The organism is Kitasatospora sp. NPDC085895 (assembly GCF_040702125.1).
Lineage (GTDB): Bacteria > Actinomycetota > Actinomycetes > Streptomycetales > Streptomycetaceae > Kitasatospora > Kitasatospora arboriphila.
Genome location: NZ_JBFBJY010000051.1, coordinates 1 through 54,482, shown reverse-complemented (window position 1 = coordinate 54,482; position 54,482 = coordinate 1). Strand labels below are relative to the sequence as shown.

56 protein-coding genes and 2 pseudogenes are annotated in these 54,482 nt (G+C 75.7%); 35 read left to right on the top strand and 23 right to left on the bottom strand.

Annotation, left to right across the window (positions count from 1 at the left end):
* Positions 1-126: 126 nt before the first annotated feature.
* From AB0442_RS27220 to AB0442_RS27210, 3 genes are all read left to right on the top strand, one after another.
* Positions 127-327, top strand: coding sequence for a helix-hairpin-helix domain-containing protein (locus AB0442_RS27220; RefSeq protein WP_363547542.1), 201 nt, complete (start codon positions 127-129; stop codon positions 325-327).
* 236 nt (positions 328-563) lie between these two features.
* Complete coding sequence (locus AB0442_RS27215) at positions 564-1,814, top strand: SLC13 family permease (protein WP_366166033.1); 1,251 nt, start codon at positions 564-566, stop codon at positions 1,812-1,814.
* Positions 1,815-1,818: 4 nt separating this feature from the next.
* Complete coding sequence (locus tag AB0442_RS27210; protein ID WP_366166032.1) at positions 1,819-2,331, top strand: universal stress protein; 513 nt, start codon at positions 1,819-1,821, stop codon at positions 2,329-2,331.
* Positions 2,332-2,510: 179 nt separating this feature from the next.
* On the opposite strand, the gene AB0442_RS27205 is transcribed toward AB0442_RS27210, so the two are convergent.
* A complete protein-coding gene (locus AB0442_RS27205) occupies positions 2,511-3,344 on the bottom strand; it encodes a helix-turn-helix transcriptional regulator (RefSeq protein WP_366166031.1) in 834 nt (277 codons plus the stop codon).
* Positions 3,345-3,502: 158 nt separating this feature from the next.
* On the opposite strand from AB0442_RS27205, the gene AB0442_RS27200 reads away from it, so the two are divergent.
* Both AB0442_RS27200 and AB0442_RS27195 read left to right on the top strand, forming a co-directional pair.
* Entirely contained in the window at positions 3,503-4,270 is a 768-nt protein-coding gene (locus tag AB0442_RS27200) for an SDR family oxidoreductase (protein WP_366166029.1), read from the top strand.
* Between the two features lie 47 nt (positions 4,271-4,317).
* Positions 4,318-4,809: a diadenosine tetraphosphate hydrolase gene (locus AB0442_RS27195; RefSeq protein WP_363547553.1), complete on the top strand. Its 492-nt coding sequence runs from the start codon at positions 4,318-4,320 to the stop codon at positions 4,807-4,809.
* A 53-nt stretch (positions 4,810-4,862) separates the two neighbouring features.
* Here the strand turns inward: AB0442_RS27195 and AB0442_RS27190 are convergent, their stop codons facing one another.
* Both AB0442_RS27190 and AB0442_RS27185 read right to left on the bottom strand, forming a co-directional pair.
* A complete protein-coding gene (locus tag AB0442_RS27190) occupies positions 4,863-5,294 on the bottom strand; it encodes a GNAT family N-acetyltransferase (RefSeq protein ID WP_366166027.1) in 432 nt (143 codons plus the stop codon).
* A gap of 157 nt (positions 5,295-5,451) precedes the next feature.
* Complete coding sequence (locus tag AB0442_RS27185; RefSeq protein WP_366166026.1) at positions 5,452-6,480, bottom strand: LacI family DNA-binding transcriptional regulator; 1,029 nt, start codon at positions 6,478-6,480, stop codon at positions 5,452-5,454.
* A gap of 96 nt (positions 6,481-6,576) precedes the next feature.
* Here AB0442_RS27185 and AB0442_RS27180 point away from each other — a divergent pair, with 96 nt between their 5' ends.
* Entirely contained in the window at positions 6,577-7,560 is a 984-nt protein-coding gene (locus AB0442_RS27180) for an ROK family protein (RefSeq protein ID WP_366166025.1), read from the top strand.
* 250 nt (positions 7,561-7,810) lie between these two features.
* Here the strand turns inward: AB0442_RS27180 and AB0442_RS27175 are convergent, their stop codons facing one another.
* The 3 genes from AB0442_RS27175 to AB0442_RS27165 form a co-directional block, all read right to left on the bottom strand.
* On the bottom strand, positions 7,811-8,689 hold the full coding sequence (locus AB0442_RS27175) for an alpha/beta hydrolase (RefSeq protein WP_366166024.1): 879 nt from the start codon (positions 8,687-8,689) through the stop codon (positions 7,811-7,813).
* A complete protein-coding gene (locus AB0442_RS27170; RefSeq protein ID WP_366166022.1) occupies positions 8,686-9,273 on the bottom strand; it encodes a WHG domain-containing protein in 588 nt (195 codons plus the stop codon). Before AB0442_RS27170 ends, AB0442_RS27175 begins: the two co-directional genes overlap by 4 nt.
* 84 nt (positions 9,274-9,357) lie before the next feature.
* Entirely contained in the window at positions 9,358-10,713 is a 1,356-nt protein-coding gene (locus AB0442_RS27165) for a hydrolase (RefSeq protein WP_366166020.1), read from the bottom strand.
* 245 nt (positions 10,714-10,958) lie between these two features.
* Between AB0442_RS27165 and AB0442_RS27160 the strand changes: the two genes are divergently transcribed.
* On the top strand, positions 10,959-11,258 hold the full coding sequence (locus AB0442_RS27160) for an immunity 53 family protein (protein ID WP_366166018.1): 300 nt from the start codon (positions 10,959-10,961) through the stop codon (positions 11,256-11,258).
* Between the two features lie 6 nt (positions 11,259-11,264).
* On the opposite strand, the gene AB0442_RS27155 is transcribed toward AB0442_RS27160, so the two are convergent.
* Positions 11,265-11,675 carry a YrdB family protein gene (locus AB0442_RS27155; protein WP_366166016.1) on the bottom strand — a complete coding sequence of 137 codons (411 nt, stop codon included), beginning with the start codon at positions 11,673-11,675 and terminating at the stop codon, positions 11,265-11,267.
* Positions 11,676-11,953: 278 nt separating this feature from the next.
* Here AB0442_RS27155 and AB0442_RS27150 point away from each other — a divergent pair, with 278 nt between their 5' ends.
* The 3 genes from AB0442_RS27150 to AB0442_RS27140 are packed head-to-tail and all read left to right on the top strand — an operon-like array spanning position 11,954 to position 13,347.
* On the top strand, positions 11,954-12,148 hold the full coding sequence (locus AB0442_RS27150) for a hypothetical protein (RefSeq protein WP_363547578.1): 195 nt from the start codon (positions 11,954-11,956) through the stop codon (positions 12,146-12,148).
* A gap of 40 nt (positions 12,149-12,188) precedes the next feature.
* Positions 12,189-12,809, top strand: coding sequence for a GNAT family N-acetyltransferase (locus tag AB0442_RS27145; protein ID WP_366166014.1), 621 nt, complete (start codon positions 12,189-12,191; stop codon positions 12,807-12,809).
* Positions 12,810-12,831: 22 nt separating this feature from the next.
* Complete coding sequence (locus tag AB0442_RS27140) at positions 12,832-13,347, top strand: GNAT family N-acetyltransferase (protein ID WP_366166012.1); 516 nt, start codon at positions 12,832-12,834, stop codon at positions 13,345-13,347.
* Between the two features lie 36 nt (positions 13,348-13,383).
* Here the strand turns inward: AB0442_RS27140 and AB0442_RS27135 are convergent, their stop codons facing one another.
* The 3 genes from AB0442_RS27135 to AB0442_RS27125 form a co-directional block, all read right to left on the bottom strand.
* Positions 13,384-13,827: a hypothetical protein gene (locus tag AB0442_RS27135; protein WP_363547587.1), complete on the bottom strand. Its 444-nt coding sequence runs from the start codon at positions 13,825-13,827 to the stop codon at positions 13,384-13,386.
* 202 nt (positions 13,828-14,029) lie between these two features.
* On the bottom strand, positions 14,030-14,551 hold the full coding sequence (locus AB0442_RS27130; protein ID WP_366166010.1) for a MarR family transcriptional regulator: 522 nt from the start codon (positions 14,549-14,551) through the stop codon (positions 14,030-14,032).
* A complete protein-coding gene (locus tag AB0442_RS27125; protein WP_366166008.1) occupies positions 14,548-16,314 on the bottom strand; it encodes an FUSC family protein in 1,767 nt (588 codons plus the stop codon). The genes AB0442_RS27130 and AB0442_RS27125 overlap by 4 nt, the downstream gene beginning before the upstream one ends.
* Before the next feature lie 106 nt (positions 16,315-16,420).
* On the opposite strand from AB0442_RS27125, the gene AB0442_RS27120 reads away from it, so the two are divergent.
* Complete coding sequence (locus AB0442_RS27120; RefSeq protein ID WP_366166006.1) at positions 16,421-17,047, top strand: DinB family protein; 627 nt, start codon at positions 16,421-16,423, stop codon at positions 17,045-17,047.
* A 109-nt stretch (positions 17,048-17,156) separates the two neighbouring features.
* Entirely contained in the window at positions 17,157-17,927 is a 771-nt protein-coding gene (locus tag AB0442_RS27115) for a maleylpyruvate isomerase family mycothiol-dependent enzyme (RefSeq protein ID WP_366166004.1), read from the top strand.
* 46 nt (positions 17,928-17,973) lie between these two features.
* On the opposite strand, the gene AB0442_RS27110 is transcribed toward AB0442_RS27115, so the two are convergent.
* From AB0442_RS27110 to AB0442_RS27100, 3 genes are read right to left on the bottom strand one after another with little or no spacing between them, the layout of a single operon-like run.
* Positions 17,974-18,750 (bottom strand): 2-phosphosulfolactate phosphatase, encoded by a 777-nt coding sequence (locus AB0442_RS27110; protein WP_366166002.1) that lies wholly within the window; start codon positions 18,748-18,750, stop codon positions 17,974-17,976.
* A 56-nt stretch (positions 18,751-18,806) separates the two neighbouring features.
* Complete coding sequence (locus tag AB0442_RS27105) at positions 18,807-19,145, bottom strand: hypothetical protein (protein ID WP_366166000.1); 339 nt, start codon at positions 19,143-19,145, stop codon at positions 18,807-18,809.
* 40 nt (positions 19,146-19,185) lie between these two features.
* Positions 19,186-19,866: a DJ-1/PfpI family protein gene (locus AB0442_RS27100; RefSeq protein WP_366165998.1), complete on the bottom strand. Its 681-nt coding sequence runs from the start codon at positions 19,864-19,866 to the stop codon at positions 19,186-19,188.
* Between the two features lie 188 nt (positions 19,867-20,054).
* Here AB0442_RS27100 and AB0442_RS27095 point away from each other — a divergent pair, with 188 nt between their 5' ends.
* Complete coding sequence (locus AB0442_RS27095; RefSeq protein ID WP_366165996.1) at positions 20,055-21,041, top strand: helix-turn-helix domain-containing protein; 987 nt, start codon at positions 20,055-20,057, stop codon at positions 21,039-21,041.
* Here the strand turns inward: AB0442_RS27095 and AB0442_RS27090 are convergent.
* Both AB0442_RS27090 and AB0442_RS27085 read right to left on the bottom strand, forming a co-directional pair.
* Positions 21,002-21,832: an MBL fold metallo-hydrolase gene (locus AB0442_RS27090; protein ID WP_366165994.1), complete on the bottom strand. Its 831-nt coding sequence runs from the start codon at positions 21,830-21,832 to the stop codon at positions 21,002-21,004. The genes AB0442_RS27095 and AB0442_RS27090 overlap by 40 nt on opposite strands.
* Positions 21,833-21,927: 95 nt before the next feature.
* On the bottom strand, positions 21,928-22,905 hold the full coding sequence (locus AB0442_RS27085) for a helix-turn-helix domain-containing protein (protein WP_366165992.1): 978 nt from the start codon (positions 22,903-22,905) through the stop codon (positions 21,928-21,930).
* A gap of 320 nt (positions 22,906-23,225) precedes the next feature.
* Here AB0442_RS27085 and AB0442_RS27080 point away from each other — a divergent pair, with 320 nt between their 5' ends.
* Complete coding sequence (locus AB0442_RS27080; protein WP_366165990.1) at positions 23,226-24,152, top strand: NAD-dependent protein deacetylase; 927 nt, start codon at positions 23,226-23,228, stop codon at positions 24,150-24,152.
* 62 nt (positions 24,153-24,214) lie between these two features.
* Positions 24,215-25,084 (top strand): hypothetical protein, encoded by an 870-nt coding sequence (locus AB0442_RS27075; RefSeq protein ID WP_366165988.1) that lies wholly within the window; start codon positions 24,215-24,217, stop codon positions 25,082-25,084.
* 33 nt (positions 25,085-25,117) lie between these two features.
* On the opposite strand, the gene AB0442_RS27070 is transcribed toward AB0442_RS27075, so the two are convergent.
* On the bottom strand, positions 25,118-25,630 hold the full coding sequence (locus AB0442_RS27070; protein ID WP_366165986.1) for a protein phosphatase: 513 nt from the start codon (positions 25,628-25,630) through the stop codon (positions 25,118-25,120).
* A 249-nt stretch (positions 25,631-25,879) separates the two neighbouring features.
* Positions 25,880-27,445, bottom strand: a pseudogene (locus AB0442_RS27065) (M28 family peptidase); the annotation flags it as partial.
* Here AB0442_RS27065 and AB0442_RS27060 point away from each other — a divergent pair.
* Positions 27,446-28,165: a hypothetical protein gene (locus AB0442_RS27060; RefSeq protein WP_366166043.1), complete on the top strand. Its 720-nt coding sequence runs from the start codon at positions 27,446-27,448 to the stop codon at positions 28,163-28,165.
* 238 nt (positions 28,166-28,403) lie between these two features.
* Here the strand turns inward: AB0442_RS27060 and AB0442_RS27055 are convergent, their stop codons facing one another.
* Positions 28,404-29,765 carry a DUF3533 domain-containing protein gene (locus AB0442_RS27055; RefSeq protein WP_366165984.1) on the bottom strand — a complete coding sequence of 454 codons (1,362 nt, stop codon included), beginning with the start codon at positions 29,763-29,765 and terminating at the stop codon, positions 28,404-28,406.
* Between the two features lie 398 nt (positions 29,766-30,163).
* On the opposite strand from AB0442_RS27055, the gene AB0442_RS27050 reads away from it, so the two are divergent.
* From AB0442_RS27050 to AB0442_RS27020, 7 genes are all read left to right on the top strand, one after another.
* On the top strand, positions 30,164-30,466 hold the full coding sequence (locus tag AB0442_RS27050; RefSeq protein ID WP_366165982.1) for a hypothetical protein: 303 nt from the start codon (positions 30,164-30,166) through the stop codon (positions 30,464-30,466).
* Positions 30,467-30,685: 219 nt separating this feature from the next.
* On the top strand, positions 30,686-31,663 hold the full coding sequence (locus tag AB0442_RS27045; RefSeq protein WP_366165980.1) for a UbiA family prenyltransferase: 978 nt from the start codon (positions 30,686-30,688) through the stop codon (positions 31,661-31,663).
* Complete coding sequence (locus AB0442_RS27040) at positions 31,660-33,273, top strand: class I adenylate-forming enzyme family protein (protein ID WP_366165978.1); 1,614 nt, start codon at positions 31,660-31,662, stop codon at positions 33,271-33,273. Before AB0442_RS27045 ends, AB0442_RS27040 begins: the two co-directional genes overlap by 4 nt.
* Entirely contained in the window at positions 33,270-34,631 is a 1,362-nt protein-coding gene (locus tag AB0442_RS27035) for an NAD(P)/FAD-dependent oxidoreductase (protein WP_366165976.1), read from the top strand. The genes AB0442_RS27040 and AB0442_RS27035 overlap by 4 nt, the downstream gene beginning before the upstream one ends.
* A gap of 88 nt (positions 34,632-34,719) precedes the next feature.
* Positions 34,720-35,508, top strand: a complete 789-nt coding sequence (locus tag AB0442_RS27030) for a methyltransferase domain-containing protein (RefSeq protein ID WP_363547651.1) — start codon at positions 34,720-34,722, stop codon at positions 35,506-35,508.
* Positions 35,505-37,091 (top strand): CoA transferase, encoded by a 1,587-nt coding sequence (locus tag AB0442_RS27025; protein WP_366165974.1) that lies wholly within the window; start codon positions 35,505-35,507, stop codon positions 37,089-37,091. The genes AB0442_RS27030 and AB0442_RS27025 overlap by 4 nt, the downstream gene beginning before the upstream one ends.
* 43 nt (positions 37,092-37,134) lie before the next feature.
* Positions 37,135-38,859, top strand: coding sequence for a fatty acid--CoA ligase family protein (locus AB0442_RS27020; RefSeq protein ID WP_366165972.1), 1,725 nt, complete (start codon positions 37,135-37,137; stop codon positions 38,857-38,859).
* Here AB0442_RS27020 and AB0442_RS27015 read toward each other — a convergent pair.
* A complete protein-coding gene (locus AB0442_RS27015; protein ID WP_366165970.1) occupies positions 38,775-39,905 on the bottom strand; it encodes a DegT/DnrJ/EryC1/StrS family aminotransferase in 1,131 nt (376 codons plus the stop codon). The two genes, AB0442_RS27020 and AB0442_RS27015, sit on opposite strands and share 85 nt — an antisense overlap.
* Positions 39,902-41,068, bottom strand: coding sequence for a DegT/DnrJ/EryC1/StrS family aminotransferase (locus AB0442_RS27010; RefSeq protein ID WP_366165968.1), 1,167 nt, complete (start codon positions 41,066-41,068; stop codon positions 39,902-39,904). The genes AB0442_RS27015 and AB0442_RS27010 overlap by 4 nt, the downstream gene beginning before the upstream one ends.
* A gap of 221 nt (positions 41,069-41,289) precedes the next feature.
* Here AB0442_RS27010 and AB0442_RS27005 point away from each other — a divergent pair, with 221 nt between their 5' ends.
* Genes AB0442_RS27005 through AB0442_RS26980 form a run of 6 tightly spaced genes read left to right on the top strand, consistent with a single transcriptional unit; the run spans position 41,290 to position 47,128 of the window.
* Entirely contained in the window at positions 41,290-42,309 is a 1,020-nt protein-coding gene (locus AB0442_RS27005) for a hypothetical protein (RefSeq protein WP_366165966.1), read from the top strand.
* Positions 42,306-43,283 (top strand): sugar phosphate isomerase/epimerase family protein, encoded by a 978-nt coding sequence (locus tag AB0442_RS27000; RefSeq protein ID WP_366165964.1) that lies wholly within the window; start codon positions 42,306-42,308, stop codon positions 43,281-43,283. Before AB0442_RS27005 ends, AB0442_RS27000 begins: the two co-directional genes overlap by 4 nt.
* A complete protein-coding gene (locus AB0442_RS26995; protein ID WP_366165962.1) occupies positions 43,280-44,557 on the top strand; it encodes a M20/M25/M40 family metallo-hydrolase in 1,278 nt (425 codons plus the stop codon). The genes AB0442_RS27000 and AB0442_RS26995 overlap by 4 nt, the downstream gene beginning before the upstream one ends.
* A 53-nt stretch (positions 44,558-44,610) precedes the next feature.
* Positions 44,611-45,795 carry an Ldh family oxidoreductase gene (locus AB0442_RS26990; RefSeq protein WP_366165960.1) on the top strand — a complete coding sequence of 395 codons (1,185 nt, stop codon included), beginning with the start codon at positions 44,611-44,613 and terminating at the stop codon, positions 45,793-45,795.
* Positions 45,792-46,724, top strand: coding sequence for a Gfo/Idh/MocA family oxidoreductase (locus AB0442_RS26985; protein ID WP_366165958.1), 933 nt, complete (start codon positions 45,792-45,794; stop codon positions 46,722-46,724). The genes AB0442_RS26990 and AB0442_RS26985 overlap by 4 nt, the downstream gene beginning before the upstream one ends.
* Positions 46,721-47,128, top strand: coding sequence for a hypothetical protein (locus AB0442_RS26980; protein WP_363547681.1), 408 nt, complete (start codon positions 46,721-46,723; stop codon positions 47,126-47,128). Before AB0442_RS26985 ends, AB0442_RS26980 begins: the two co-directional genes overlap by 4 nt.
* A gap of 83 nt (positions 47,129-47,211) precedes the next feature.
* On the opposite strand, the gene AB0442_RS26975 is transcribed toward AB0442_RS26980, so the two are convergent.
* Positions 47,212-47,751 carry an EF-hand domain-containing protein gene (locus tag AB0442_RS26975; RefSeq protein ID WP_366165956.1) on the bottom strand — a complete coding sequence of 180 codons (540 nt, stop codon included), beginning with the start codon at positions 47,749-47,751 and terminating at the stop codon, positions 47,212-47,214.
* Positions 47,752-48,082: 331 nt separating this feature from the next.
* Between AB0442_RS26975 and AB0442_RS26970 the strand changes: the two genes are divergently transcribed.
* The gene (locus AB0442_RS26970) at positions 48,083-48,550 is read left to right on the top strand and encodes a carboxymuconolactone decarboxylase family protein (protein ID WP_366165954.1); all 468 of its coding nucleotides are present in this window, start codon (positions 48,083-48,085) and stop codon (positions 48,548-48,550) included.
* A gap of 2 nt (positions 48,551-48,552) precedes the next feature.
* Positions 48,553-49,389: a DUF4239 domain-containing protein gene (locus tag AB0442_RS26965; RefSeq protein WP_366165953.1), complete on the top strand. Its 837-nt coding sequence runs from the start codon at positions 48,553-48,555 to the stop codon at positions 49,387-49,389.
* Between the two features lie 15 nt (positions 49,390-49,404).
* Here the strand turns inward: AB0442_RS26965 and AB0442_RS26960 are convergent, their stop codons facing one another.
* A complete protein-coding gene (locus AB0442_RS26960) occupies positions 49,405-49,923 on the bottom strand; it encodes a hypothetical protein (protein WP_366165951.1) in 519 nt (172 codons plus the stop codon).
* A gap of 83 nt (positions 49,924-50,006) precedes the next feature.
* On the opposite strand from AB0442_RS26960, the gene AB0442_RS26955 reads away from it, so the two are divergent.
* Entirely contained in the window at positions 50,007-50,294 is a 288-nt protein-coding gene (locus tag AB0442_RS26955; RefSeq protein ID WP_366165950.1) for a hypothetical protein, read from the top strand.
* Positions 50,295-50,412: 118 nt separating this feature from the next.
* Here the strand turns inward: AB0442_RS26955 and AB0442_RS26950 are convergent, their stop codons facing one another.
* Entirely contained in the window at positions 50,413-51,477 is a 1,065-nt protein-coding gene (locus AB0442_RS26950) for a ParB/Srx family N-terminal domain-containing protein (protein WP_366165948.1), read from the bottom strand.
* 273 nt (positions 51,478-51,750) lie between these two features.
* On the opposite strand from AB0442_RS26950, the gene AB0442_RS26945 reads away from it, so the two are divergent.
* The 3 genes and pseudogenes from AB0442_RS26945 to AB0442_RS26935 form a co-directional block, all read left to right on the top strand.
* Positions 51,751-53,154, top strand: a complete 1,404-nt coding sequence (locus AB0442_RS26945; protein ID WP_366165947.1) for an oxygenase MpaB family protein — start codon at positions 51,751-51,753, stop codon at positions 53,152-53,154.
* Between the two features lie 734 nt (positions 53,155-53,888).
* Positions 53,889-54,230, top strand: coding sequence for a hypothetical protein (locus AB0442_RS26940; RefSeq protein ID WP_366165946.1), 342 nt, complete (start codon positions 53,889-53,891; stop codon positions 54,228-54,230).
* Positions 54,231-54,370: 140 nt separating this feature from the next.
* Positions 54,371-54,482 (top strand): annotated as a pseudogene (locus AB0442_RS26935) (nuclear transport factor 2 family protein); the annotation flags it as partial.

Genomic DNA, 54,482 nt, shown 5'->3' with positions numbered 1-54,482 from the left:
GGGCGGCCCCGACCGACCGCCCCTCCCCCTCGTGGTACCCGTCCGCCCGGCGGTCGGGAACCGACGACACGCCGGGTTCCCGCACCGGGTCGCGACGCCGGTGCGGGATGCGGCAGGATCGGCGGCATGACCGATCCGCCGCAGGGCGACCTCCCCCGGAACATCGGCGCCCCCGCCACCCGCGCGCTGACCGGCGCCGGCTACACCCGCCTCGACGACCTGGCCGGGGTGCCGGTCGCCGAGCTGAAGAAGCTCCACGGCATGGGCCCCAAAGCCCTGGAACGGCTCCGGGCGGCCCTGGCGGAGCGCGGCAAGTCGCTCGGCTGACCCGGCGTCGGCCGCGCCCGGACCCGCACACCGACCTGCCTGCCCGACCTGCCCGGTTCGCCCGAACGGTCGGCGAGGACCTGCCGGAGCCGGTGCGCGGACCGCCGTACCACTCTGGTTCGATCGTGACCGGAGTCGTCGGTGGTCCGCCCCGGTCCGGCCCCGGGGTGCCGCGGGGTGCGCCGGTGCGGCCGCCCGGTGTGCGGCGCGGTGTCGGTGAGGAGCGGAAGCGGAACATGTCGTCGTCCGAGGTGTTGTCGGTCGGCCTGCTGGTGGTGGTGCTGGTCTGTGCGGTGGTCCGGCCGTTCGGCTGGCCGGAGGCGGTGGTGGCGGTGCCCGCCGCCGCGATCGCGGTCGGCACGGGTGCGCTCTCCCTGGACCACGCCCGCGAGGAGGCGGCGCGCCTGGGCCCGGTGATCGGGTTCCTCGCCGCGGTGCTGGTGCTCGCCCGGCTCTGCGCCGACGAGGGCCTGTTCCGGGCCTGCGGGGCCTGGATGGCGCGGACGGCCGCCGGCCGGCCCCGCCACCTGCTGGTCCAGGTGTTCGCGGTCGCCTCGGCGATCACGGCGGTGCTCAGCCTGGACGCGACGGTCGTCCTGCTGACGCCGGTGGTGTTCGCCACCGCGGCCCGGCTCGGCGCCCGGCCCAAGCCGCACGTCTACGCCTGCACCCACCTGTCGAACACCGCCTCGCTGCTGCTGCCGGTCTCCAACCTGACCAACCTGCTCGCGTTCACCGCGAGCGGTCTCGGCTTCGTCCGCTTCGGTGCGCTGATGCTGCTGCCCTGGCTGGTGGCGATCGGTGTCGAGTACGTGGTGCTGCAGCGCTTCTTCGCCGCCGACCTCGACGCCGGGGCGGATGCCGCGGCGGCCGACGAGGTGCCCCGGATGCCGCGGTTCGCACTGGTCACCGTCGCCTGCACGCTGGCCGGATTCGTGCCCGCCTCGGCGCTCGGGGTGGACCCGGCGTGGGTGGCCTGCGCCGGAGCGCTGGTCCTCGCCGCGCATGCGCTGGCCCGGCGGAGGACCACCGTGCTCACCGTGGTGCAGGCGACCAGCGTCCCGTTCCTGGCCTTCGTCCTGGCGCTCGGCCTGGTGGTGCGCGCCGTGGTGGACAACGGACTGGCGGACGCGCTCGGCCACCTGGTGCCCACCGGCCAGGGGTTCGCGGCCCTGCTGGGGATCGCCGCGCTGGCGGCCGTCCTGGCGAACGTGATCAACAACCTGCCGGCGGTACTGGTGCTGCTGCCGCTCACCGCCCCGTCCGGGGCCGGGGCGGTGCTGGCCGTCCTGCTGGGCGTCAACATCGGGCCCAACCTGACCTACGCGGGCTCGCTCGCGACCCTGCTGTGGCGGCGCATCGTGCACGCCCACGAAGGGGAGGTGGACCTCGGCGAGTTCACCCGGCTCGGACTGCTCACGGTGCCTGCTTCCCTGCTCCTGTCGGTCGTGGCACTGTGGGGCTCCCTGCAGGTCGTCGGAGGGTGAGGCCGTGGCGGTCGTGGTGTGGGTGGCCGAGGGCACGTGGCGTGCCTGCGTCGACGCGGCCCGGGTGCACGCCCCGCCGGGCGCGGAGGTCGTGCTGCTGCACGTGAGCGACCGCGACGTGCCCGGCGCCGCGCACGGCGCCTTCGCCGGGCTGATGGGCCGTCGGCACCCGCGCGGCGACCACGCCGACGGCTGGGGCAGCGACCCCGGCAGCCGACTGGAGGAGCTCGCGGACGCGGCCGGGCACGGGCTGCTGGACGCCGCGGCGGAGCGCCTGGGGCGTCCCTGCCACCGGGTGGAACGGGCCGGGCGGACCGAGCGGGAGGTGGTGGCCGCCGCGGAGGGCGCCGACCTGCTGGTGCTGGCCCGGGACGGCGACCGCACCCACCTCGGACCGCGCAGCCTCGGACCGGCCGCCCGGTTCGTGGTGGACCACGCGCCCTGCCCCGTCCTGCTGGTCTGGCCCGGTGCCGCGCCGGGCACGGCGACGCTCCCGCCGGAGCCGGACCGGCGGTGAGGCCGCGGCCCCGGGGTCGCCCGTGATCACGGTGACGCCTGTTCGGCGGTGCTCGGTGGCAGCGGGGCTAGGACGGGGCCATGCTGAAGGTCCAGCGTCCCGCCGTGAACCCCCGAGCACGGCGGGGCGCGCTGTGCTGTGCGGGGCCTGCTGTACCGGGCCGTGCCGGTCCGGGCGGGTCAGACCGGGACGGCGGCCGGGAGGGCGGCGAGCCGTTCGGCCTCCGGCGAGCCCGGCTCGGCCGTGTAGACGACCAGCAGCAGGCCGGGGTCGCCCGGCAGGGCCAGCGTCTCGTAGCCGAGGTCCAGCAGACCGGCCGTCGGGTGCCGCAGCAGTTTCCGCCCGTGGGTCTTCTCAGCCACCGCGTGCCCGTCCCAGAGCCGCCGGAACTCCGGGCTGCGTGCCGACAGCTCCTCGACGAACGCGGCCGCCCGCCGGTCGGCGGGGTGGCGGGCCGCGTCCAGCCGCAGATGGGCGACGGTCTCCGCGGCGACCTGCTCCCAGGCCGGGTAGAAGGCGCGGGCCCGCGGGTCGAGGAAGGCGTGCCGGGCCATGTTGCGCTCGCCCTCCGGGATGTCCGACAGCCCGAGCAGCGCCTCCGCCGCGGCGTTCCACGCCAGCACGTCCATGCACCGGCCGAGCACGAAGGCCGGGCCGGCCAGCATGTCGAGGACGAGCCGCACCCCGTCGCGGACCTCCGCCGGGGCCGCCGCGACGGCGTCCTCCCGGGGCGGCCGGGCCAGTCGGTGCAGGTGGGCCCGCTCGGTGGCGTCCAACCGCAGCACCCTGGCCACCGCGTCCAGCACCTCGGTGGAGGTGCCGCCGCCGCGGCCCTGCTCCAGCCGCACGTAGTAGTCCACGCTGACCCCGGCCAGCTGCGCCACCTCCTCGCGGCGCAGCCCGGGCACCCGCCGGCGCCGTCCGTACTCCGGGAGGCCGAGCGACTCCGGCCGGACCATGGCGCGGCGGGCGCGGAGGAAGGCGCCGAGTCCGTCGCGATCACTGTTGCTCATGCCCCGACCCTACGGATCCTCCGGGGCCGTCGAGGGTGGTCCTGGCAGACCCAGGAAAACCACGGCCCTGGGTGGGCGCGGACGGGAGCGGCAGGCTCGGGGACGTCAAGGAAACGACGGCGGGACGACCGCCGCTGATCCCCTCCCAGGAGCCCACCATGTCCTACTCCTCCCTCTCCGGCCGTGTCGCCGTCGTCACCGGTGCCGCGAGCGGCATGGGCGCCGCCACCGCGAAGCTGCTCGCCGCGAACGGCGCCGCGGTGGCGCTGCTCTCCCGCCGCGAGGACCGGCTGAAGGAGCTGGCCGCCGAGATCGGGGCCGCCGGTGGCCGGGCGCTCGCCGTGCCGGCCGACGTCACCGACCAGCGGTCGGTGGACGGGGCCGCCGAGCTGGTCGCGGCCGGACTCGGCCGGGTCGACCTGCTGGTCGCCGCCGCCGGCGTGATGCTGCCCAACCCGGTGGACGACGGCCGGATCGACGAGTGGACCCGGATGATCGACACCAACGTCACCGGTGTGCTGCGGGTGGTCCGCGCCTTCACCGGCGACCTGGTGGCCACCGCCGCCGAAGGACGCACCGCGGACCTGGTGGCCGTCTCCTCGATCGCCTCCCACGTCTCCTTCCCCAACTACGCCGTCTACAGCGCCACCAAGGCGGCGCTCACCCACCTGGCGACCTCGCTGCGCAGCGAGTTCGGCCCGCGCGACGTCCGGGTCTCCACCGTGGAGCCCGGCCTGACCGACACCGAGCTCGGCGCGCACATCGACAACCCCTCGCTGGGTCTCGACGGCCAGCTCGGCGCGATGTTCGACGCGATCGGGCCGCTCTCCGCCGAGGAGATCGCCGACGTGATCGGATTCACCGTCAGCCGCCCGCGGCACGTGAACCTCCGCCACCTGGTGGTGCTGCCGACCCGTCAGGCCTGAGCGGTGCCGGCCGCCGACCGGTGATCACGGCGGGGTAGGGTCGGGGGATGACTGAGGACTGGCGTTCGGACCGGATCGGCAGCGCCCTGCGCGGCGAGAACCCCTCGGTGCTGCGGCGCCTCGGGGCGGGCTTCGCGGTGATCGGGGACGTGCAGTTCCTGCCGGGCTACTCGCTGCTCCTGACGGACGAGCCGGGCGTGCAGCGGCTGTCGGAGCTGCCGCGCGGGCGGCGGATCGCCTTCCTCTCCGACATGGAGCGGCTCGGCGAGGCCGTCGAACTGGCCTGCCGCCGCCTCGACCCCGCCTTCCGCCGGGTGAACCTGGAGATCCTCGGCAACACCGACGGCTACCTGCACGCCCACGTCTGGCCGCGGTACGAGTGGGAGCCGGCCGACCTCGTCCGGATGCCGGTCTGGCTCCACCCCGAGGAGAGCTGGACGGGTGCGGACACCGCCCTCGGCCCGCAGCACGACCCGCTCCGCGCCGCCATCGCCGGCGAACTGGACCGGCTGGCCGCCTCGGACGCCGACGGCCGCTGAGCCGCCGGGCCTCTCCGGTGCGGTGGGGTCGGCTTCGCGGTGGGCCGGCGGGCTCACTGCGCGCCCAGGGCCATCCACTTGCCGGGGTCGTCGAGGGGCGCGAAACCCGCCTTGGCGTACACCTCGTGGGCGTCGGCGGTGGCCAGCATGATGCGGCGCAGCCCGAACGGGGCGAGGTGGTCGCGGACGGCGGCGGTCAGGGCGGTGCCGAGGCCCCGACCGCGCGCGCCAGGGGCGACGTAGACGTCGCAGAGCCAGCCGAAGGTGGCACCGTCCGTCACCACCCGGGCGTAGCCCACCTGGGCACCCGAAGCACTCTCGTACACACCGAAGTTGAGCGACCCGCCGATCGCCCGCTCCTGCTTCTCCCGCGGACGGCCGAGCGCCCAGTAGGCGTCCTCGGACAGCCATCGGTGGACCAGCGCCCGGTCCAGGCGCTCGGGGTCGGTGGACAGCTCGTAACCGGTGGGCAGATCGGTGCTCATGGCCCGCATCCAAGCAGGCCGGGCCGCCCACGGGCCACCGGATTGTCCGCGGGCACCCGGCCGCCGGGCCGGTTCGACCGGGGTCGTGCTCCTTCGGTCGGTGGTCCTCCGACCGGTGGTCCTTCGGTCAGTGGTCCTCCGACCGGTGGTCCTCCGGTCAGGCGGGCGGGAGCTCGCCCGAGCCCCGGACGATCAGTCGGGTGGGCAGTTCGACGCGTCGCGGCGGGGAGGTGTCCCGGCCGAGCCGGTCGAAGAGCAGGCGGGCGGCCGTCCGGCCGAGCGTCTCCGGGTCCTGCGCGACCACGGTGAGACCGGGGCTGAGCAGGGCGGCGAGTTCGAGGTCGTCGAAGCCGACCACGGCGGGCCGGGCGGACAGCCCGGCCAGGGCCCGGAGGGCGGCGAGGGTGACCCGGTTGTTCGCGGTGAAGAGTGCGGTGACCGGCTCGGCCCGCCCGTCCGGCCCGTCGGTCAACAGGCGCCGCACGGCCCGGCCGACCGTCACGGGGTCGGTCGGACCGGTCGCGATCCACCGTTCGTCGACCGGCAGTCCGGCCGTCCCCATCGCCTCGCGGTAGCCGCGCAGCCGCTCCGCGCAGGTGTGGATGTGCGGCAGGTCCCCGACGAAGCCGATCCGGCGGTGCCCGTGCGCGATCAGGTGGGCGGTGCCCGCGCGGGCGCCGCCGGCGTTGTCGCTGAGCACCGCGTCGGCCTCGATCCCGGCGCCGGGTCGGTCCAGGAAGACCACCGCGAGACCGGAGGCGGTTTCGGGCAGCAGGTAGCCGTGGTCGCCGCCCGCGGGCACCACCAGCAGCCCGTCCACCCGGCGGGCGCACAGGGCCAGGGCCAACTCCCGTTCGCGGTCCGGGTCCTCGGCGCTGGAACCGGCGAACAGCAGACAGCCGTGCTCGCGGGCGACGGCCTCCACCCCGCGGGAGAGCGCCGAGGAGAACGGGTCGCCGATGTCCTCCAGCACCAGCCCGACGCTGGCGGTGGAGCCGGTGCGCAGCAGCCGGGCGCTGTCGTTGCGGCGGAAGCCGAGTTCGGCGATCGCCGCCCGCACCCGGGCCGCCATCGCGGGGCTGACGCCGGACTCCTCGTTGACGACCCGGGAGACGGTCTTCAGTCCGACGCCCGCCGCGGCCGCGACGTCCTTCATGGTGGGCCTGGCGGCAGGTCGGCTGTTCATGACCACGCAGCATACGGACCCGACGACGCTGGACAACGTTGTCAGGCTCGGCCAGAATCGACCCCCGTACCACCGCACCCGCCCCGGAGCACCACCATGAGCAGCGCCAGGACGGCCGGCCAGGCCGCACCCGGAACCGACGCCCCCGGCCTCGTCGCCGCCCTCGACATCGGCGGGACGAAGATCGCCGGCGGACTCGTCGACCCCTCCGGCCGGCTGCTGCACCAGGTCCAGCGCCCCACCCCGGCCCGCGAGGACGCGGACACCGTCCTCGGCGCCGTCCACCGCGTCCTCGACGAGCTCTCCGCGCACCCGCTGTGGGGCGGGGTGCGGTCCCTCGGCATCGGCAGCGCCGGCCCGGTCGACACCTCCGCTGGCACCGTCAGCCCGGTCAACATCGCCGCCTGGCGCGGCTTCCCGATCGTCGCCGAGGCGGGTGCGCACCCGGCCGTCCGGGGGCTGCCCGTGGTGCTCGGCGGCGACGCGGTGGCGATGACGGCGGCCGAACACCGCTACGGCGCCGCCCGCCCGTACGCCGACGCGCTCTGCCTGGTCGTCTCCACCGGCGTCGGCGCCGGGCTCGTCCTGGGCGGCAGCGTCCACCACGGGCGGACCGGCAACGCCGGCCACCTCGGCCACATCAGCGTCGACCTGGACGGCGACCCCTGCCCGTGCGGCTCGCGCGGCTGCCTCGAGATCCTGGCCAGCGGCACCGCGATCGCCGCCCGAGCCGTCCGGGACGGCTGGCGGCCGACGGGGCCCGACACCTCCGCGTCCGCCGTCGCCGAGGCCGCCCGGGCCGGCGACCCGACCGCGCTCGCCTCCTTCGACCGCGCCGCCCGGGCGCTGGCCGCCGGCATCGCCGCGACCGCCACGCTGGTGGAGATCGAGGCGGCCGTGATCGGCGGCGGCGTCGCCAGGGCCGGGGACGTCCTCTTCGACCCGCTCCGCCGCCACCTGCACACCTACGCCGCCCTGCCGTTCGCCGCCGGACTCACCGTCCTGCCCGCCCACCTCGGCACCGACGCGGGGCTGGTCGGCGCTGCCGCCCTGGCCCTCGACGAGTTGTCTGCCTCCTGAGGCCACCGCGTCCCGGTCGGCCCGGCCGGGCCCGATCAGACCGGCCGGGCCTGGTCAGAGCGTCCGGGCCTGGTCTAGCAGAGCAGGGCCAGCAGGCGGGCCTGGTGGTCGGCGAGCCGGGCGGACTCGGCCGGCGCGAGGTCGAAGTGGGCCAGGAAGGCAGGCACGTCCAGACCGCCGTACAGTCGCTTCCCGGCCCGCCGGCTCCGCCAGTCCGGCCCGTCCGGCCGGTCCGGCACGGGCGTTGAGCTCAGTCCGCCGGGGCGAGGAGGGCGAGGAGCCGGTGGGCGAAGGCGGCGGGGTGTTCGACGGCGCCGAGGTGGCCGCCGGGGAACTCGGCGAGGTCGCGGTGGAGGAGGGCGGCGAGGCGGGAGGCCGGGCCGTGGAGCGGGAGTTGGTGGCGGGAGTCGCGTCCGGCGGCGGGGACCAGCCTGTCGGCGACGGGGCGCAGGGCGGCCAGGTCGGGCGGGGTGGTGGCGAAGGGGTAGAGCATCCGGTCGAGGAAGACGGGCAGGTTGGCATGCATCCGCGGTGCCATCTCCTGGATCTCGGGCGGCAGTTCGGTGGCCTGCTCGGCGACGGCCTCCGGGCTGCGGTCGGGGGCGTGCTCGGGCTGCCCGTCCCCCAGGCCCTCGCCGAACCGGGCCATGGCGGCGGCGATGCCCTCCGTCCGGTAGGTGGCGCGGACTTCGGCGAAGAGGGCCTTGTGCGGGGCCGGGTCGTCGAGGAGCTCCAGCAGGGGCGGCTCGTGGGCGACGACGCGGCGCACCCGCCCGGGGTGCCGGGCGAGCAGGTCGACGGCGACGATCGCGCCCGAGCTGCAGCCGAGCACGTCGGCCGTGCCGTCGGGCGAGAGGTGCTCGATCAGGCGACGGGCGTCGTCGCTCCAGACGTCCACCCGCTGGTCGGTGAGCGGTCCGTCGAGGGGGCTGCGGGAGAGGCCTCGCGGGTCGTAGGAGACGACGGTGTACCGGGCGGCGAGTTCGGCGTACATGCCCGCGTACATGCCGGCGTCGCCGGCGCCGCCCGGGAGGAGCAGCAGGACGGGGCCGCTGCCGCGGACTTCGTGGTGGAGGGTGGCGCCGGGGACGGCGAGGGTGCCCGTCCGGGTGGTGGTGGCGGTGGTCATCGGGGGCTCCGGTCGGGTCGGGCGGGCCAGTTCTCGAGCAGGACGTGGAGGGCGTCGAGCGAGCGGTCCCAGGATTCCTGGACGGTGCGGGGGTGGCCGAAGCCGCCGCTGAGTTCGAGGTGGATGTAGCCGTGGAAGGCGGCGCGCAGCAGCCGGGCGGCGTCGGTGAGGTCGGGCTCGGCGAGGCCGTAGGCGCGGAGCATGCCGTGGGTGAGTTCGGCGCTGCGGCGGACGACGGCCGAGTCGGTGATCTCCTCGGGGGTGAACTGCAGTTGGGTGGCGGCGTAGCGGCCGGGGTGGGCGAGGGCGTACTGCCGGTAGGCGTCGGCGAAGGCGACCAGGGCGTCCTTGCCGGCCCGGCCGGCCACGGCGGCGGCGATCCGTTCGGTCATCTCCGCGCCGCCGAGCAGGGCGATCCGGACGCGCAGCTCCCGCAGGTTCTTGATGTGGGAGTAGAGGCTGGCGTCCTTGACGCCGAAGTGCCGGGCGAGCGCGGAGACGGTGACGCGGTCGAGTCCGACCTCGTCGGCCATCTCCGCGGCCGCCTCGGTGAGCTTCGCCGCCGTGAGTCCGGCACGCACCATCGCCCGACCGCCTTTCCTAGGATCTCTAGGTTTTAAGCTAGCACCCCGAGGAAGTGGGCGACGGGCATTTTCTCCGGGCGCGGGTCAGTCCACCGGGCGCAGCTCGGGGAACCGGTCGGTGGGCCGGTCGAGCAGCCCGCCGTCCCGGTGGCGCAGGGTCCGGTCGAAGAAGGCCGCGGTGCAGGCCCGCTCGGCGGCGACGGCCCGCTCCGGGTCGACCGTGCCGATCAGGTCGGCGGCGGTGCCGGGCGGCAGGTCCAGCTGCCGGGCGAGCTGCGGCACGATCGACTCCAGGTCGGTGTAGCTGCCGTGCGCCGCGCCGGTCAGGGTGAGGTCGCGGTGCCAGCCGGTGCTGTGCTGCCAGAGCGCGCCCCAGGACGGGTTGGTGCGGTGGTCGTTGCCCTCGCTGCCCATCAGCAGGAAGGGCCGGTCGAGGCCGTCGGTGGCGACGGTCGACGGGTGCGCCGGGTCGTGGTCGTCGCCGACGTAGCCGATCACGCCGTCCAGGTTCTCGCCGGCCGCGATCCGCGGGTCGTCGTGCATCGCCTGCAGGGCGGTGAAGCCGCCGGCCGACTGGCCGAACATGCCGATGCGGCCCGGGTCGAGCACCGCGCCGAGGCCCTGCGGCAGCCGCCGGTGCTCGGCGTCCGGGTTGCGGCCGGCCGCGAACGCGCCGACCTGGTCCAGCACGAAGCTGGTGTCGGCCACGCGGACGTCGACGAGCTTGCGCAGTAGCGCGGTGAGCTTCTCCTGCGCCTTCTCCGGGTCCGGGTCCTGGACGGCGGCGATCTCGGCGTCCATCCGGCTCGCCGCCACCCGGCCGCCGGGGAACTCGACGGCCGGTGCCTCGTAGGTGTGGTCGACCGTCACCACGACGTACCCGCGCGAGGCGAGGTCGTCGCCCAGGGTGGTGCCGAACGCGGCCGGGTCACCGCCGCCGGGCGAGTACAGCACCACCGGGCGCGGCCCGCCGCGGAGGTCCGCAGGGGCGCCCTCGTGCGCGTGGGTGCGGGTCTGCGCCCAGGCCACCCGGTCCATCGGCAGGCCGCCGCCGTTGCGGTACATCGTCTCGAAGACGGCCGCCGCCGCGGCCGGCATCTGCGGGGCGGTCGGGTAGTGCCCGGCGTCCCGGGCCGGGTAGCGGACGGTCACCATCACCTCGCGCGGGCCGGACCCGGTCCACGGCTCGGTCCTGGCCGGGTCCACCAGGTGCAGCGACACGGTGCCGACCGGGTACGGGCCGCTCGGCGCGGGCAGCACCAGCCGCGCCCGGGGCGGGCCGTCCGCCGCCGGAGCACCGACCGCAGCGGCCGGGGCGAGGGCCGCCACGGCGGCGGTCGCGGTCAGCACGGCGAGCGCGGTGGCCCGCAGCAGGCGGCGGCTGGCCGCAGTGGCCGTCGGGGCGGCGGACGAGCGGGTGGTCGAGGTGCTCAGGGGCATGGCTGGGGACTCCCGTCGGATCGGAACGGTAGGTCGTACACCTGTCGTTGCCTCAGACTCTCCCGCACGACAGCCTCATGACATCCCGTACACCCCCGGACGCCGGGTGGGGAAAGCCCCCGGAGCGGGCTCCGGCCGGCGCCGCACGGCATCCTGAACCGTCCCGTGGGATCCGCGTGATGCACCGATGGGGCCGCCCGAGGACCGGACGAGCCCCCATGGCCGGAGCAGTGGCATCTGCGGGCATGAGCGATTCGATGCAGGTCCTCGACTGGCTGCAGAACTGGTACGCCGACCAGTGCAACGAGGACTGGGAGCACGAGTGGGGCGTGAAGATCGCCACTCTCGACAATCCCGGCTGGACCGTCACCATCGACCTGGAGGAGACCGACCTGGAGGACCGCGGATTCGCCCGTCAGGACGTCAACCGCAGCACGCATGACCGACTGTGGGCGTGGATCTCCGAGAAGGCCTTCCACATCAGGTGCGGCCCCGCCGAGGCCCTCGCGCTGTTCCGCGACCGGGCGACCGGAAGCGCCTCCTGACGGACCTCATTCCGGCGTCCCGGTGGAGCGGCGGCGGGAGGCCTCGGCGAGGGTGGTGTTCAGCACGATGACGCCCGCGAGGACGTACGCGGCCGTGGGGTGACCGAGGCCGTACAGGGCGGCCGCGCCGCCGCCGAGGACCAGCGCCTTCACCAGCAGCACCCAGGGCAGGGCCGGCCGGTAGCGGGCCCGGGGTGCCGCGAACAGGCCCCACAGGACCACGGCCGCCGCGGGCAGCCCGATGCCCAGCAGCACCCGCCCCGCCCCGCCGCCGCCCTCCGCGAACCCCCACCACGCCAGCAGCACCAGGGCCGCCAACTCCAGCAGGAAAGCCAGCAGTTCGTTGGCCGTGAACCACGGCCGGCCGGCCGGTCCGGCCACCACCTCGGCCGATCCGTCCCGTGTCTTGCGCATCATGCCCGGGCCCTCCCCCGCCGTGCTCCCCGCCGCCGGCTGCGCGGCCGCCCCAGCATGGCACGCGGGCCGCCGGAGCGGGTGTCGTCCCGCTCAGCGGCCTCACCCGGCACGGTGACGCTCCGTCATGTCAGGGTGCGAGCGGGAGATCGGCAGGGCTTGCGGACATCGCGTGAAGGCCCGTGTCGGTCCGCGGAGCTGCCGGGATGATCAGCCGCGAACGCCGGCGCAGCGTCGCGCCGGCGGCGGACGGAGGTGTGCGCGTGGCGATGGGTGTCTCGGTGAGCAGTCCGCCCCACCCGCATCTGGGCCGGGCGGTCCGCGACCGGCGGGACGGCCGCTGCGGCACCATATCCGGCCAGTTGGTCGAGCGGGACACCGAGACCGGGCGGCTGCTGCGCCGCCGGATCTTCGTCCGTCCGATGGGCGGCGGGATCGAGTGGGAGGCCGCGCCCCAGGACCTGGTGCCGGCCTGAGCCCACCGCGCTGCGACACCGGGTGTGGCAGGATGCGTCGATGATCACCGACCCGCCCGTGCCCGCCGTTCCTGCGGCGGTGCCCGCCGTGGCGCCCCCCGTGGTTCCCGAGGGCCGGATGGCCGCCGTGGCGCAGCCGGTGCTGGCCGTCTCCGCCGGGCTCGAACTGCGGCCGTGGCGCCCGGAGGACGCCGGTGCCCTGGTCGCGGCGGGCCGGGACGCGGCGATCCGGCAGTGGAACCTGCTCGCCGTGCCCACGGCGGAGGACGCCCGCCTCAGGATCGCCCGCATGCAGCAGCGCTGGCAGGCCGAGGAGGCGGCGATCTGGGCGATGGCCCGCCCCGGTGGCGAGGTCCTCGGGCTGGTCGGCTGGAACGACGTCGACCTGACGGCGGGCAGCGCCGAGATCGTCTACTGGGTGCTGCCGCACGCCCGCGGCGGCGGTCTGGTCGTCGAGGCGGTGCGCCGGGCCGGCCGGTGGGCCCTGGACGAACTCGGCCTGCACCGGCTGACCCTGTGCCACTCCACCGCCAACCCGGCGTCCTGCCGGGTCGCCGACAAGGCCGGCTACACCGTCGAGGGCACCATGCGCAGCTCCCTCCGCCATGCCGACGGCTGGCACGACCAGCACCTGCACGCGCTGGTCGCCGGCGATCTCTGACGGACGTTCAGGAGGTACTGCGGTGTTCACCGTCCCCGGGACCGTCCGGACGCCCCGGCTGACCCTCCTGCCGCTGGAGGCCGCCCACGCCGAGGAGATGGCGGAGGTGCTGGACGACCCCGCGCTGCACGCCTTCACCGGCGGCCGCCCGCTCGGCCTCGACGAACTCCGCAGCCGGTACGAGCGGTTGGTCGCCGGTTCGCCCGATCCCGGTCAGATCTGGGCGAACTGGGTGGTCCGGCTGGACGCGGCCGACCGCCTCACCGGGACGGTCCAGGCAACGGTGACCACCCACGGCGACGGCGACGGCCGGTGCACCGCGGAGATCGCCTGGGTGGTCGGCTCCGGGTGGCAGCGCCGCGGCATCGCGACCGAGGCGGCGCGGGGCCTGGTCGCCGCGCTCACGGCCGCCGGGGTGGAGCGGTTCGTCGCCCACGTCCACCCCGGGCACCGGGCGTCCGCCGCGGTCGCCGCCGCCGTCGGGCTCGCGCCCACCGGTCATGTGCAGGACGGCGAGGTCAGGTGGGAGTCGGGCTGACCGTCACCCACGCCGGTCGCCGCCCACGGACGGGTCTCACGCGCTGCTCGTCCGGCGGCGCGGGGCACGGCCGGCGAGCCAGGCGACGGCGGCGAGAAGGCCCGCGAGCGGGCCGAGGAACGGGGCCGGGCTGGTGTGGAAGACCGTGCTGCCGAGCACCCCGACGAGCTGCCAGCCGGCGCCGAGCACCGCCGCGGCGGAGAGCCAGTGCCAGCCGTCCCGGCGGACCACGGCGAACGGCAGCACGAGCACCGCGACGGTCTGCAGCGCGAAGCCGAACCGGAACCAGCCCAGCCAGACCGCGTTCCACCACGCGCCGCGGGTGCCCCGCTGCCCGAGGTCGTCCCGGTACTCCAGGAAGGTGGTGCCGTCCGACCACCACGGCCAGAGGTAGAGGCCGACCAGCGTGAGCGTCGCGGCGGCGATCGCCAGCCAGGCGTGCCCGGCACGGCCGGGCTCCCGTTCCTCGAGAAAAGGCATGTGTCCCCCCGGTGGTGTGCGGCACCTGCTGATGCTGCGCTCCAGCATGACGGAGGGGGCGGACACCGGTGGCCGGTTCGGCCGAGCCGGCCGGCGGGACGTGGCACGGACGCGGCCTGCCCCCGGGGATGTCCGGCCCGTCCCCGGGGCGCGCGGCCCGTCCTGGGGGTGCGCCGCCCGTCCTGGGGGTGCGCCGCCCGGATCAGCCCCGCAAGGTGCCGAGGCGGCCCTCGAGTTGGAGGAGGAGGTCGGCGAGGCCGGCGCCGAGGAGGCGGCGGGTGGGTTCGTCCAGGCCGGCGAGGAGCGCCCGCTCGTAGGCGAGTTGCCGGGGCAGCAGCCGGTCGACGAGCGCACGGCCCTCGTCGGTGAGCCGGATGTAGCCGATCCGGCGGTCCCGGGTGTCGGTGCGGCGGTCGATCAGCCCGCGGTCCTGGAGGGCGCGCAGCCGTTTGGTGACGGCGGCACCGGAGGCGAAGGTCTCCCGGGCGAGTTCGCCGGGGGTGAGTTCGCGGTCGGTGCGCCGGACGGCGCCGAGCAGGTCGAACTCGCCGCGGGTCAGCCCGGCGGAGCGCAGCGGGGCGTCCTCGGCCTGCTGGAGCAGGGCGGCGCAGCGGTTGATCCGGCCGACGAGTTCCATCGGCTCGGTGTCGAGGTCCGGGTGGACGGCCCGCCACTGCCGCCGCACCGTCGCGACGACGTCGTTCGCACCGCTGTCCTGGTTCACGCCGCTCCGCTCTCCGGGGCGGGGTGGAGGCCGCCCCGCCGTTGGGCCGTCCCCGCGAGGGTACGGTGTCCGGCCTCCTCGGCGGCGCGCAGCGCCTGCTCGGGCAGGGTGCGGCGGCGCCATTCGCCGGCGGCGGTGTCCCGGGCGTCGCGCAGGTCGGCCAGGCTGTGCGCGAGCCGGCGGGAGGCGGCGTGCACGGCCGCGGGCTCGGCGGCCGGGTCGGCGAGGGCCCGTTCGGCGTGTGCGCGGGCGCGGCCGGTGGCGTGCAGGGCGTGCCGGACCCGGTCGGTCGTGCGGTGGTTGGTGACGGCGAGCGCGGCGGCGAAGCCGACGGCGGCGCCGATCAGGGTGTCGAGGACGCGGTCGCCGATCAGCCGGCCGGCCGGGTGGTCGCCGGTGAACTCCACCAGCAGCAGCGCCATGGGAGTGACCGCGACCGTGCCGAGCCAGTAGTTGCGACTGATCAGCGCTTCGGCGGCGAAGTTGAGGACGAGCAGGCACAGCACCAGGGCGACGGGCCCGGTCCGGATCAGCGGGACGGCGGCGGCGAAGACCGCGACGCCGAGCAGGTTGCCGAGGGTGCGCTGAAGGGTGCGGTTCCAGGTCAGCGCGATGTTGGCCTGGTGGATGGAGGCGGCGGTGACGATCGCCCAGTACGGCCGGTCGACGCCCAGGAGGAGCGTGGCGTACCCGGCCAGGGCGCAGCCGAGCAGGGTGCGCAGTGCGGCGGGGGCGTGCGCGGCACCGGGGGCGAGGCTGCGCAGCAGGCGCGGGCGGGACACGCGGGCCTGCGGCGCCGCGTCAGGGGGGTGCGCATCGGGCAGGTGCGTATCGGTCAGGTCCGCTTCGGGCAGGTCCGTCTCGGGCCGGCCGTGGACGGTGGGCGGGACGGGGAGCGGGCCATGCGCGCGGACGGCGGCGGCCCAGGCGTGGAGCTGCTCGCTCGCGGAGCCCCCGCCGGGGTCGGAACCGTGGCCGGGGTCGGAACCGTGGCCGGGGCCGGAACCGTGGTCAGGACCAGGGCCGGCAAGGGTGGCCTCGGCCCGGCGGAGCAGCCGGTGGAGGGTCCGGCGGTCCGCGGTCGGGGCGCCGGCGAGGCGGAGGCAGTGCCGGGCGGCGCGGAGCGCGGTGGTGGCGGCGTGGCGGGTCTGCGGGCCCGGGGCGGCCGCGTGGGCCGCGGCGGCGGTGAGGGCGCGGGCGGTGGCGCGGCGTTCGGGGCCGTCGGCGCGGCGCAGGGCGGGTGCCATCGCCACCAGCCAGGCGAAGGCTCCGGCCGCCAGGGTGAGGGCGAGGTGGCCGGGGACCCGGCCGATCTCCTGCGGGGCGAACAGCGCGCCGGCCATGACGAAGGTGAAGATCACGTTGCCGGGCGGGCCGATCCCGCTCGCATCGGCCACCGCCTTCTGCACGGCGGCGAGGACGGCTCCGACGGCGATCAGCACCACCGCTGAGTGGGTGAGCGAGGCGACCGTCAGGGCGACCGCGACGCCCGCGAACATGCCGACCACCACCCGGGCGAGGGTGGTGGCGCGGCGCGCGTACGGCAGGTCGTGGCCGTAGAGCGCGCACAGCGATCCGGCCATGGTGTAGGCGACCAGGTCGAGGCGGCCCAGCGCGCAGAGCACGAGGTTGGGCAGGGCGGACGCCGCGGCGACGCTCAGCGCCGGCTTGAACCACCGGTCGGACGGGCGCCCGAGCCGCAGCGCCTCCCGCGCCGGAAGGCTGCGGAGACGGAGGCCAGAAGTGACAGTTGCAGAACCCACCCATTAAGGATAACAGGTATTACACCAGTAAAATTGCTTGTCTCCCCCGAGGGGCCCGGCCGGAAATTCCGTGGACGTCGCGGCCGCCGTCCGCAGACTGGTCGACATGACCGCATTCGACGCCAAGGCCGACCTGCACCTCTATCTGCAGGACGCACGCGACGCGCTGCTGTGGAAGCTCGACGGACTGTCGGAGTACGACGTCCGGCGCCCGCTCACGCCCTCCGGCACCAACCTGCTCGGACTGGTCAAGCACGTGACCGCCGCGGAGGCGGTGTACTTCGGCGAGACCTTCGGACGCCCCTTCGAGGCCGCGCCGCTGTGGATCGCCGGCCGGGCCGAGCCGAACGCCGACCTGTGGGCCACCCCGCAGGAGTCCCGCGAGGAGATCGTCGGCCTCTACCACCGGGTGTGGGCGCACTCCGACGAGACCGTCCGCTCCCTGCCGCTCGACGCGACCGGCCGGGTCGGCTGGGGCCGCCGCGCCGAAGTGACCCTGCACCGCATCCTCGTCCACGCCATCGCCGAGACCGACCGCCACGCCGGGCACGCCGACATCGTCCGCGAACTCGTCGACGGCGGCCGCGGGCTGCGGGCGCAGGACGGCAACCTCCCGGAGGGCGACGACGCCTGGTGGAAGGGCCACCGGGACCGCGTCGAGCAGGCCGCGCGCGAGGCCGCCGGCCTGCCCGACCCGGCCCCGGAGGGACGTCCCTCGCCGATCGGGCGCTGACGCCCGTTCACCGGCCCCTGCCGGAGGCCGTGCCGGCCGTCGAATCGGCCGCCGGGTCGGCCGTGAAAACCACTGTCCGGATACCGGAGCGGAGTGATAGACAACCGGCGTGTACAACGCTCTCGACTTCGACGACCTGCTGCGACTGATGGACGAGCGGTCGACCGCCTTCCGGGCCGCGCTCGCGGCCGCGCCCGGCCTCGACGTGCAGGTGCCGACCTGCCCCGAGTGGACGCTGTTCGACCTGGCGCAGCATCTGGGCGAGGGACGCCGCGCCTGGGCCGCCACCATCGCCGCAGGCCCTGGCGCCACCGGCAAGGCCGTCCCGCGGAGCGAGCCGACCGCACCCCGCGAGCGCGAGGCGCTGCTCGCCTGGTCGGCCGCATCGACGCAGGAGCTGCTCGACGCGCTGCGCGAGGCCGGCCCGGACCGCGGCTGCTGGACGTGGTGGGGCAAGTCGCAGTCGCCGCAGACCTGCGCCGCCGCCGCCCGGCGCCAGCTCCACGAGATCACGGTGCACACCTACGACGCCCAGCTCGCCGCGGGCTCCCCGCAGCCGGTGCCGGACGAGCTCGCCCTCGACGGTGTCGAGGAGTTCCTCTCCACCATCTGCACGACGACCGAGAGCTGGCCGCACGAGGCCGCCGTCGTCGACTACCGCACCACCGAGGGCCGCGCCTGGCGCCAACGGCTCTCCGCCGACGGCTCCCGCGTCGTCGGCCTGCCCGCACCCGACGCGGAGCCGACCGATGCCTCGATCGAGGGCACGGCCGACGACCTGGTCCTCGCCCTCTACGGCCGCATCCCGCTGAACTCCCTGAAGACCGAGGACGATCGGGGTGTCTTCGGCCGACTCGTGGAGTGGGACCCGGAGCGGTAGCACGGCCCGGTCCTGCCGGGGGCACCGCGCGATCCGGGGGTGGGTGTCACGGCAGCACGGGCCGAGCCCCGTCCGTCCGGTGGCCCGCATCCGGATCGCGCGGTTCTCCCCCGGCCTTCCACCGGGAGGTGCCCCCACGCGCCCCTCGTGGTGCACCCCACGGCCGCAGGACCATGAGCGAGTCCCCCGGGGTCGCCACCATGGCGAAGGGGAACCGGTCGAGTTCCAGGCAGAGCGCGACGTCATCGGCATGGGATCCCTCCCGCACCCCCTGCGCCAACTCGGCGGCGGCGCGCGAGGATCCGGCGCGGCGGAGGAACTCGGCTGCATCCGTGTCGTCCCCGGCGGCCCTGCGGGCGATGTACTGGGCGCACGCCAGGTCCTCGTCTGCGTGCCCGTCCTCTCCCGTGACCACGAACGTGACACTGTCGCACCCGCGTGCCCGCAGCAGCCGGGCCGTCGCCTCCGCCACCACGAAGCCGGCGCACAGCACCAGCGACGCATCCTTCACCGCCAGGGCGCCGACCGTCCCCGCGGTGGTCTTCTGCACGACCGTCCGTCCCCCGAGGTCGGCGGACCGCAGCCGACCCGGCGAATTCACCAGCTCGAACCCGGGCATCGGCGGGCCGTCCTTGAGCGCCACCCAGTCCGGGTGACGCTCCTTCAGCGCCAGGGCCTCGTCCAGCGACTCGGCGAGCACGATCTTCTCCGCCCCCCGGGCGAAGACCCAGCCTGCCACCGTGCAGGCCCGCATGACGTCGACCACGACCGCCACGGACGGGACTTCGGCCAACTCGGCGATGCCGAGGAAACGAGCGTCCATCCCGCCATGATCGCGCCCGCCCGACCCGGCGCGCCAGGAGATTACCGGGCAGCGGTTCAGCCCCGGGCCGCGTCGGTGTCGGCGGGCCCGGTCCGCCTGCGGCCGGTGACCTCGGAGGCGGGCAGTCGGCCGGCGCGGGAGGTGCCGGCCAGGGCGTCGCCGTCCACCGTGACGTCGAACGCCAGGTTGAGGCGGAACGGCCGGGTGACGGACTGCCGCCAGCCGAGCCGGTCGCCGTCCAGGGTGACGGCGTCGAGCGGGACCTCCTCCTCGGCGCCGCGGGCGGTGCCGGCCAGGCGGCCGTCCCGCCGGCGGAGTTCGATCACCGCGGTGATCCGGCCGACGGGCGTGGCGATGGCGAGGTCCCAGGTGCCTTCGACGGGCGTGACGGACATGGTGGTGTGCTCCTCGTTCAGCGGGTCGTGGCGGGTTCGGTCAGAAGGCGGCCGGGGCGGGGCCGTCGCTCCGCCAGACCGTGCCGCGGCGCTCGTGGGCGAACAACTCCTCGACGGCGTGCGCGATCTGCGGTCCGACCTCGCGTTCCAGCAGGTACAGCGCCAGGTCGAGGCCGGAGGTGACCCCGGCGCCGCTGACCAGGTCGCCGTCGTCGACGACCCGGGCACGGACGGCGTGCACACCGGTGGCGTCCAGCAGGTCGAGGCCCAGGTGGTGGGTGGTGGCGCAGCGGCCCTCCAGCAGTCCGGCCATGGCGAGGACGAGCGAGCCGCCGCACACCGTGGCGACGGTCGTCCGCGGGTTGTCGACGGCCCGGGCCAGCAGGCCCGACAGGGCGGTGTTCAGGGTGCGGCCGAGCAGCACGGGGACGGGCGCATCGGCTGTGCCGGGGTCGGCGGTGTGCTCGGGTTCCTCGGCCTCGCCGATCCGGCCGGAGGCGCCGGGGACGAGGACCAGGCCGGGGCGGTCCGGGTCGAGCGCGGCGGTGGCGCGCAGCGCGAGCCCGCCCGTCCCGCCGACCACCTCGCGGGGGCCCTCGGCGGAGACGAGTTCGACGGTCACCGCCCCGGCGGAGGCGGTCCCGCCGGCGTGCAGCACCTCGTAGGGGGCGACGACGTCGAGCGGGTCGAAGCCGTCGAAGAGCACGATCTGGGCATGCATGGGCGTCCTTCAGCAGGTGGGAGGGGTGGTGGCGCGGCCGGCGACACCCGACGCTATCCACGGGCGGCGGAGGGCCACAGGGGCTCCGGCGACAGCTTTCAACGGGATAGCGACACCGCCGTGCCACCGGACGGACCTGCGGGAACGGGGTGGCGGTCGCCCTGCGGCGGGCCGGTAGATTGCCGACCGTGCACACCGTCGCCGTCCTCGCGCTCCCCCGGGTGGTCCCCTTCGACCTGGCGACCCCGGTGGAGGTCTTCGGCCGGGCCCGGCTGCCCGGCGGCGGCCCCGGCTACCGCGTGCTGGTCTGCGCGGAGGAGCCGGAGACGGATGCCGGATCCTTCGCGCTGCGGGCGCCGTGGGGGTTGGCGGAGCTCGTCTCGGCGGACACGGTGGTGGTGCCGGGCACCGACGGCCCGCACCCGGCGCCGACGCCCGCCGTCCTGGCGGCGCTGCGGGAGGCGGCGGCGCGCGGCACCCGGATCGCGTCGATCTGCTCGGGGGCCTTCGTCCTGGCGGACGCCGGGCTGCTGGACGGGCTGCGCGCGACCACGCACTGGGCCGCAGCGGGACGGCTGGCCGCCGACCATCCGGCGGTCACGGTCGACCCCGACGTGCTCTACGTGGACAACGGGCAGATCCTGACCAGCGCGGGCGCCGCCGCCGGGCTGGACCTGTGCCTGCACATGGTCCGGCGCGACCACGGCTCCGCGGTGGCGGCGGAGGCCGCACGGCTCTCCGTCGTCCCGCTCGAACGGGAGGGCGGGCAGGCCCAGTTCATCCCGCTCGACCACGATCCGGCGCCGGGCGGGGCCGCGCTGGAGCCGCTGCTCGGCTGGCTGCGGCAGAACCTCGACCGCGACCTCACGCTCGACGGGATCGCCGCCCGCGCGGGTGTCAGCACCCGTACGCTGATCCGCCGGTTCCGGGAGCAGACCGGCACCACCCCGTTGCAGTGGCTGCACGTGGCCAGGATCCGCCGGGCGCAGCACCTGCTGGAGACCACCCCGCACCCGGTCGAGCGGATCGGCGCCCAGGTCGGCTTCGGCTCGGCCACCGCCTTCCGGGACCGGTTCAAGCGGAGCACCGGGATGAGTCCGCGGACCTACCGGAGCACCGTCCGGCCGCGGCTCCGTCACCCGTCGGAGGCGCCCGGACGGGAGAGGTCCGAGTAGTCGGCGGGCGCCTCGTCGACGGTCGCCGCGTCGGCGCCGTCCGGCAGGTCGGCGCGGGTGGTGAGCCGTCCGGCGGCGGCCCGGCGGAGCAGTCGGGCGCGCTCGCGGGCGGCCCAGCGACGGACGCGGTCCGGGTCCAGCGGGGTGCCGTGGCCGACGTGCAGCAGGGCCGGGTCGCGGGCGAGCATCGCGTCCAGGCTGTCGAGGTTGCCGAGCGGGTCGTCGTGGAACGGCGGGTTGGCCGGCCGGCCGGGGATCAGTCCCATGAAGGAGTTGGCGACCAGGTCGCCCGCCACCAGGTCGCCGTGGTCGGTGAGCACGGAGACCGAGCCGGCGGTGTGGCCGGGGGTGGGCACCGCCCGGGCGGTGACGCCGAACTCGTCCAGCGGGATCTCGCCGCGCAGCAGGACCTGCGGTTCGAAGGGCTCGGCGCGGACGTGGAGCCGGCGGCCGCGGCTCATCAGGCGGCCCATCGGCCCGGTGGGCAGGTAGGGTTCGCGGACCCGCCCGGTGCGGTACGGCCCGAGGTCGGCCGCGTGGGCCGCGATCGGCGCGCCGGTGAGGCGGTGGAGTTCGGCCGCGGAGCCGAAGTGGTCGATGTGGCCGTGGGTGATGACGATCAGCGCGAGGTCGCCCGGGTCGACGCCGAGCCGCTCCAGGTGCCGATGGATCTGCTCCCCGCTGCCGGGGATCCCGGCGTCGACGAGCACCGGGCGCCGCCCGGTGAGCAGGTAGGCGTTGACGGCGTGCCGGCCGAGCACGGGGATCGGCGTGACGGTGGTACGGGACACGGGTGTTCTCCAGGGGAGGGTGCGGCGGCCGGCGCCGTACGCGGGCAGGCCGAGGAGGCCCCACGCGAGGTCGCGGGGGCAGGAGGGGGAGTCGGTCAGCGGAAGCGGCGGCGGTAGTCCGCCGGCGTGGTGTTGAGGCCGCGGCGGAAGGCCCGGTGAAGGGTCTCGACGGAGCCCAGACCACTGGCCCGGGCGACGTCGGCGAGGGCCCGGTCGCTCTCCTCCAGCAGTCGACGGGCCCGTTCCAGCCGGGTGCCCTCGACGTAGGCGGCGGGGGTGCGGCCGGTGTGCCGGGCGAACAACCGGGAGAAGTGCCGCACGCTGAGCCCGGCCCGCGCGGCCAGCGCCTCGGTGGAGAGGTCGGCGGCGGGCTGTTCGGCGATCACCCGCAGCAGCGGGCCGAACCGGTCGTCGGGCGGCGGCGGGGCGGACAGCGGAACGCTGAACTGGCTCTGCCCGCCGGGGCGTTTGACGTACATCACCATGGTGCGGGCGGTGGCGAGGGCGAGGGCCTGGCCGTGGTCCTCGGCGACCATGGCGAGGGCCAGGTCCATGCCGGCGGTGATGCCGGCGCAGGTCCAGAGGTGGCCGGAGCGGACGAAGATCGGGTCGGCGTCGACCTCGGTCTCCGGGTGTTCGGCGGCGAGTTGGGCGGCGGTGAGCCAGTGCGTGGTCGCCGGCCGGCCCGCCAGCAGACCGGCCGCGGCGAGCAGGTGGGCGCCGGCGCAGATGCCGCCGATCCGGGCGGCCCGGCCGGCGGTGGCGCGCAGCCAGTCGGTGACGGCGGGGTCGACCCGGGCGACGGGCGGGCCGTCGGCGGTGTCGACGGCGCCGGCGACCAGCAGGGTGTCGATGCCGCCGCCGACCCGGTCGAGCGTCAGGTCGGCGTGCAGACGGACGCCGCTGGAGGTCGTGACCGGCCCGGGTTCGGCCGCGGCGATCTCCACCCGGTAGCCGGGCCGGGTGCCGCCGAGGAGGCGGGTGGCGACGGAGAACACCTCGGCCGGCCCTGCGGCGTCGAGGATCTCGATGCCGGGGAAGGCGGTGACCACCACGCGGTGCGGTTGGGACATGCCCCGATCCTCGCCGGGCGCGGGTGGTGTCCGCAATGACGGGTCTCTGGCGGATCCGGCCATCCGTTCCCGGCACGGGCCGCCGGGCAGGGGGCCGGTCAGCGCAGCGACCACACCCGGTTGGGCTGGTGCCGCCGATGCCCCGCCGCCTCCGGTGCCGTTGGCGGTGAGGGAAAGGGCACGGGCTGCGCGGAGCTCGGCTTCCTGAGCGTCCCGCCCGCGGGCTGACCTGCGGGCCGACCGGCGGGGCAGCACTCCGGCCGCGGCCTTCCCGGGCCGGTCAGCCGCGGTCCGCGGGCGGGCGATCTATCCTCGGGGGCATGCGCATCCGACCGATGACCGGGAACACGGCGGCCGGCGGGTCCCAGCCGCCCGCGGACGGGCCGCAGCCGGCCGACGGGACGGCGACGGCCGACGGCCTGCGCGAGGTCGGGCGGCTGCTCGCCGGCGGCGGGGTGGCCGTGCTCAGCGGCGCCGGGCTGTCCACCGAGTCGGGCATCCCCGACTACCGTGGGGAGACCGGGCGGGCCCGGCCGCGCACGCCGATGACGTACCAGGAGTTCACCGCGAGCGAGGACGGCCGGAGGCGGTACTGGGCGCGCAGCCACGTCGGCTGGCGGACCATCGCCGGTGCGCTGCCCAATGCGGGCCACCGCGCGGTCGAGGAGCTGCGCCGCTCGGGCCACGTCACGGGCGTGATCACGCAGAACGTGGACGGGCTGCACCGGGCGGCGGGCACGGTCGACGCCGTCGAGCTGCACGGCGCCCTCGACCGCGTGGTCTGCCTGGACTGCCGCCGGACGAGCACCCGCCGCGAGCTGGACCGCCGCCTGAGCGAGCTGAACACCGGCTTCCGGGACACCGGCTCGCGGATCAACCCGGACGGCGACGTCGACCTGCCCGACGAGCTGGTGCACGCCTTCCGCATCGCCCCGTGCGCGGCCTGCGGCGGCGTGCTCAAGCCGGACGTGGTGTTCTTCGGCGAGGGCGTCCCCAAGCCGCGCGTCCAGCAGTGCTACGACCTGGTCGACGCGGCACGGGCGCTGCTCGTCCTCGGCTCCTCGCTGACCGTCCTGTCCGGGCTGCGGTTCGTCCGCCACGCGGCCCGCACCGGCAAGCCGGTCGCCATCGTGAACCAGGGCGCCACCCGGGGCGACGAGTTCGCCGCGGCCAGGGTGGCGGCGCCGCTCGGCGAGACCCTGGCCGGCCTCGCGGCGCGCCTCGGGCAGCCGGACCCGGCACCCTGAGCGCGGAGGCCGGCCACCGGCCGTCTCCTGCCCCGGGCAGGGCCGTTGCTACCATCGCCGCCATGCCGACACCCGAGCGCAGCGGCCCCGACGGCCAGGCACCGTCCGCAGCTTGGCGCGCCACCGTCCTCGACCACGTCGCGGCGGTCGGCCGACCGCCGTACGATCCGGGGCCACGGGCGGACGGGCCGCTGGCCCGGCGGGACGGGCTGAGCATCCACAGCGCGCAGGGCGAGGTGCGCTGCATCGACGACACCGGCCGCACCCGCTGGGTCCACCGCTGCGAGGCCCGCCCCAACGCGGCGCACGTCTCGCAGGGGCGGGTGCTCGTCACCACCGACTCGCTCGCCTACACCGTGTGGGGCATGCTCGGTCCGGCCCTGCTGCTCGACCTGGCGGACGGCCGGCTGATCGCCGAACTCCGCGGCGAGCGCGGGGCGGTGCTGCGCGGCGGCCGGTTCTTCCTGGGCCTGGAGGGCTACGGCCACTTCGACACCTGGGAGTACGACCGGGACGGCACCGAGGTCGACGCCTGGCGCAGCTACGGGCACTTCGTCACCGGAAGCGGGATCCGGGTGGTGGAGCAGGACCGCCGCATCCCGACCCGCAGCCGGGTCGTCCGGCTACTCCCGGGCGGGGTCGTGGAGGCGGGCCCGGCGCTCACCGACCCGACGGTGCCGCGGCCGGTGGTGCTGGAGGACGGCACCGTGCTGGTGATCGACGACGGGGTGGTGCGGGCCGTCGGCCGCGGGCTGGAGCACACGGTGCTGGCCGAGTTGACGACCGTCCCCGCGGACGACCGGCACCGGTACATCAGCACCCTGCGCCGCGAGGGCGACCGCCTCACCGCGATCGTCGCCGAACGCGACCCCGCCGACCACCAGCGGCACACCGTGCACACCTGGACGCTGGCCCTGCACGCTCCGGGCTGAGCCGGGAGCGCGTCGCCCGGGCCGGGCCGGCGGTCAGGCCGGCGCGTCCAGGCCGGTGAGCAGTGCGGCGACGTCCAGGCCCACGGCGAGGTAGTCCTCGAAGACGCGGTTGTGCAGGGCCCACGGGGAGCGCCGTCGGCGGACGAGCTCGACGGCCGCCGCGGGCTCCGTCCCGAGCTCGACCAGGGCCTGCGCGACCACGAGGCCGGAGCGGTTGTAGCCCGAGCGGCATCGGACGAGGACGGTGCGGCCGTCGCGGGCGGCCGACGCGGTGGCCCGGGCGAGCTGCCGGACGTCCGCGAGCTGCCCGGCGGTCAGCGGGGCGTCGGGGATCTCGGCCACCAGGTGCTCGACGCCGGGTGCCGGCCCGTGGCCCGGCGCGGCGTACAGGCTCACCACCAGGTCGAACTCGTCTCCGGCGACGGCGAGTTGCAGTTCGCCCGCGGTGTCCGTCCAGTAGTGCCCGCCCATCCACAGGCCGGGCACGATCTCGTCCCACGGCGCCCGCGGCCCCGGGACGTCGCGGTCCTTCTGACGTGTCCTCACCCACACCCCTCTCCGGCGGTCCAACGGCCGCCGCCCGCAGCGCGTTCCCCGTGGGGTGACGGTGCCGGTGACGGGTGCGGGCGGCAGGGGCCCCTGCACCCCCGGGTCCCCTGCCGCCCTCCCCCCTGGCCGTCCGCCGGGCCGTACCGCCCGGCTCCGGTGTCCCGCCGGAGGCCGGTGCCGGGCGGCGCCCGGTGGACGGCCGTGCCGCGGGGTGCCGGACGGCGTCCCGCGGCACGGTCCCGGTTCTCAGACGCGCTGCCAGAGCGCCGGGACGATCGGCGGCTCCCAGCCGGTCTGGGCCCGGTGGCCCTGGAGGCAGACGTAGCCCAGTCCGGCGTAGGTGACGGTGTCGCCGGCCCGGTAGACGGTGCCGGCCGCCCAGGTACCGGTGCCGGGCCCGCTGCCGACCACCAGGGAGTAGGTGGTGCTGTGGGTGGCCGGGCCGCTGCCGGTGACGGTGATCGAGCACGTTCCGGACGCGGTGCCGGCGGCCGCCGAGACGGTCATCACCGCCGAGGCGCCGGACTGCACGGACGAGGGGCTGAAGCTCACCGTGACACCGCTCGGCAGGCCGGTGGCGGTCAGCGCGACCGTGCGGGCGCTGCCGGAGGTGACGGCGGTGGCGACGGTCGCGGTGGTCGAGCCGCCGGCCTCCACGCTGCCGCTCGCCGGGTTCACCGCGAGCGAGAAGTCGTCGCCGGGCACCGTCCTGCCGACCGAGGTCTTCCACAGGGCGGAGGCGACGCCGTCGGCGCTGCGGTCGAGCGCGGTGGCGCTGATGTTGCCGGTGGTGTCGCAGGACTGGTGGTAGCAGGAGTCGTACGCGCGGTTCGCGGTGCCGCCCCACTTGGCCGCCTGGGCGGCCGTCTTGACCGCACTGGCGCCGGCCGCGTAGCCGGAGGTGGGGATGCCGGCCTGCTGGAAGGAGTAGTCGTCGGAGCGGCCCTGGCCCTCGGTGTTCTCCTCGGGCTGCAGCCCCAGCGAGTCCCAGTACGCCTTCAGCGGGGCGGCGGCGGCCGAGGTGAGGTTGTTGACGAAGTAGCCGGCGTTGGGCGAGCCGACCATGTCGAAGTTGTAGTACGCCTTGATCGCCGCACGCTGGGTCGAACTCAGCTGGGAGACGTAGTGGTCGGAGCCCTGCAGACCCTGCTCCTCGCCCGTCCACCAGGCGAACCGGACGTGCCGGGTGAGGGTCGGGTTCTGCTGGGCGAGCACCAGGGCGTTCTCCAGCAGGACGGCGGAGCCGGAGCCGTTGTCGTTGATGCCGGGCCCGGCGGCGACGCTGTCCAGGTGGGCGCCGAACATGGTGACCTGGTCGACGGGGCCGCCCGGCCAGTCGGCGATCAGGTTGTCGGAGGTGTAGCTGCAGCTGGTGCAGGTCTGCTCGGTGACGGTGTAGCCCGCCGCCTGCAGCTTGCCCCTGAGGTAGGCGACGGACTGGCCGTGTCCGGCGCTGCCGGCCCGGCGGTTCCCGCCGTTCTGGTTGGCGACGGTGTTCAGCCGGGCGAGGTGGGCCTGCACCTTGGCGACGTCGATGTCGGGTGCGCCGCCGCCGGGGTTGCCGCCGCCGCCCACGGTGAGCGTGTACTGCGCGGTGTGCACGGCGCTGCCGGTGACGGTCAGGGTGTACGTCCCGGCCGGCGCGGAGGCACCTGCCGAGACGGTCACGGTGGCGGAGGAACCCGCCTGCACCGAGGAGGGGTTGAAGCCGACGGTGACGCCGCTCGGCGCGCCGGAGGCGCTGAGGCCCACCGTCTGCGCGCTGCCCGAGGTCACGGCGGTGGCGACCGTGGCCGTGGTGGAGCCGCCGGGGTGCTGCGGATGCAGCAGGGCCGCCGGGCCACCGCCATGGCCTGCTTCGACCGGGCGCTCACCTGGTCCGAACTGGCCGACGACCCCGCAACCCAGGTCGCCGCGCTGAGCGACATGAGCACCCTGGCCCGCCTCGACGGCGACGCCGACTCCGCGCTCGGCTACGCCCGGGCGATCGGCCGGGCCGCGCCCGACCGCCACTGGGCCGGTGCGATGGGCCGGATCGGCCGGGCCCGGGCCCACGCACTGGCCGGGGACGTCCGCGGGACCGTCCGGCACATCGCCCGCGCCCGGCTGCACCTCGACCACGTCGGCGAACCCGACGAGGCGGACGTCGCCTGGCTCTCCATCGCCTCCATGCGGCTCCGGGTGGAGGCCGGTGCGGCCGCCGCCCTGCGCGACGTCGCCGCCGCCGTCGGCGACCCGCGGCCCGCCCGGCACGCCTCCGCCGCGGCCGCCACCGCCCTGGCCTTGCTCGGACCGGACCAACTGCCGTCCTCACGGCTGCTGTTCACCGTCCGCCTGGCCGACTGCCACCTCTGCGCCGGCGACCGGGACGCGGCCCTCGCCCTGCTCTCCCCCGCCCTGGCCGACACCCCCGCCCTTCCCGCCCTCGTCCGCCACGAACTCCGCGGCCTGCACGACCGCCTGGCCGCCCTCCCACCCCGGTCCCGCCACCCCGACCTGCTCGCCGTCGCCCGACCCCTCGCCACCCCGTGAGCCGGGCGCGCCGTCGACTCCCCGGCACGCGCGACCGGCGCCTTGCCCCTCCTGCGCGCGGGCCTGGGCCTCCTCACCGCCCCCCTTACCCCGCCTCCCCCTCGTCGGCCCTCCGCCCGGCTGCGCCCGAGATGCCGGGCGGAACGGCCCGCCGGCGACCCGTTCGGCCGGTCCCGGCGCGGCGGGCGGGGTGCGTGTGCACAGGCGGAGGGCCGTACCGCCGAGCGGCCCGTCCGCCTCAGGCGGCGGATTCGGCCGCGAGCCGGTGCAGGCCCTTGCGGTCGTAGTAGCTGGTCATCGCCCAGCCGAGCAGCAGGGCGAGCACCGTGCCGACCCCGATCATGATCCAGGCGCGGGCGAGGCCGGCGTCCGCCCGGGCGTCGAAGTAGAGGATCGCCCGCACGCCGTCGCTGAGCTGCCGCATCGGCTCGAACCTGGCGAGGAAGCGGTAGAAGTCCGGCAGCGCCTGCAGCGGGATCGTCGCCCCGGAGGACGGCAGGGCCAGCACGATGAACACGAACATGCTGACCAGCTGCCCGATCCCGCCGAAGGTGGCGTTGATCGCCTGCACGCCGAGGCCGACGGCGGCGCTGGCGCAGAAGGAGAAGACGAAGAGCAGCGGCAGGTGCGAGGCGTCCATGCCGAGGATCGAGACGGTGGCCAGCATGATGACGGCCGAGGTGAGCAGCGAGATCCCGACGCTCATCACCGACTTGACCACCCAGGTACGGCGGCGGGTGATCGGGATCGTGCGCCGGCGGGTGTGCCACGGGCCGAGTTCGTTGTCGGTGTAGCCGAGTCCGACGTCGACGCCGTTGCCGATGACGTTGCCGCCGAGGAAGCCGGCGAGCACCAGCAGCAGGGTGTAGTAGAAGGCGCTGAGGCCGAGGCCGCTGTGCGGGCCGATCGGGTGCCCGACCCGGGTCTCGACGGTGATCGGGTCGGCCAGCAGCAGGGCGGACGGGTTGGAGACCTGGGTGCCCTGCTGGGCGGCGCGCTGTGCGGCGGTGGCGGTGAGCTGCTTGCCGAGGTCGGTCGAGGCGCGGTGGGCGGCGTCGGTGGCGATCGAGGCGGCGAAGGAGGAGGCGAGGCTGCCGGAGCCGGGGTTGGTGAGGACGACGGCGGTGGGGCGGGCGGGCGAGCCGGTCGGCGGCCGGCCGAGCCCGACGACGGAGGCGGTGAAGTCCTCGGGGATCAGCAGGGCGCCGTACAGCTGGTTGGAGGCGAGTTTCCGCTGCGCCTCGTCGGGGCTGAGGACCTGCCAGTTGACCCGTTCGTCCGGGTCGGGTGCGGCGGCCACGGAGGCGGTGATGCTCGCGCCGAGGTTCTGCTGCTTGCCGTCGACGGTGGCGCCCTTGTCGGCGCTGACCAGGCCGACCGGCACCCGGTGGAGGTCGATCCGGGGGTTGAGGATGCCGCCCATGTAAAGCAGGGACAGCAGCAGCGCGACGACGCCGGTCAGCGCGGTCGGGAGGATCCAGATCCTGGGGTTGCGCAGCACCTGGAGCGCCGTCGCACCGTTGCCGGACGGGGGTGGCGGGGGTGGCGGCGCAGGTGCTGCGGGCGGCTCGGCCGCGCCGGGCGGGGTGGGCGGTGTCATGGGGTGCCTCCTGCGCTCGTCCCGCCGGCGCCGTCGGGGATCGGCGCCCTGCGGACGGTCCCGCTCGGGCCGGTGCCACTGCGGGGCCGTTGCAGGGGTGACTGCCGCGCCACTGCCGGGGCGCGCCGGACCGCCGGGCGGGGTCCGTCCGGAACGACCGTACGCGGCCTGGGACGCCCAGCCTGCGACCGCCGATCGGTGGGGGCCGTGTGTCACCCGACCGGACGCCGCCGGCGGGCGCTCCCGGAGTCCGCGGCCGCACGGCCGGACGGGCATTCGATCCCCTCCGCCGGGCGGGTGATTGTCCGACACCGCGAATGGAACTCAAACGTATGCGCACGATATCGATGGGGTGAGCCCGCGAAGAATGCGGGAACCGATCGACAGCGAGGACGATTGTGCGAGCTTTCCTGGCCTCCCTGGCCGCCGCCGGCGCGGTTCTGGCGCTCACCGGCGCCGCCCCCGCCCCGCGGGCGGCGACCGGCACCGTGGTGGTGTTCTCCACCGAGTTCCAGCCGCTGGACGTGTACACCGACCCGTCCGGATGCAACCAACTGCCGAGCCTGGCCCATGTGCTGGCGAACCGGACCGACGGGCCGGTGAAGGTCTACGGCAATCCGTTCTGCCTCGGGCCGAGCCTGACCGTCCAGCCCGGCTACGGCACGCACGTCCCGGGTGGCGCCGGGAGTTTCTCGGCGTAATTCCCGCAACGGGCGGTCCGCAGACGAACACACCATGGACCGCCCGCTTCTGCGCTCATCATAGGAATGCATCCGAACGGTATCCGTATGCCATCATGAGACCGCCGACTCACCGTCCGCCACGGCGGATTGGCGCACCGTCAGCGCGGTCGGCCCGTTTCTCCGGCCCCCGCGGCATTCCGTCCCGGGCCCGGCCGCCGTTGAGAGGACAGCGATCCCGTGGAGCACGCCGCCGCACCGGCCGTCGCCGAGTCACCGCCGATCGCCTGGCGGGCCTACGCCCGACTGGCCAAACTCGACATCTACGATTACTACTTGAGCGTCCCGCTGGTCGCCGCCATGGTGCTGCCGGGTGGCTCGGCCGCGACCGCCGTGACGACCCTCGCCGTGCTGCTGCTCTTCCTCGGCGGCGAGATCGCGATGAGTGCCGCGATGTGCACCTTCGACGACGTCACCGGCTACCGGGACGGCAGCGACGAGGTCAACTACGGCCCGGACGCGCCCGCCCGCCGGCTGGCCCGCAAGCCGCTGATCGCGGGCACCCTCACCGAGCCGCAGGCGATCCGCTTCGGCTGGCTCTCCACCGCCGCCTGCGCCCTCTGCTGGCTGGCCGCGCTGGCCCTGGCCCCGGCGCGGCCGCTCTGGGCGGTGGCCGGGGTGCTCGCCCTGACGGTCTTCGGCTTCCAGTACTCGTGGTGGCTGCGGATCAGCTACAACGGCTTCCAGGAGTTCTTCCTCGCCGCGCTGGGCTGGCTGTTCGTCCTGCCGCTGCACGGGCTGCTGACCGGCCGCTTCGACGCCTTCGCCGCCGTGCAGGCGCTGGTGTTCGGCCTCGGCCCCCTGCTCTTCGGCGTCTACTCCAACACCAACGACATCCCGGGCGACCGCGCGGTCGGCCGCAGGACGGCCGCCGTGCTCCTCCCGCCGCGCGGCAACGCCTTGTTCGTGGCGGGCTGTTCGGCCCTGGAGGCGGCGCTGGTGGTCGGCTCCGCGGTGGCGGGCGTGGCACCCTGGTGGTTCCCGCTGGTGATGGCGCCCGTGCTGGTCCTGCGGGCGCGCCAGTGGTACCGGGGCTTCGTCGAGGGCCAGGTCCTGCTCGCCCGGCGGCTCGGCATCCACCTGCACCGGCTGAGCTGCGCCCTGCTGGTCGCCGTCGACCTGTCCGCCGCCGGCCTGCTCACCGGGAGCCTGTCGTGACCACCCTGGTGAAACCCCTGCCGCTGGACCTCGGCCCGCTGTTCGAGGTGCTGGCCGAGCGCCGGCCGCCGATCCGGGTCGAACTCGGCCGTCCGCTCGACCTCGCCCCGGACGGCGGCAGCAGCTGGACGACGGAGCGGCTCGCCGACCTCGTCCGCGACACGGCCGCCTGGCTGGCCGCAGCGGGCGCGCGGCCCGGCGACCGGGTCGCGGTGGTGAAGCGCAACCACTGGGACTACGTGCTGCTCGCCTGCGCCGCCGCCCGGATCGGCGCGGTGCCGGCGCTGCTCTCCGACCGGGTGCCGCCGGACGGCCTGGCCGTGCTGCTGGAACGGCTGGAGCCCGCCGTCCTGGTGACCCAGCGGGACGTGCTGGGCACCGCGCGCCCGGCCGGCCACGACCTCACCCGGCTCGTCCGCCGCACGGTCTGCCTGGACGGCCCCGCCGAGGGCGCCCTCACCCCCGACGACCTGCGCGGCCACCCCGTGCCCGCCGTGCACCGCCGCCCCGACGACGCGCCGCTGACCGTCAACCACACCTCCGGCACCACCGGCGTCCCCAAGCTGGTGGTGCACTCCACCCGCACGCTGATCCGCCGGCTGGCCGCCTTCGAGGCCCGCCGCTGGCCGGTGCTCTCCGCCCGCCGCCAGGACACCGTCGCCAGCGCGATCTCCTTCGCCCACGGCCGCGCCGTCACCTGGACGGCCAGCGCGTTCTGGCGGGCACCCGGCACCTTCGCGATCCTGCCGGACTCCGACCCGTCGACCGCCGCCGCGCTGCTGCGCAGCCACCCGCCGACGATCCTGGAGGCGCTGCCGTCCACCTACGTCCGCTGGCAGCAGCTGGCGGCCGGGCCGCAGAACCCGTTCCGGGACGTGCGGCTGTACATCTCGACCTTCGACGCGATGCATCCGCCGACCGTCCGCACCTTCCTGTCCGCCTCCGAACGGCGCCGCCCGCTCTGGATGCAGGGCTGGGGGCAGACCGAGACGGGGCCGCTCACCTTCCGCTTCCTCACCCGCGGGGCACTGGCGGACAGCGAGCAGCGCCACCCGACCACCCGGGACCTCGGCCGGCCGCTGCCGGGCTGGGTGCGCCTCAAGGTGGTCGACCCCGCCACCATGGCGCCCGTCCGGCGCGGCGAGCCCGGCCTGGTGCTGACCCGGACGGGCGCCCGCTGCCTCGGCTACCTCGGCGAGTCGGACCGCTGGGAGGCGAAGGCGACCGGGCCGTGGTTCAACACCGGCGACCTCGGCGTCCGCACCCGGGACGGGCGGCTGCTGCTGCTCGACCGCGAGGTGGACATGGTCCCGGGGCTGAGCTGCGTCGAGGTCGAGGACGTGCTCCACGACCGGCTGCCGGAGGTCGAGGAGGCGGTGCTGCTCGCCGTCGCCGACGGCCGCCCGCTGCCGGTGCTGGTCACCGGCGACGGCGAACTGGACGGCGAGCGCTGGCGGCGGGCCGTCCACGACCTGCCGCCGCTCGCCGAGCCGGTGGTGCTCGACCGGGACGCCGTCCCGCGCACCGGCACCGGGAAGGTCCGGCGGCACGAACTGCGCGAACGGCTCCTCGCCGGCACGGCCGCCTTCGGCAGCGGACGGTGGACATGACCACCGTCGGGAGCACCCCCGAGCTGGACGTCGCCGTGGTCGGCGCCGGCATCGCCGGGCTGGCCGCCGCCCATCACCTGGCCGCCGCCGGCCGCGAGGTGAAGGTCTTCGAGGGCAGCGGGCGGGTCGGCGGCCGGATGGCCTCCACCCGGGTGGACGGCTACCTGGTGGACGAGGGCGCCGAGACCATCGCCGGAGCCGGGTACGAGGCCACCTGGGAACTGATCCGGGCGGTCGGCATCCCCGAGGCCGAGGTGCCGGTCGTCGAGAGCGGCTTCGCCCTCTGGCGGCACGGCCGCGCCCACGCCCGTCTCGGCCACCCCAAGGGCCTGCTGACGGGTGCCGGACTCTCCTGGCGCGGACGGCTGGCCTGGCTCGGCTTCGCCACCGAGCTGGCCCTGCGCTGGCGCGGCTTCGACCCCGACCACCCGGAGACCGCGCCCAGCGGCGAGCTGACGCTCGATCAGTACTGCGCGGGCGGCCGCGAAGAACTGCTCGACGGAATGCTCCAGCCGCTGGCGAGCCACTGCTTCGGCTGGCGGCCGGACACCTCGGCGATCGGGCCGATGGTGGCCACCCTGCTCTCGGTCGGCGGCGCCGGTGCCCGCTGGATGACCTACCGGGACGGCATGGACACCCTGGCCCGCTCGCTCGCCGACCGGCTCGACGTCGCCCTCGACGCCCGGGTGACGGCCGTCCGGCCGGAGGACGGCGGCGTGCGGCTGGAGTTCGCCGACGGCGTGCGGTGCACCGCCCGGCAGGCGGTGCTGGCCGTGCCGGCCCCCGTCGCGCTCGCCCTGCATCCCGGACTCCCGCCCGAGGAGCGCGGATTCGTGGCCGCGAGCACGTACGCGCCGATGCTCAAGGTGGCCTGCCTGCTGGACCGGCCGCTGCCCGGCCCGACCCGCAGCCCCAGCTACGCGATCTCCGTCCCGGCCGGTGAGAGCCTGGTCTGCACCGGGATCGTCCTCGACCACCTCAAGGCCCGCGGCCGGGCACCCGAGGGCCGCGGCCTGGCGAACGTCTTCGTCTCGCCGTGGACGAGCCCGGAGCTGCTGGAGGAGCCGGACGAGCGGGTGGTGGAGATCGCCTGCGCGGAGGCCGAGCGCTTCCTCCCGGGCCTGCGGGCGGCCACCGTCCGCACCCTGGTGCACCGGTACCGGCACGGCCTGCCGCAGGCGACACCCGCCGCCGTCCGGGAGCGGGCCGCCTTCCTGGCCCGGCCGACCCGGGCGATCGAGTACGCCGGGGACTGGGTGATGCTCCGGCCGAGCAGCGAGGGCGCCGTCCGATCCGGCCGGCTGGCCGCGCACCGGGTGCTCACCCATGCGGCGGACCGGCCCGTCCCGGTGCCCTGACGTCCACGCCGCACGCCCGCACACCCGCACGCCCTGTCGCCCGCAGCCGACCAGTGCCCGTCGACGCCGACGGACCGGAGAGAGACCGATGACCCTCGCCCCCGCCTACCTCTTCGACAACACCGGCAGCCACGCCGCCGAACAGCACCGCTGCCTGGCGGCCTGGCTCGACCCGATCACCGTCGAGCGGCTGGTCGGCGCCGGCGTCCGCCCCGGGATGGACTGCCTGGACATCGGCACCGGCGCCGGCAGCATCGCCGTCTGGCTGGCCGACCGGGTCGGCCCCGCCGGCCGGGTGCTCGCCACCGACCTGGTGCCGCTGCCCCTGCCGGAGCGTCCCAACCTGGACGTCCGGCGCCACGACATCGTCCACGACGAGCTGCCCGACGGCGAGTTCGACCTGATCCACGCCCGGCTGGTGCTCTCCCACCTGCCCGAGCGGGAGGCCGTGCTCCGCCGTCTGCTCGCCGCGCTGCGGCCCGGCGGGGTGCTGCACCTGCTGGAGTTCGACGCCGAGTACGCGCCCGTGCTGCTCGCGCCGAGCGCCCGGGCCAAGGAGCTCTTCGAGCGGTTCCAGCGCGCCAAGTTGCAGGCGTTCCGCGAACGCGGCTCGCACCAGGGCTGGGGCCGGGAGTGCGCCGCCGCCCTGCGGCGGGCCGGCTTCGCCGGGGTGGAGGCCGTCCCGTACGTCACCGCGCTGACCCCGGGCTCGCCCGGACTGCAACTGCAGATCCACAACACCCGCCACCTGCGCGAGCCGCTGCTGCGCGCGGGGCTGACCGAGGACGAACTCGCCGAGCTGCGGGAGGTCCTGGTGCACCCGGACTTCCGGGCCTGCTCCAACCTGGTGCACACCGTCCAGGGCCGCCGCCCGTGAGCAGCGCCACCGGCGCACTCGCCACCTCCGCACCGCCGCGGGCCGCCCTCGGCCTGGCCGCCGCACACCTGAGGACCCTCGGCCACCGCACCGAACGGCACCCCGACGGCACCCTCGGCCTCGCGGACGGCCCGCTCCGGATCGGCTGCCGGATCTCCTGGGCAGGGCCGGTGGCACTGCCGCTGCACGGCGAGGCGGACGTCCAGGCCGCCTGCGGCCTGATGCACGTGCACGGCCGCCGGTACGGCCGGCCCGTGCGGCTGGGCGTCGGCTTCGCCTCGGCCGCCGCCGGGGTGCTCGCCGCCACGGGCGCCCTGGCCGCGCTGCGGGCCGCCCGGCTGGGTGCCGCGCACTCGGCGGTGGAGGTCTCGGTCGCGCAGGCGGCGCTGCTCACCGTCGGCCAGTACCTGGCGGCGGCCACCGCCGACGAGGGCGCCGGGGACGAAGGCGCCGAGGACGAGGAGCGAGCCGGCCCGGGCGGGCCGCCGTTCACCTCACTGGACGGGGTGCGGTTCGAACTGGAGACCCTGGAGGCCGACGGCTGGCAGCGGTTCTGGGCCGCACTGGGCGCGGACCGCCGGACGGTCGCCCGGGCCTGGCGGCCGTTCCAACTGCGCTACGCCACCGCGGTCTGCCCGCTGCCGACGGACCTCGCCGCCGCCACCGCCGCCCTGCCCTACCGGCACCTCGCCGCGCTGGCCGCCGAGTGCGGCGTCACCGCCACCGCGGTCGCCGCTCGGCCCGTACCCGGGTCCGGCCGGGCCGTGCCGTGGCGGCTCACGCCGGGCGGGGCCGCCGCCGGTGCCGCGCGACCGCCGGGTCCGGGCCGCGGCCCGCTGGACGGGGTGACGGTGGTGGAGGTGGCCCGTCGGGTGCAGGGGCCGCTCGCCGGGCACGTCCTCGGGCTGCTCGGCGCCCGGGTGGTGCGGGTGGAGCCGCCGGGCGGCGACCCGCTGCGCGGCGTGCCGCCGATGGCGGGCCCCGTCTCGGCCCGGTTCGTGGCGCTCAACCGGCACAAGGAGGTGCTGGAGGCCGACCTGCGCAGCCCGGCGGGCCGGGCCGCCGTCCGCGGCGCGGTGGCCGGGGCGGACGTGCTGTTGCACAGCCTCGCCCCGGCCAAGGTGCCCGCCCTCGGGCTGGACGCGGACGCGCTGACCGCCGTCCGCCCGGGCCTCGTCCATGTGCAGGCCTCCGGCAGCGGGGCGGAGCACGGGCCGGGCCTGCCGCTCGGCACCGACTACCCCGTCCAGGCGTACTCCGGCCTCGCCGCCCTGGTCACCCCGCCCGGCGAGCCGGTACGGCCGTCCCTGATGACGCTGTGCGACGTGCTGGGCGGGCTGGTCTGCGCGGAGGGCGCGGTGGCCGCGCTGGAGGCCCGCGAACGGACCGGCCGGGCGCAGCGGGTGGAGTCCTCGCTGCTGTCCGCGGCGCAACTGCTCTGTCGTCTCGGCGGTGACGGGTCGGCGCCTTCGGTGCCGGTCTGCACCGACCTCGCCGCGCTGGCCGCCGACCCGCGGCTGGCCCCCGCCCTGGAGCGGGCCGGCTGCACGCTCGTCCGCCCGCCGTGGAGCTTCCGCCCGTGACCGCCGCCGCCCGTCCCCGACTCTCTCCCGAGGAGTGCCCTGCATGACCACCGTGAGGACGCCGTGGGTCTCGGCCGGCGGCGTCGCCTTCCCCGACCAGGTCCCGGCCGAGCTGCGGCGGGCCTGGGTGGAGGCCGGGTTCTGCCCGGGCCGGGGGCTGTACGAGCTGTTCGCGGAGCGGGTCGCGGCGCACCCGGGGCGGACGGCGGTGGTGGACGGTCGGGGGGCGCTCTCCTACCGGGAGCTGGACGGCCGGGTGCGCGGCCTCGCGGCGGCGCTGGCGGCCCGCGGGGTGGCCGCGGGCTCCGTGGTGGCCACCCAACTGCCGGCCGACCGCCGCTCCTTGGCGGCGGACCTCGCGGTCGCGGCGCTCGGTGCGGTGGTGCTGCCCTGCGTACCGGGGCACGGACGGCGGGACCTGGCCGCCCTGCTGGGCACCTCCCGGGCGGACACCGTGCTGACCGTGGGCGAACTGCCGTCGGGCGGCCGCCCGCTGGCTCTGCTCGCCGATCTCCGCGGTGAACTGCCGTACCTGCAGCGGGTCCTGGACGTGGAGGCGCTGCCGCTGCTCGACCGCGAGGTGTCGCCGGTCGCGGTGGACCCGGAGGCGCCGGCCCGGATCCTGGTCTCCTCCGGGTCCGAGGCGGCGCCGAAGATGATCGCCTACTCGCACAACGCCCTGGCGGGCGGCCGCGGCCGCTACGTCGAGGAGGTGCTGCGGACGGCGGACGGCGCCCCGCCACGGGTGCTGCTGCTGGTCTCCCCCGCGACGGCGTACGGCTCCCTGGCCGTCGTGGCGCTGGTGCGCTGCGGGGCGACGGTGCTGCTGCGGGACGGCTTCGACCCGGCCGGGTCGCTGCGGGCGGTCTCCCGGCTGCGGCCGACGCACCTCGCGGCCGTCCCCACCATGCTGCGCCGGATGGCCGAGCAGCCGCCGGTGCCGGCGGAGGACCTCTCCTCGCTGCAGGCGGTGGTGTCGAGTTCGGCGGTGCTCACCCCGGCGGTGCTGCGCGGGGCGCTGGCCCGGTTCGGCCGGCCGCTGGTCAACGTGTACGGGTCGAGCGACGGCATGAACTGCCACACCCGCTGGACGGATCCGGACGGCGACGTGCTGCGGGTGGGCCGGCCCGACCCGGCGGTGACGGCGGTCCGGGTGTGCGGTCCGGACGGACGTCCGCTGCCGGCCGGGCGGCCGGGCGAGATCCAGGCACGCGGCCCGATGAGCCCGCTCTGCCACGTGGGGGCGCCCGCGCCGGACGCCCGGCAGCGGGTGGACGGCGGCTGGGTTCGGGCGGGCGACCTCGGCGTGCTGGACGCGGACGGGCAGCTGCGGGTGGTGTCGCGGATCAAGCAGATGGTGAACCGCGGCGGGGTGTCGATCGGCACGGCCGAGGTCGAACGGCTGCTGGACGGCCATCCGGCGGTGGCCGAGGCGGTGTGCGTGCCGGTGCCCGATCCGGACCTGGGCGAGCGGATGTGCGCCTGCGTCGTGCCGCGGGCGGCGGCGGTCGGCCTCGCGCTGGCCGACCTGACCGGCTTCCTGGCGGAGGACTGCGGGTTGGAGCGGTACAAGCTGCCGGAACACCTGCTGCTGCTGGAGCGGCTCCCGGTCGGCAGCACCGGGAAGCCGGACCGGCGGGCGCTCTCGGTGCTGGCGGCCGCCGCCCGGCTCCCCGTCGGTGCTCAGCGGACGGGCGCCGCCAGTGCGGCGAAGGAGCAGACCGCGTCGGCCACCGCCTCGACCTGGGTGTCCGTCAGATGCGGGTAGACCGGGATCGCCAGGCTCTGCCGGGCGGCCCGTTCCGCGTTGGGCCAGCGCCGCCCCTCGGGGGCGCAGTGCGCGAAGGCCGGCTGGTGCGGCAGTGCCAGCGGGTAGTACACGTGGCTGTCCACGCCGTGCGCCGCGAGGTGCCCCTTGAGTTCGTCCCGGCGCTCGGCGAGCAGTGAGTAGACGTAGTAGCAGCGGCCGTCGGTGCCGGGCGGCGGCGGGGTGACGCCCTGCTCGGCGAGCGGGGTGAAGCGCTCGGTGTAGTAGGCGGCGATCTCGGCGCGGCGGGCGATCCTGCGGGCGAGGCCGGGCAGCCGGCGGATCTGGAAGGCCGCGAGCACCTCGTCGAAGCGGCTGTTCAGGCCGATCCGGTGGTGCCGGAAGCGGTGCACGCCGTCCTGGCCGTGGTTGCGCAGCATCCGCACGGTGCGGCCGAGTTCGGGATTGCGGGTGACGATCGCGCCGCCCTCGCCGGGGCCGCCGAAGGACTTCACCTGGACGAAGGAGTACACGCCCGCGTCGCCCCAGGTGCCGGCCGGCCGGCCGTCGAGGACGGCGCCCTGGGCGACGGCCGAGTCCTCCAGCAGCCGCAGCCCGTACCGGTCGGCGAGGACGCGCAGCCGCGGCATGTCGGCCATCACCGAGAACATGTGGGCGGGCATCAGCACCCTCGTCCGCCGGGTGACGAGCGCCTCGGCGCCGTCCGGGTCCATCACCAGCGTGACGGGGTCGATGTCGGCGAACACCGGGACGGCGCCGAGGCCGAGGACGGTGTTGGCGAGCGGGGCGCAGCCGTACGCGGGGACGACCACCTCGTCGCCGGGCCCGATGTCCATCGCCATCAGGACGAGGGTGAGGGCGGTGGTGCCGCTGCCGCAGGCGACCACGTCGGCGGCGCCCAGCTCGGCCTTGAGCAGGTCCTCGAAACGGGCGGTGCGCTCGCCGAGGATGAACTTCTGGGCGGGGTCGGTGGCGACCTCGTGGACGACGTCGAGGAGCAGCTCGCGGTCCTCCTCGAAGAGGTCCGGCGGGAAGAACGGGATCATGGCTGCCTTCCGTGGTGGAAGTCGCGGACGAGGTCGCAGACCCGGTCCAGGTCGTCGTCGGTGAGGTCCGGGTGGAGCGGCAGGGCGAGGGCGCGTTCGCAGGCGGCCTCGGCGTGCGGGAAGTCGCCGGGCCGGTGGCCGAGTGCGGCGAAGCAGGGCTGCAGGTGGAGCGGGGTCGGGTAGTACGTCTCGGTCTGCACGCCGTGCCGGGCGAGGTGGGCGGCGAGGGCGTCGCGGCGCTCGGTCTCGATCAGGTAGACGTACCAGACCGGGTCGGTGGGCACGCCGCGGTCGACGGTGGTCGGCAGCCGGTGGAGGCCGGGGGTGCCGGCGAGGCGTTCGGTGTAGCCGGCGGCGAGGGCGGCGCGGCGGGCGATGTCCCGTTCGGCGCGGGTGAGTTTGGCGAGCAGGACGGCGGCCTGGACGTCGTCCATCTTGCTGTTGACGCCGAGCAGGTCGGTGGGCCGGTTGATGGCCGGGAAGTCGTCGACGCCGGCCCCGGAGCGGCCGTGGTGGCGCATCGCGGAGACGGCTTCGGCGATCCCGGGGTCGTCGGTGAGGACGGCGCCGGCGTCGCCGATCGCGCCGAGGGTCTTGGTCGGGAAGAACGAGAGCACGCCGCCGGCGCCGTGCAGTCCGGCGTGGACGCCGTCCCAGCGCATGCCGAAGGCCTCGGCGCTGTCCTCCACGACGGTCAGCCCGCGCCGCGCCGCGACGTCCAGGATGCCGCGCAGGTCGGCGAGTTGGTGGAAGAGGTGGACGGGCATGACCGCCGTGGTGCGGTCGGTGGCGACGGCCTCGGCGCTCGCCGGGTCGAGCCCGTAGGTGACCGGGTCGATGTCGGCGAAGACCGGGCGGCCGCCGGCCAGCACCACGGAGGAGGCGGAGGCGACGAAGGTGTAGGCGGGCACCACCACCTCGTCCCCGGGCCGCAGCCCCGCGGCCCGCAGCAGCAGCACGAGGGCGTCGGTGCCGCTGTTGACCCCGATCACGTGGCGGGCACCCGTCCAGGCGGCGAGGGCCGCCTCGAGTTCGGCGACCTTGGGGCCGTGGGAGTACTTGCCCCGGTCCATCAGCTCGTCGAGATGGCGCCGGGTGGTCGGCCAGAGGGACTCGAAACCCTCCGCCTGCGTGAAGAAGGAGACCCCGGAGTGTTCGCCCATGAAACTCTCATCAGATCGTACGGACATGAACCCGGAATACCGGGGCGCGCGGCAGGCAATCTACGCCACGAACACGGCTGACGACCGGGCCGGTCAGGGCCCTTCACTCCTTCGAATGGCCTTCTGTGCATATTCTTTGACGTACGGTCAAATCCACCGTCCGTGTGCTGATTGAATGTCCGCGACGCACTGCCCCGGCTCGGAAGGAATGACGGCTCACCATGGCGGACGGACTCCGGACATTGCTCGTCGGCATGGGGCGTGCGGGCCTCGGCCTGCACCTGCCGGTGCTCCGCAGACTCCGCGCCGGCGCGGACACCGCCCGGCTGTTCGCCGCGGCCCCGGTGCTGGCCGCCGACCCGCAGCGCAGTTGGCCGCCCGCCGCCGACCTGCGGCAGGTGACCCCGGCCGAGGCCGCCCGGCTGCTCGACCCGGCCGACTGCGTGGTGCACCTGTGCACACCGCCCACCGGCCGGGCCGCCGTGCTGGACGGACTCGGCCGGCTCGGCTTCCGCAGGATCCTGGTCGAGAAGCCGCTGGCCACCGACGCCCGCGGCCTGGACGACCTGCTCGCCGTCCGCGACCGCCACGGGCTCGACCTGGTGGTGGTCGCCCAGTGGCTCGGCAGCCGGCTCACCGACCGGCTGCGCACCGTGCTCGCCACCGGCGTGTACGGGCCGCTGCGCACCGTCCACGTCGTCCAGCGCAAGCCCCGCTTCTCCCGCTCGCTCGCCGCCGACGGCCACCCGACCGCCTTCGACATCGAGCTTCCGCACTCGCTCGGCCTCTGCCTCGCCCTGGCCGGGCCCGGCGAGGTGACCGGCGCGGGCGGCACCGACATGGTGGTCGACGGCCGGGTGCTGCCCCGCCTCGGCAGCGCCTGGCTCAAGGTCGAGCACCGCTCCGGGGTCTGGACGCGGATCCGCTCCGACATGACCTCCCCGGTGCGCGAGCGCCGGGTCACCCTCGAACTCGCCGGCGGCACCCTGATCGGGCACTACCCCGGCAGCGAGGCCGACTCCTACGCCCAACTGATCACCATCGACCGGGACGGCGAGACCACCGAGCTGCTGCACGACGACTCGCTGACCGCCTTCGTCCGCCGTGCCTACCGCTACTTCGCCGCGGGCGGCGGCGGGCCGCACCCCGATCTCGCGGTCAACACCGAGGTGGTCCGCCTGCTCGACCGTGCCAAGGCCGCCGCCCGGCCCGCCGCCCCGGCCCGGGCGGTCGCCCGGTGAGCGCCCCCGCCGCCGCACCGCGGATCCGCTTCGCCGGCATCGGCGACGAGGCCGCCGCCGACCTGACCGGCCAACTCGCCGCCCTGGCCCGGCTCGGCTGGCACCACCTGGAGCTGCGCACCGTCGACGGGCAGTGGATCGCCGACCTGCCCGAGGACGCCGTCCGGCGGATCGCCGACCGGGTCGCCGAGCGCGGGGTGCGGGTCGTCGGCGCGGCCTCCCGGATCGGCAACTGGGCGGGCACCGTCGCCGACCCCTTCGACCGCGACCTCGACGAGCTGACCGCCCTCGGACCGCGCTGCGCCGCCCTCGGCACCCGGTTCGTCCGGGTGATGTCCTACCCCAACGCGGGCCTGCCGGAGCCCGAGTGGCGCCGCCTGGTGCTGCAGCGGATGAGGGCCCTCACCGAACTCGCCGACGGCCTGGGCCTCGTCCTGCTGCACGAGAACTGCAGCGGCTGGGCGGGCGGTTCGGCCGAGCGGATGCTCGACCTGGTCACCACCGTGGACAACCCGGCCCTCCAACTGCTCCTCGACACCGGCAACGGCGTCCCGTACGGCTACGACAGCCACCGGATGCTGCTGGAGGTCGCCGACCACGTGGCCCACGTGCACGTCAAGGACGCCGTCGGCGGCGCGGATCGGACACGGTACGTGCCGCCCGGCGAGGGCGCCGCCCGGGTCGCCGACACCCTGCGGCTGCTGCTGGACCGCGGCTGGAGCGGCGCCTGGTCGCTGGAGCCGCACCTGCATGTCCGGCCGCACGAGGGGCTCACCGCCGCGGACGGCACGGCCGACGGCGGCTTCGTCCGCGCGGGGCGCGCCCTGGCCCGGCTGGTGGCGCAGCAGTTGCTGCCGTCCGCCCCGGGCTGGCGGGCCGTCCCGGGCGGCCTGCGGGGCATCCCCGCGGCAGCGCTCCCCGGCGGCCGCCGGGCCGTCCCCGCGTCCCTCCCCGGCGGGGCGGCCGCCCGATGAGCGAGGACCGCCTGCTGCCCGCCGACCACGCCCTGCTGCTGGACCTGCTGGAGCTGCCCACCGCCGGCCCGCTGGAGACCGGGCCCGGCGCACCGCCGCCCCGGCTCGCCGAGGCGCAACTCCACTACGCCTGCGCCGCGGCGCGGATCGGGCTGGAGACCGTGCACCACGGCCCGGCGGCGGCCGCCGACCTGGACCGGCCGGACGTCCCGCTCACCGTCCGCCGGGCCGCCGCCGCGCAGGACGGCTTCCTCGCCTGCCAGCCCAACCTGGTGCTGCGGCTCGGCCCGCCGCTGCCCCGGGCGCGCACCGTGATGTTCAACGTCCACCTGGACACCGTGGCCGGCCACGGCCCGGTCTCCTTCGACGGCCGGCGCTTCCTCGGCCGCGGCGCGATCGACGCCAAGGGCCCGGCGGTCGCCCTGCTCGCCGGGATCCGCGCCGCCCGCGCCGCCGAGCCGCTGGTCGGCACCGGGACGGGCGTGCTGGTGCAGGCCGTATCCGGCGAGGAGGGCGGCGCGATGGGCACCTTCGGCACCCGCGTCCTGGTCGAGGCGGGCCACGTCGGCGCGCTCAACGTGTTCTGCGAGCCCACCGGCCTGCGCTACCTGCCCCGGGCCACCGCCGCCGCCACCGCCCGGCTGCGGGTCCGCGGCGAGGACGCCGTCGACGACCGCCCCGGCGACGGCCACAACGCCACCGTGCTGCTCGGCTACCTCGCCCAGCACCTGGCCCGCGAACTCGGCACCGCCGCGGCGCCCCGGGAGCGGGTCTGCATCGCCGGAATCGGTACCGGGCCGCTGCACAACCGGGTCTACGGCCGCGGCGAGCTGCTGCTCAACATCCCCTACCAGGACGCCGGTTCGGGACGGCGGACGGAGGCAGCGGTGGAGAGCGCCGTCCGCTCCGGCCTCGCCGCCTTCCGCCGCGAGTTCGCCGGCGTGCCGGAGTTCGCCCGGACGGCCGCCGACTGCGCCGAGGTCACCGGCCTGGACTGGCTGAAGCGCGGCCTGCCGACCCTGGACGGTGCCCACCCGGGCCTGGAGTCCCTGCTGCGGCAGGCCGGCCTCGACCGCTGGCCGTCCCACGAACCGGCCTTCACCTGCGACGCCATCTGGGCGGCCGGCCTGCCGGACGCCTTCACCGTCGTGCTCGGCCCCGGCGACCTCGGCACCAACCGGGCGCACGCCGAGGGCGAGTTCGCCGACCTCGGCCAGCTGGACGGCTTCGCCGCGGCCGTCGCCCGGCTGCTCGTCGCCTTCGCCCGCCGCTGAGCCGGCATCCCGGGCCCCCGGCCCGACCACCACCCGACACCAGGAGCAAGTCCGTGACCCCTGTGGCGTCCGCGCCCGCCCCGACCACCGTCCGCGTCCCGTACCCCGACCTGATCCGCTTCACCACCGAGGTGTTCACCGCACACGGCCTGCCCGCCGACCGGGCGCTGGCCTCCGCCGAGGCGCTCTGCCACGGCGACGCCGCCGGCCTGACCTCGCACGGACTGACCAACCTCTCCCGGCTCTACCTGCCGCTGCTCGCAGAGGGGCGGGCCGATCCCGCCGCCGAACCGCAGGTGCTGGCCGACCGCGGCGCCGCCGTCCTGGTCGACGCCGGCCGCGCCCTCGGCCTGTGGCAGGCCGGCGCCGCGATGGACCTGGCCGCCGAACGGGCCGAGCGGTACGGCATCGGCCTGGTGTCCGTCCGCCGCGCCACCCACGTCGGCTGCGCCGGCCACCACGCGGCCCGGGTCTGCGGCCGCGGCATGATCGGCCTGCTCGCCTCCAACTGCGGTCGTCAGCGGATCGCCCGCCCGCCGGGCGGCGCGGTCGCACTGCTCGGCACCAACCCGTGGAGCGTCGCCGCCCCGGCCGGTGGACTCCCGCCGTACGTGCTCGACATGAGCACCACCGCGGTCCCGACCGGACGTGTCCGGGCGGCCGCCCGGGCCGGCGAGCCGATCCCGCCCGGATGGCTGGCCGACGAGGAGGGCCGCCCGGTGACCGACCCCGCCGCGTTCGACCGCGGTGACGCCCATCTGCTGTGGCTCGGTGCCGGCTCCGGCGGCGAGCACAAGGGATTCGGGCTCGGCCTGATGGTCGAGGTGCTCGCCGCCCTGCTGCCCGGCGCCGGCCTCGGCCCCGAACCGGAGGCGCTGGACGGCGACGGCGGGCCGACCGGACGGGACGACGACATCGGCCTGTTCGCCCTGGCGATCGCCCCCGCCGCCCTGCGCGACGGCACCCGGGCCGGGCTGGACGCGCGCACCCTGTTCTCCACGGTGCTCGCCTGCCCGCCCGCCGACGGCGCCGGTCCGGTCGCCTACCCGGGCTGGCACGAGGCCCGGCGCACGGCCGAGGCGCACCGCGACGGGGTGCCGCTCTCCCCCGCCCTGCTCGGCGAACTCTCCGGGATCGCCGACCGGTTCGGCCTCCGCCCGGTGACCACCGGGGCCCGGCCCGGCGCGGAGGACGGGATCGGCAGGGACGCCGGCCCCGGTGCGGAGGTCGGGCGGTGAGCGGGCTGCGGATCGGCCTGGTCGGCCTCGGGGTGATCTCGCGGTTCTACCTGGCGGCGCTCGACCGGGTGCCGGACGTCCGGCTGGCGGCCGTCTGCGACCTCGACCGGGAGCTGCTGCGCCCCTTCGCCGGCCGGATCGGCTGCCACACCGACCACCGGGCGATGCTCGCCGCGGGCGGCCTGGACGCGGTGGTGGTCACCGTGCCCAACGACCTGCACACCACGGTCTGCCGGGACGCGCTGCGCGCCGGGCTGCCGGTCTGCGTGGAGAAGCCGCTCGCCCTGCGGGCCTCCGAGGGCGAGGAGTTGGCCGCGATCGCGGCGCAGCGCAGGGTGCCGCTCTTCACCGCCTTCCACCGCCGGTACAACGCCGCGGTCACCGGCCTGCAGGCCCGGATCCCGGAGGCGGTGCCCGTCCGCTCGGTGACCGTCCGGTACCTGGAGCGGATCGAGGAGCACGTCGGCCGGGACCGCTGGTACCTGGACCCGGAGCGCTGCGGCGGCGGCTGCGTGGCCGACAACGGCCCGAACGCCTACGACCTGGTGCGACTCCTGGCCGGGCCGATGCGGCTGGCGTCCGCCGACGTCGTCCGGGACGCGCGGGGCGTCGACCGGCAGGCGGTGCTCGCCCTCGCCGGCGCCGACGGGGTGACCGCCCGGATCGAGCTGGACTGGTCCTTCCTCGGCGAATGCAAGGACGTGGCGGTGGAGTTGGCGGACGGCACGGTGCTCGGGGCGGACATGCTGGCCGGGCATCCCGGCTTCAAGCAGTCGCTCTGGCACGAGTACGAGGGGGTGCTCGCGGAGTTCGCGGGGCTGGTCCTCGGTGAGCCGGACGCCGCCGGTCCGGGGCGCGGGCCCGACGGGCTGGACGCCCTGCGGGTGGTCGAGGCCGCCTACCGGGCCGAGCGGGTGGAGGCGCGGTGACGCACGAGGACGGGCCGAAGCGGACGGTCACCGGCACGCTGGTGAAGGTGCTGCTGCACAGCCGCGAGGACCGCGGGATGAGCCTGGAGCCGTTCGCCAGCCGGTGCGTCCGGCGGGGCGAGGTGCACGAGTTGGTGACCACCGACCAGCGGGACACCGCGGCGGGCGCCCGGATCGACCGGGTCGGCTTCCTCGGCTTCGCGGAGATCGCGGCGGCCGGGGTGCTGGACCGCGGCGACGAGGTGTTCGTCGGGGACCACCGGGTGGGCACGGTGCTCGGCTTCGACGCCTGCCACTTCCCCAACCACTACAACGTCCTGATCGCCGCGGACCACCTGCTGACCGGCGCGAAGCTGGACCTCCGGCCGGAGCTCCCCGTCCGGTTCGTCCCGTCCGGTTCCTGACGCACCGCTAGCCCGGGAGCCCGGGACGGCATGCCGCGGCCCGGGCCGGGGGGCGCCGTCCCCGGCCCGGGCCGCGGTGCGGGTCAGCGGCCGAGCAGCGGCACGTCGAGGTCGCCCAGGTGGTAGGCACGGACGGCCTGGACGAGCTCCTCGACGGAGAGCTGGCCGTCGCCGTTGGTGTCGATCTGGCGGAAGGCCTCCGCCGGCTGCACACCCTCGACGCCGATCGCGTCCATCCACATCTTGAACTCGGCCGGGTTCACCTGACCGTCGCCGTCCACGTCGACCAGCTCGACGATCGCCTGGATGGTCGGCTTGACGACCCGGCCGAAGCCCGCGCCGCCGTTCTCGAGGATGTGCTCCTCGGCGATGTGGTTGAACTGCTCCGGGGTGAGCGCGCCGGTCTGCTCGTCGATGCCGGCCTTGTCGGCGAAGAAGCCCCACATGCCGAGGTAGGCGTCCATCAGCTGGCGGCCGGCCGGGGAGGTCGGGACCTCGCCGAAGGCCTGGAGGATGCGCTGGGCCTCGGCGTCCCAGTCGGCGCGGTCGATCCGGCCGTCGCCGTTGACGTCCCAGAGGTCGAAGCGCTTCTGGGCACGCTGGAGCTGCACGGAAGTGGTCATCTCGGAGTTCTCCAAGGGGTGTCTCGCACGGGCTGCCGGCCCAGGGACAGGGCCGGCGGTGGCGCCCGGCTGATCTGTGAAGTGACGGCACGTATCGGTGCGGCCACGGAACGTCACACTACCGGCACGACGGGAGACCGATCGCACACATACCGCCAACCGGGTGAGCACGGAACTTCGTTGACGGCCCATCCCGCCCGGCGGCCGCGCAACCACGGGCCGGCCGCTCGAATCGGCGACCCGGTCAACGCCGCCGCACCGCCCTGCCCGCCCGGGTGATCACTGACGGTCCGACAGCTTCCGCAGCCACTGCGGCGCTTACCCTCGGTCCGTGACCGACGCACTCCCCCCGCTGCACCTGATCGGCCTCGGCCCGCAGGCCTTCGCCGCCGTGAACGCCCTGCACGGCGCCGTCGAGGAGGCCGCCACGGCCGCCGGCCTGGAGCCGATCCTGCTGGAACTCGTCCGCCTGCGCTGCTCGCAGATCAACGGCTGCGTGTACTGCGTGGACCTGCACACCAACGCCGCCCGCCGGGCGGGCGAGAAGGACGACCGGCTGGCCCAGTTGGTGGTCTGGCGGGAGTCCGAGCTGTTCACCGAGCGCGAGCGGGCCGCGCTGGCGCTGGCCGAGGCGGTGACCCTGGTGCACGACCACGACGCGGGCCGCGCCCTGCACCGCGCCGCGCGTCCCGTGCTCTCCGAGCCGGAGGCGGCCTTCGTCGCCTGGGCCGCGACCGTGGTGAACACCTACAACCGGATCGCCGTGACCTCCCGGCCGGTCGCCGCCGCGGGAGTCTGACGGTGGAGGTCCGGCTGCTCAACAACCTCTCCACGTTCACCCTCGGCGCCGTCGTGGTCGGCGGCATCGTGGTGCTCGCCGTGCTCGGCAGCGCCCTCACCCGGCGCCGCTACCCGCAGACCGCGAGCGGGGACCACAACGACATGGTGGGCGTGGTGCTCAGCATGTTCGGCGCCATCTACGGCGTGATCCTGGCCTTCGTCATCGTGACGCTGTGGACGCAGCTGGAGAACGCGGAGACCGTGGTCGCCTCGGAGGCCACCGCCGCCGCACAGATCGTCCGCGACGCCCAGGCCTTCCCGGCCGACGACCGGGACCGGGTGAACCGCGCCGTCGACGGGTACGTGCACGCCGTGGTCGAACAGCAGTGGCCGCTGATGCGGTCCGGCCAGGGCGACTACAACCGCACCGCCGCCAAACTGGAGGCGGTCTACCAGTCGCTGCAGGCCTACCAGCCGGTCTCGCACTCCGAACAGACCTTCTACGACCAGGCGGTGGACAGCGTCGGCCAGGTGGCCGGCCAGCGCCGGGCCAGGATCACCCAGAGCGGCCAGCAACTGCCGACGCTGCTCCAGATCCTGGTGCACGGCGGCGCGGTGGTGATCCTGCCGCTCACCTTCCTCTACGGCATCCGCAGCCGCCGCATCCAACTGCTGTTCGTCGGCTCGGTCGCGGCGCTGATCGGCTTCAGCCTGCTGCTGGTGCTCGTCCTCGACCGGCCGTTCGCCGGGGAGTTGAGCGTCAGCCCGAGCCCGTTCAAGGAGGGCGCGCTCTCCAGGTTCTGGGACGGTCCGGTGACCTCCGGCCCGGGAGTGGCGGACGCACCGGCACCGAAGTGACCGGGCCGCGGCGGCTCAGGCGTCCGGCCCCTGCGCCCGCAGGCGCCGGACGTTCTCCAGCGAGTCGCGCAGTTCGTCCAGCCACGACTCCGAGTGCTTCTGGACGAGACGGACGCACCAGCCCAGCGCCTCGCTCCGGCTGCGCGCCACCCCGGCCTCGACCAGGGTGTCCAGCACCTGCCGCTCCGGCTGCCGCAGCCGGGTCATCACCGGCGCGGACACCGTGGTGAACAGCCCCCGGAGGCCGTCGCACTCGGCACCCCAGGACACCTTCCGGCCGTACCGCCGCTCGGCCTCCCGCGCGACGGCCATCCGCGCCTCCCGCGTCCGCTCCCGGAACTCCGCGATCCGCCCCTCGACCGCCGCCTCCCGCTCGGCCTCCGACACCCCGTCCGCCAACTCCGGCGGCGGGATCCGCCCGATCACCGTGATCTCCTCCCGGTCCACGGTGATCTCCACCAACTCGCTGTACAGCCCCTCCGGCAGCCGCCCGGTGAACCAGCCGCGCAGGGCCTCCTGCTCCGACGTAATCATGTAATCATCATTACTCCGCACACCCCCCACCGCAAGGCCGGGGCGGGCGCGGGATCGGTGCCGGCGTCGAGGACAATGCCCCGGTGAAGACGTGGACCGATCGGCTGCCGCAGATCCCCTTCCCGTACCGGGGTCTGCCGGCGGAGGGGCCGTGGATGACGCTCGAGGAGGCCGCGGCGCGTCTCGGCATCGGCCCCTACCACCTGAACGTGCTGACGTACGTCACCCACCGGATCGACCTGGTCCGCACCACGGGCACGGAACTCGCCGTCACCCGGGCCGGTGTCGAGGCGGAACTCGCCTGGCGGGCCACCGCGAGCACCGGGCAGAAGCTCCGGCGCCTGCTCAAGGACATCCTCGCCGCCCTGTGAGCGCCCCGGCCCGGCGGCTCACCCGGAACGGGCCTGCCGCACGGCGGCGCCGCCCGCGAAACCGACCGGTCCCCGCCGTACCCCTCGGGGGTCGGCGGGGACCGGGCGGCGGGGTGGGTCAGCCCAGGCCGTGGACGTGCTTGTACTCGAGGGCGTAGGCGAGCTTGCCGGGCTTGGGGTCGGAGTACGGCTTGCTCAGCTTGTCGAACTCGCCCTTGTCGGCGGCCTTGCCCGCGTTCCACTGGTCCAGTGCGCCGAGGTCGGCGGCGTCGAAGCCGCTGTCGACGACGGCGTCCTTCGGCAGCGCGGTCATCGCCCGGGTCAGGCCCTGGACGGTGCCGAGGTAGCTGCCGAGGTCGTTCGGGTTCCAGCCGGACAGGTCGACGGCGTTCGAGTCGCGGACCCAGCTGCCCCAGTAGAACTCCTGGAACGGCAGGTCGTTCTGCGTGTAGCCGATGTCGCGGCCGAAGTAGAGCAGGCCGCGGTACTTGTCGTCGCCGAAGTTGGCCAGCCCGACACCGGTCGGCAGCTTGTTCACCGCGACGGGGGCGCCCTCGGGGTCGCGCAGGTAGACCCACTTGTGCGCCTGCATCTCGTCCCAGAACGCCTGGCGGGTGAGGTCGCTGTAGTTGGCCAGCACCCGCAGCCGGACGTGCAGGTCGGCGCCGCCGTCAGGGGTCTCGTAGAAGGAGGTGAGCGTGTGGTGCCCGTCGGTGAGGAACGGCTCGCCGTGCGGGCCGATGACGACCGTCTTCATCGGCGCGACGCTGTCCGCCGTCTCGGCGCCGACGGGGAGGCGGCAGGTGAAGGAGGACGGGTCGTCCAGGCGCGCACCGGGCTGCGCGGCGACGGCGTCGATGCGGCCGTCGGCCTCGCACCAGTCGCTGAACTTCTTGTTGATCGCGTCCTTGCCGAGGGTGTAGCGGCCGAGCTTGTAGTACACCTCGTCGTAGCCCAGCGAGGGCTGGGTCGGGTGTACGTCGCCGATGCGGACGTCGAGCAGCTCGCCGGGTTCGGCGCACAGGTACTGCGCGAACGGCGTGGAGCGGTTGTCGTGGTGACAGAACGAGGGCCGGGTGCCCGGCGCGCCGGAGGCGGCCTGCGCGGCCGGCGCGGCCACGACGACCGCGACGACGGCCGCACCGAGAGCCGCGGTACGGCGGGACGGGGGGATGACTCTCATGGCACTCCTCGCATCGGGGCGGATCCGCCCGTGAGCGTGGCAGCGGTCGGCCAACGGCCGCCGTCGCGTCCGCGACCTCCCGGGGAACCCGGGGCGACGATCGCGGGTGCCGTGCCCGCACCCGTCACCCCCACCCGCCACCCGCCACGTGCAGGGGCGGACCGGCGGGCGGGCGGAGGTTCGACGGCGGCACGGAGGAGTGATCCACAGTGCCGCCGGGCCCCGCAGCCCGTTGTACGTGCTGTCGACCCGCCTCGCGCCCCTGGAGCCCCCATGACGTCCACACCCCCGTCCGACATCCGCGGCCCGCTGCGCCGGAGCCTCGGCGAATGGCGGATCGGACTGGTCGCCTGGCGGTTGCTCGTCCTGCAGACCGCCCATCCGGCCGTCGCGGCCGGCATGGCCCGGTACTCGACCTACCGGGCGCACCCGTGGCGGCGCATCGAGCACACCGTGGACAGCGGCGCGAGGCTGTTCTCCGTCGGGCCGGAGGAACGCCGGCTCGAGGTGGCCCGGCTGGCCCGTACCCACCGCCGGATCCACGGCACCGACCACGCCGGACGCCCGTACACCGCCGAGGACCCGGAGGTCCGCGCCTGGGTGATGGTGACGCTGTACGAGGCCATCACCGCCATGCACGAGCTGTCCGGCGCGCGGCTCTCGCCCACCGAACTGAACGAGCTCTACGCCGAGTTCAGGGACATCTGCGAAGCGCTCGACATCCCCGGCGAGGCGCTCCCGCCGACCGCGGCCGAGGTTCCGGCGTACATCGAGCGGGGTGTCCGCGAGGTCCTGGAGTACGGGGACCAGGTCCGCTACCTGCTGTTCGAGATCCTCCGCGAGGCACCGGCCCCGCGCAGGCTCGGGCGGCTGCGGCCCGCCTGGCCGCTGCTGCGCGTGGTGGCGGCCCGCGCGCTGAGCAGCCTGACGCTGGCCGACCTGCCGCCGGTCTGGCACGACACCTTCGGCACCCGTCGGACGCGTTCCGCCGCCGCACTGTCCTGGACGCTGCACCACGGCCTGCGGCACGTCATGACCCGTCTCCCCGACCATCTGCGCCACCGGCACCGCCCGGCCGAAGGCGGTCGGCCGGCTCCGCGGCGCACGTCCGCCCGTCCGGTGCCCCCGCCCCGGGTCGCCGACTCCCGGCGGGCCCGCCTGGAGACCTTCTTCCACCAGGTGCTGGACCAGACCGGCGACGGACGGGTCGACTCGGCCGACCTCCAGGCGATGGTCCACAACGTCTGCTGGCAGCTCGAACTCCCCGTCGAGCGGGAAGACGTGCTGTACTCCGCGTTCGAGACCTGGTGGAAGCACCTCTGCTCGGCCGTGGACGCCGACGGGGACGGCACCGTGGACTGCGCGGAGTTCGTCTCCGCGATGCTCGGCGGCGTCGACCGGGACCCGGCCTACCTGGACGAGGGTCTCAAGCCCGCGGTGCGTGCCCTGTTCCGGGCCGCCGACACCGACGGCACCGGCCACCTGTGCGCGGACGAGTACCGTGTCCTGTTCGGCGGCTCCCGTGTCCATCCGGCGGAACTCAACGACGGGTTCCGGCAGTTGGACGCCGACGGCGACGGCAGGATCAGCGAGGAGGAGTTCGTCACCGCGTTCGCGGAGTTCTTCACCGCCCGGACGGACACCGTCGCCGGCGCGGCGCTCCTCGGCCGCCCCTGACCCCCCGAGGAGCGCTCCCGCCCGGGGGCCGGGACCCGGGCCCGGCCCCGGGCACCCCGTTGATCGACTCCGCGGTTCGGGTCCCCGTCATCTGCGCACGCCTTCCGCCGCTGCGCCCTTCGCGCCCGTCTTCGACCTGTACCGGGCCGTGCCCGAGGCCGGCCGGGCACGGGATGCCGCGCTGGCGGGTGACTGGGCGGCGGTGCAGGCGGTGTTCGACGCGATCGAGGACCCGCAGGCCCGCGTCGCGGCCTCCGTCGCGGTAGCCGACCTCCCCCGGATCGACCGGCTGCTGAAGCCGGCCGTGGAGGCGGGTGGCGGCGGTCCGGGCTCGGTGCTGCCGAGGACGCTCCTCGCCCACCACCACATCAACGTCGGCTGGGCGATCCGGACGGGCCACTTCGCCGAGCACGTCTCCGCCGACCGGTTCCGCCGCTTCCACCAGCACCTCCACCAGGCCGAGCAACTCCTCTACCACGCACTGCGGCTGGACCCGCAGGCCGTGCTCGCCCGGCACCTCGGTCTGATGACCTCCCGCGGCCTCCAGCTCGGACAGACCGGGACCGGGCGCCGCTACGACCGCCTCGCGGCCGACAGCCCGGACCACTTCGCCGCCCAGCACCAGGTCCTCCAGCAGCTCTGCCCGAAGTGGGGCGGCAGTTGGCGGGCGGTCGACGACTTCGCGCGAGTGCCGCGAGCAGGCCCCGCCGGGCGGGCTCGGCGCGGTGATCGGGGTGGAGGCACAGCTGGAACGCTGGATGGCCGCCGGCCGGAGCGCCCGCCTCGTCCAGTGGCGCCGCCCGTCCGTCCGCGCCTCGCTCGTGGCCGCGGCCGAGGCGTCCGTCCTGCACCCGGCGCACCGTCCCGGCGGCGCCCGCGCCAACGTCCACTCGGTGTTCGCCGCGGCGTTCAGTCTCGCCGGGATGCGCCGGCACGCCCACCGGCACTTCGAGGAGCTCGGCGGGTTCAGCTCCCGCTACCCGTGGGAGTCGCTCCACGCGCTCCCCGCCGCGGAACCGATCCGGCACCGGGCCGCCGCCCTGCGTGCGGCCGGTCGCCGCGGGGGCGGCGCCTGACCCGGTGGGGTCGGGGCGGATCCGGGGACGCAGATACGTGCGCCGCGCACGCTTCTGCTGTACAGTCATAAGCGTGCTTCAGGCACGCATCCCCCTCGATCCACGGCGGGACGCTCCCGCACGCCACCGGAGGAACCACCATGACCCGCACCGACATCCGCGCCGCCCTCACCGACCTGCTCCTCACTCCGGGCCTCGACCTGGACGAGGCCGCCGACCGGCACTTCGCCCCCGACTACCGCCAGCGCACCG

What these genes read in the sequence shown, in the direction of transcription:
- AB0442_RS27175 (WP_366166024.1), bottom strand. Translation starts at nt 8,689, where the DNA reads ATGACCACCGCCACCACCACCCGGACGGGCACCCTCGCCGTCCCCGGC.
- AB0442_RS27015 (WP_366165970.1), bottom strand. Translation starts at nt 39,905, where the DNA reads ATGATCCCGTTCTTCCCGCCGGACCTCTTCGAGGAGGACCGCGAGCTG.
- AB0442_RS27010 (WP_366165968.1), bottom strand. Translation starts at nt 41,068, where the DNA reads ATGGGCGAACACTCCGGGGTCTCCTTCTTCACGCAGGCGGAGGGTTTC.
- AB0442_RS27110 (WP_366166002.1), bottom strand. Translation starts at nt 18,750, where the DNA reads ATGGACGCTCGTTTCCTCGGCATCGCCGAGTTGGCCGAAGTCCCGTCC.
- AB0442_RS27155 (WP_366166016.1), bottom strand. Translation starts at nt 11,675, where the DNA reads ATGATGCGCAAGACACGGGACGGATCGGCCGAGGTGGTGGCCGGACCG.
- AB0442_RS27030 (WP_363547651.1), top strand. Translation starts at nt 34,720, where the DNA reads ATGACCCTCGCCCCCGCCTACCTCTTCGACAACACCGGCAGCCACGCC.
- AB0442_RS27145 (WP_366166014.1), top strand. Translation starts at nt 12,189, where the DNA reads ATGATCACCGACCCGCCCGTGCCCGCCGTTCCTGCGGCGGTGCCCGCC.
- AB0442_RS27120 (WP_366166006.1), top strand. Translation starts at nt 16,421, where the DNA reads ATGACCGCATTCGACGCCAAGGCCGACCTGCACCTCTATCTGCAGGAC.
- AB0442_RS27195 (WP_363547553.1), top strand. Translation starts at nt 4,318, where the DNA reads ATGACTGAGGACTGGCGTTCGGACCGGATCGGCAGCGCCCTGCGCGGC.
- AB0442_RS26975 (WP_366165956.1), bottom strand. Translation starts at nt 47,751, where the DNA reads ATGACCACTTCCGTGCAGCTCCAGCGTGCCCAGAAGCGCTTCGACCTC.
- AB0442_RS27105 (WP_366166000.1), bottom strand. Translation starts at nt 19,145, where the DNA reads ATGTCCGTCACGCCCGTCGAAGGCACCTGGGACCTCGCCATCGCCACG.
- AB0442_RS26995 (WP_366165962.1), top strand. Translation starts at nt 43,280, where the DNA reads ATGAGCGAGGACCGCCTGCTGCCCGCCGACCACGCCCTGCTGCTGGAC.
- AB0442_RS27005 (WP_366165966.1), top strand. Translation starts at nt 41,290, where the DNA reads ATGGCGGACGGACTCCGGACATTGCTCGTCGGCATGGGGCGTGCGGGC.
- AB0442_RS27170 (WP_366166022.1), bottom strand. Translation starts at nt 9,273, where the DNA reads ATGGTGCGTGCCGGACTCACGGCGGCGAAGCTCACCGAGGCGGCCGCG.
- AB0442_RS27185 (WP_366166026.1), bottom strand. Translation starts at nt 6,480, where the DNA reads ATGAACAGCCGACCTGCCGCCAGGCCCACCATGAAGGACGTCGCGGCC.
- AB0442_RS27035 (WP_366165976.1), top strand. Translation starts at nt 33,270, where the DNA reads ATGACCACCGTCGGGAGCACCCCCGAGCTGGACGTCGCCGTGGTCGGC.
- AB0442_RS27200 (WP_366166029.1), top strand. Translation starts at nt 3,503, where the DNA reads ATGTCCTACTCCTCCCTCTCCGGCCGTGTCGCCGTCGTCACCGGTGCC.
- AB0442_RS27020 (WP_366165972.1), top strand. Translation starts at nt 37,135, where the DNA reads ATGACCACCGTGAGGACGCCGTGGGTCTCGGCCGGCGGCGTCGCCTTC.
- AB0442_RS27100 (WP_366165998.1), bottom strand. Translation starts at nt 19,866, where the DNA reads ATGCATGCCCAGATCGTGCTCTTCGACGGCTTCGACCCGCTCGACGTC.
- AB0442_RS26945 (WP_366165947.1), top strand. Translation starts at nt 51,751, where the DNA reads ATGACGTCCACACCCCCGTCCGACATCCGCGGCCCGCTGCGCCGGAGC.
- AB0442_RS27205 (WP_366166031.1), bottom strand. Translation starts at nt 3,344, where the DNA reads ATGAGCAACAGTGATCGCGACGGACTCGGCGCCTTCCTCCGCGCCCGC.
- AB0442_RS27160 (WP_366166018.1), top strand. Translation starts at nt 10,959, where the DNA reads ATGAGCGATTCGATGCAGGTCCTCGACTGGCTGCAGAACTGGTACGCC.
- AB0442_RS26960 (WP_366165951.1), bottom strand. Translation starts at nt 49,923, where the DNA reads ATGATTACGTCGGAGCAGGAGGCCCTGCGCGGCTGGTTCACCGGGCGG.
- AB0442_RS27180 (WP_366166025.1), top strand. Translation starts at nt 6,577, where the DNA reads ATGAGCAGCGCCAGGACGGCCGGCCAGGCCGCACCCGGAACCGACGCC.
- AB0442_RS27190 (WP_366166027.1), bottom strand. Translation starts at nt 5,294, where the DNA reads ATGAGCACCGATCTGCCCACCGGTTACGAGCTGTCCACCGACCCCGAG.
- AB0442_RS27085 (WP_366165992.1), bottom strand. Translation starts at nt 22,905, where the DNA reads ATGTCCCAACCGCACCGCGTGGTGGTCACCGCCTTCCCCGGCATCGAG.
- AB0442_RS27080 (WP_366165990.1), top strand. Translation starts at nt 23,226, where the DNA reads ATGCGCATCCGACCGATGACCGGGAACACGGCGGCCGGCGGGTCCCAG.
- AB0442_RS27165 (WP_366166020.1), bottom strand. Translation starts at nt 10,713, where the DNA reads ATGCCCCTGAGCACCTCGACCACCCGCTCGTCCGCCGCCCCGACGGCC.
- AB0442_RS27135 (WP_363547587.1), bottom strand. Translation starts at nt 13,827, where the DNA reads ATGCCTTTTCTCGAGGAACGGGAGCCCGGCCGTGCCGGGCACGCCTGG.
- AB0442_RS27215 (WP_366166033.1), top strand. Translation starts at nt 564, where the DNA reads ATGTCGTCGTCCGAGGTGTTGTCGGTCGGCCTGCTGGTGGTGGTGCTG.
- AB0442_RS27220 (WP_363547542.1), top strand. Translation starts at nt 127, where the DNA reads ATGACCGATCCGCCGCAGGGCGACCTCCCCCGGAACATCGGCGCCCCC.
- AB0442_RS27055 (WP_366165984.1), bottom strand. Translation starts at nt 29,765, where the DNA reads ATGACACCGCCCACCCCGCCCGGCGCGGCCGAGCCGCCCGCAGCACCT.
- AB0442_RS26950 (WP_366165948.1), bottom strand. Translation starts at nt 51,477, where the DNA reads ATGAGAGTCATCCCCCCGTCCCGCCGTACCGCGGCTCTCGGTGCGGCC.
- AB0442_RS27075 (WP_366165988.1), top strand. Translation starts at nt 24,215, where the DNA reads ATGCCGACACCCGAGCGCAGCGGCCCCGACGGCCAGGCACCGTCCGCA.